Here is a 57,671-nt window from a genome sequence, read left to right as displayed (position 1 = left end):
GTTGAAGGTATCGCCGTTGATGCCGTCGGCGCCGGTGGCCTTGATGATCCCGGCCATGCCGTCCCAATGGGTGACGCCCGGGTCGCGGGTGCCGTGGTCCCACGGCTTGGCCGGCAGGAACACGCGCACGCCGCGCCTCTGGAACGCCTGTACCGCGGCCTTCAGGCCCTCGATGCCGCCGGGCAGCGTATGCGCCAGGTCGAACTGGTTGCGGTCGTCGATGCCGATGTTCGGGTAGATGTACCAGATCAGCACCGAGTCCAGCCCGCCGAAGCGCCCGACCAGGTCGTCCAGGTACCTGTCCACGGTGTACTGCGCGGTGTCCACGTCGAAGAAGTAGCGGTCCTCGACCATCATCTGCGCGTGCACGAAGTTGCGCTGCGCCCACTGCAGCTCGGGACGACGGTAGTTCGCGTCGGTGTAGCCGATGCGCACCAGGTGCTCGCGGCGCCAGTCCTTCAGTTCGGTCAGCCAGTCGGCGGCGCTGGCGTTGGCGTCGATCATCCAGCTGCCGATGTCGGCGAACGGCCAGGCCGGCGCCTTGCCCGGCGTGGGGAGATAGCGGCCGGTGGTGACGTGGGAGAACCTGTACTCGGTGGTGATCGCCTCACGCCCGTGATCGGTGGCTTCGTTGTCGTAATCGGGCGTGGTGTACGGCGTGGTCATGGCATTCATCCAGCGGAAAACAGAAAGGGTCAGAGCGCGCACCATGCCGCCAGCGCGGCATGGGCGTCGGCGCCGGGAACGCGCGCGGCATCGGCCAGCAGGGCGGCGACCTCCGCGTGGCCGGGGATGCTGGCCTGCGCGCCCAGCCGTGTGCAGGCCAGCGCGGACGCGGCGCTGGCGGCGAGCAGCGCCTGCTGCAGTGCCTGCCCGTGCGCCAGCGCCGCCACCAGCGTGCCGCAGAACGTATCGCCGGCGGCGGTGGTATCGACCGGAACGATGGAGAACGCCGGCTGCAGCAGGATGCGGCCTTCGCTGCGCGCCAGGCAGCCGCGCGCGCCGAGGGTGACGATCACGCAGGGGACGTCCAGTCGCGCCAGGCCGGTGGCCAGGTCCGGCGGATGGCCGGCAACCATGTCCAGTTCGCCTTCGTTGACGATCAGCAGGTCCAGCGCGGCCAGCAGCGCGGCCGGCAGCGCCTGCGCCGGCGCGGCGTTGAGCGCCACCTTGACCCCGGCCGCGCGCGCGGCCCGCGCGTGGGCGAGCACGGTGTCCAGCGGCGTCTCCAGCTGCAGCAGCAGCCACTGCACGCCATCCAGCGCCGGCAGGTGCGCGGGCTGCAGCGCCATGTTGGCGCCGGGGGCGACGGTGATGGCGTTCTCGGCATCGTCGGACAGGCAGATGAAGGCGGTGCCGGTCGGCAGCTGCGCATCGCGCACGACGTGCAGCTGCACGCCGGCATCGACCAGCGAGGCTTCGATGGGGCCGGCGAAATCGTCCTCGCCCACCGCCAGCAGCATGCGCGTGCCGGCACCACCGGCCCGCGCGCAGGCCACGGCCTGGTTGGCGCCCTTGCCACCGGGGAAGGTGCGGAATCCACGGCCGAGCACGGTCTCGCCTGGCGCCGGTACATGCGCGGCGCGCACCACGAAATCGAGGTTGGCCGAGCCGGCGACGAGGACGGTGCGACTCATGGAATGGCCTGGTAGACGAGGTTGTAGAAGCGGGTCGAAGGCGACGCCAGCGGCCTGTCGCCGCCGGGCAGGTATTGCAGCATCAGGATCGCGACCAGATGTTCCTTGCGGTCGATGGTGAAGTAGGTCGAGGCGGCGCCGGACCAGCCGAACTGGCCGACGCTGCCCAGCCTGCCGCGCGCGGCAGGATCGGTGACGACATAACCGCCCAGCCCGAAGCCCTCGCCGGGTCCCTGGCCGGGTACCACCGGCTCGAAACCGCCGAGCTGGTCGCTCATCATCAGATCGATGGTCTTGCGTGACAGCAGCTGCTGTCCGTTGCCGCGACCATCGTCGAGCAGCATGTGCGCGAATTTCAGGTAATCGGCGGCGGTGGAATACAGGCCGCCAGCGCCGCTGTCGTAACCCTTCAGGCGCACGCCGGGGCTGCGCGCGCTGGCCGTGTCGGCCACGCGCAGGCTGCCGTCGTCGTTGCTGGTCGGCAGCTCGACCACGCGCCCGCGCTGCGCGACAGGCACCTCGAAGCCGGTATCGCGCATCGCCAGCGGGTCGAAGATGCGCTGCTGCAGGAACTGCGCGAACGACTGGCCGCTGACCACTTCCACCACCCGCGCCAGCAGTTCGGTGTTGCTGCCCTCGTAATGGAAGTGCGTGCCGGGCGGATCGGCCAACGGCAGCGTGGCCAGGCGGGCGGCCGCGTCCGCCAGCGAGGTGGCGCTGTCGACGTCGGCGGCGGTCAGCCGCTTGGTCGCCACGCGATGCGCATCCGACGCCGCGGCGAAACCGCTGGTATGGGTGAGCAGGTGGCGCAGGGTGATGGCGCGCGGCGCCGGTGCGAGCTGCGGGTGCTCCAGATCGCCGCCGATCACCACCTGGCGGTCGGCGAAAGCGGGCAGGTAGCGCGACACCGGGTCGTCCAGCGAGAGCTTGCCTTCCTCCATCAACATCAACACGGCGGCCGAGGTCACCGGTTTGGTCATCGAATAGATGCGGAAGATGTCGTTTTCCCGCATCGGCCGCAGGCCGGCGCTGTCGGCGTGGCCCCAGCGGCCATGGAAGACGACGCGGCCCTGGTGCTCGACCAGGGCCACCGCGCCGGGAAACCTGCCGGTACCGGTGCTGGCCTGCAGGAAGCCGTCCAACCGCTGCCAGCGGTCGTCGGCATGGGCCAGTGTCGAGCCCAGCAGGAGCAGGAGCGCCGCGCCGTACCGCCATGCATGCGCGGCGCGCGGGGGCATCGGGGATCTGCGCATGGCGGGCGCTCCTGCGTGCATCAGCGGAAGGTATACGAATAGCTCAGCGATACCACGCGGCCGCGACCGGCCCAGTAGTTCTGCCAGCCATCGCCCTGCGAGCCGCTGAGGATGTAGTACTTGTTGAACAGGTTGTCCACGCCCAGCGAGAACGTGCCGAAGCGCCCGGAATCATAGTTCACGCCCAGATCCCACAGCGTGTAGCCGTTGATCTTCTCGTCGTACTTGTACTTCTCGCCGTCGTACTCGCGCACGGCCGAGCCGGTCAGGTGGCGGTCGCGCAGCATGCTGGCGCCGAGCGTGGCGTCGACGTTGGGCAGCGGCTTCCACACCAGGGCCGCGTTGATCTTGTCCGGCGTGGCGTCGAAGATGCCCAGCGGTTTCTTCAGCGGGCCGGCGTCGTAGCGGCCCTGCGGGTCCGGGCCCCAGAACGAGGTCCAGCCGCGCAGGTGCGTGTACAGGCCGGTGATCTTGAAGCTGTCGTTGAAGCGGAATTCGCCGGTCAGCTCGATGCCTTTGATGTCGGTCGGGGCGCGGGTCATGATGAAGTCGCTGGTCAGCGGATCCACTTCCAGCGAGGCACCGAAGTCCGACGTGGAGTGGTACCAGCTGCCGCTCAGCGCGCCGCGCGAACCACGCCAGTTGAAGCCCACGTCGATGTTGTCGACGATGATCGCCTGCAGGTCGAGGATGCCCTTCACCGACTGGCCGGTGTAGTTCACATTGCGCAGCGGAATGCCGATGTCCGGCAGGGTGAAGCCCTTGCTGTAGGCGCTGAACAGCGAGAACTGGTCGGTGACGCGCCAGATCGCGCCGAAGTTGGGCAGGTTGGCGGTGTAGTCCAGGGTGCCGCCCTCGACGAACACGCTGTTGCGGTAGGCCACGGTGGTGTAGCTGTCGACGTCCAGTTCGCCGTTCTCGCGGCGCAGGCCGCCGCTGAAGGTCACCGGGCCGACGTCCCAGGACAGCTGCGCATAGGGCGCGACGCTCCGGTAGTCCATCGGCGGCACCCACACGCGGTCGGTCATCACCAGGCGCTGTTCGGCCACGTCCTGCACGAAGTCCACGCCGGTATGCAGCTCCAGCCCCTCCGCGCCGAAGATGCCGGGTCGCGTCCACGAGGTGCGCAGGCCCTTCTTCCGCGACTGGATCTCGGACTGGTCGAAGATGCGGTCGGCGTCGTCGGCCGGTGCCGGCTTGACCAGCTGCCGGTCGGCGCCGTTCTCGGGCAGGAAGCGCATGCCCTGTCTTGCCTGGTAGCCGACCAGGTCCAGCGCGCCGCCGAAGAAATCGCTGTGCGTGTACTGCAGGCTGTACTGGATGAACTTGTTGAGCGCGTCGTGCTGGCCGTCGATATGGCCCTTGACCGATGTGTTCGGCACCGGCGTGTCGCAGGGCGGCCAGTCGTGCGGTCCCTTGCAGCCGACCAGCTGGATGTAGTCGCCGTTGCCGCCGATGTTGAAGTTGCTGTACGTCGCCTGCAGGCGCTGCTCGCCGTCCTGCCCGAAGTTGTAGCCGCCCTTGAGGTAGAGATTGCGCGACTTCGAGTCGGCCAGCGAGCCGCTGGAATTCATGCCGATGCTGCGGCCCTTCGCGTCGTAGGCCATGCCGCGCTCCAGCTGCGAGGCGCTGGCCAGGAAGTCGTAGTCGTCCTGCTTGATGGCATGGCTCAGGCCCAGCTTCCAGCCCATGCTGTCGTCGCGGAACTGGGTCTGGTAGCGGGCGTTGACCGTGGTCTCGCTGCCGGTCTGCTCGGGAACCTTGGAGATGTAGTTGATCACGCCACCGGTGGCGCCGATGCCTTCGGCGGCGGACGGGCCGTTGATGACCTCGATGCGGCCGATCACGCCCATGTCGGTGAACGTGCCGTTGCGGGTGCCTTCGCGCAGCGGCGAACCCTGCGGAATGCTGTCGAACAGACGCAGCGGAATGCGCCCGCGCAGCGACTCGCCGGAGTTGGTCATCGCCTGCGACGACTCCGCATAGCCGGGAATGGTCCGCGCCAGCACCGCGGTGTTGTCCTCGGTGATGACCAGCGACTGCCGGATCTCTTCCGGGGTGATGATCGAGATCGCGCCGGGGATCTTGTCCACCGCCTTCGGCGCGCGCACGCCGGTGACGATGACCCGGTCCAGCTCGGTCGCCTTGTTGTCCTGCTTGTCCGCCGCCTGCATCTGCTGGGCCTGCACGCTGCTGCTGACAGCCGCAGCCAGGACCCATACCCCCAACCCCGCCGGTACCTTCTTCATGTTCTTCATCTCGTTGTTGTTCTGGACAAGAAGCGAATTGGACTGCAGCCGCGCGATGCGGCATTCGGATATTCCGTTGGCCTGCCGCATCCCTCCCGATGCGGCCCCCTGGCGAAGCCAGCCTAGGAGTGGCGGAGCAGGCATTGAAGGCGGGCGGCCTAGCTTCAGACATGAGGTTTTGTTGCTTGAAGCAAGCGGGGCTTCTCTCCCGCAGCGCAACAAGCAACTTTCCTTTGGCATCGCATGACGGCACCGGTGGGTACCAGGCAGAAGAAAACGGCGCCAACCTTGCCTGTGGCGCCGTTTCCGGAGGGGCGGGGGCTCGGGGGGGCATGCGGCCGCGCCTGGCCTCCTGGAGGTGCCGCTTGTCGGGCAGGTGGCGCCCAGCCTGTTGTCGCGGCCGGCGCCATTGGCGGCCATGCAGGACGGCACATGGCCCGATGCGTACCCCTCTCGTCATGCGCATCTTTCCCGGGCCGCAGGATGGCGCGGGCAGGCGAAAGCCGGCGGCGCCCGTTGCCGGGGCGCCGCCATGGAGCGGTCAGAACGCGATGGTGTGCGAGAGCGAGATCACCCGGCCGCGTCCGGCCATCCAGTCGTCGTTGGCGTTGCTGGCCTCGGAGGTGGTCAGGATGTACTGCTTGTTCAGCAGGTTCTCCAGGCCGAGGGTCAGCTTGCCGAAGCGGCCGGTGTCGTAGTTCACGCTCAGGTCCAGCAGGGTGCGGCCGGAGGTGTGCTCGGCGCCGCTGCGGCCCTGGTTGATGGTGCGCGCGAGCAGGGTGGTCGCGCCCAGGTTCAGGTCGGCCTGCGGGGCGAAGCGCCAGAACAGGTTCATGCCGATCTTGTCCGGGCTGACGTCGTTGGCGCCCATGCGCTTGTCCAGCGGCCCGTTCCTGGTGAACCAGGTCTTGCCGACGATGTGCGAGTACAGCGCGCTGAGCTTGAGGTCGCTGCTGAAGTCGTAGCTGCCGGTCAGTTCGATGCCGTTGATGCGCACCGGGCCGCGGTTCATGACGAAGTCGCCGGTGACCGGGTCGGTGCTCAGCGAGACGCCGAGTTCGGAATAGCTGCGGTAGTACGAGGCGCTGGCCGAGGCGTTGCCGCCGCGCCAGTTGAAGCCGATTTCCTTGTTCTCCACGATGATCGGCTGCAGGTCGAGGATGCCGTCGACCTTGTAGCCGGGCTTGTTGATGTTGCGCAGCGGGATGCCGACGTTGGGCAGGCTGAAGCCCTCCGAGTACGAGGCATAGGCCGACAGGGTGTCGGTGAAACGGTAGACCAGGCCGGCGTTGGGCAGGGTCTCGCGGTACTTCAGGGTGCCGCCTTCGACGAACACGCGCTTGTTGTAGTAGGTGGTGGTGTAGCTGTCCACGTGCAGCTCGCCGCTCTCGCGGCGCACGCCACCGCTCAGGGTGAGGTCGCCGATGTCCCAGCTCAGCTGGGTGTAGGGCGCGGTGGAGGTGTACTCCATCGGCGGCACCCACACGCGGTTGGTCAGCGCCAGGCGCTGGTCGGTGGTGTCCTTCACCCGGTCCACGCCGACGCGCAGTTCCAGGCCGTCCACGTTGAACAGGCCGCCGCGGGTCCACGAGGTGCGGAAGCCCTTCTTGTCCGAATTGACCTCGGACTGGTCGATCAGCGTGCCGATCGGCGCGATCAGCGGATCCTGGCGGTCGGCGCCGTCTTCGGCGGGGTAGCGCATGTGCTGGTCGGCGCGATACGCATCGGCCAGCAGGGTACCGCCGAAGAAGTCCGAGTGGCTGTAGGACACTGCGGTCTGGTTGAAGTCGTTGAACTCGGTCTTGGCGCCGAGCGGCGTGCCGTGCACCGAGGTCGAGGTGACGTTGTTGGCGCGGTCGCCGATCACGCCGGTGTAGTTGCCCTTGCCGGTCAGGTTGAAGCGGCTGACCGACACCTGCAGGCGCTGCATGTCCGCTTCGCCGAAGTTGGTGCCCAGCTTGAGGAACAGGTTCTTGGCTTCGGAGTCGTTGATCGTGCCCGAACCGCGCATGCCGATCTTGCGGCCCTTGCCGTCGTAGGCCATGCCGCGGTCGACGAAGGACGTGGCCAGCAGCAGGTCGTAGGCGTCTTCCTTGTGGCCGAAGGTCAGGCCGACCTTCCAGCCGTCGCTGTCGTCGCGGCCCTGGGTGCTCCAGCGGGTATTGACGCTGGTGTGGCTGCCTTCTTCCGGAGTCTTGGAAATGTAGTTGATGATGCCGCCGGCCGCGCCGACGCCTTCGGCGGCCGAGGGGCCGTTGACCACTTCGATGCGGCCGATCACGCCCAGGTCGGTGAAGCTGCCGGCGCGGTTGGTCTCGCGCAGCGGCGAGGTCTGCGGGATGCCGTCGAACAGGCGCAGCGCGATGCGTCCGCGCAGGGTTTCGCCGGAGTTGGTCAGCGCCTGGGTGGATTCGGAGTAGCCCGGGATGGTGCGCGAGAGCACCGCGGTGGCGTCCTCGGTCAGGCTCAGCGAGTTCTGCACTTCCTGCAGGCTGACGATGCTGACCGCGCCGGGGATGCGGTCCACGGCCTTGGGGGCGCGCGTGCCGGTGACGATCACGTTGTCCAGGTTGATCGCGTCCTGGTTGGTCGCGTGGGTGGCCGCCTGCTGCGCGGCCGCCGACAGGCTTGCCGTGGCGAGCACGAGGCCGACGGCCATCGACAGGTGCGTCCTGGCCGCGGCGCCGCTGCGTGCGCTGATTGGATGGGTCATGGTTCTCTCTCCCCCCGAAGTGGATTGCGACATCGACGACCGGGGAGCCGCGCGTGCCGGGAAACACATCCGGGCTCGCGCCCGCCGTGCCGGCGTGGTGGCGACTCTCTGTGGAGTCTGGCCACGCATTGGCCGGTCATGGGCGAAGACTAGGTGCGGCTTCATGACGATAGAAGCGCGGATACGTATGTTCATTGCCTAGGGTTTGTTGCCGATCGCAGGCAGGGCGATCGGCGGCCGGCACCGTTCAGGCGCGGCCGGGCAACAGCTCCGCGCGGCTTTCTTCCAGCAGGGCGTTGACCTGGCGGATGCGCACCGACGAACGCGACCAGACCATGCCGATGCGGCGCGGCTCGCAGGGCTCGGGCAAGGGAAGGCGCGCCACCGAGAGGCCCTCCGGCCACGGTCGCGCCCAGTCCGGCACCAGCGAGACGCCGAGGCCGCGGTCCACCATCACCGCGATGGCGTTGAGCGCGTTGAGCTCGAAGCGCTCGCGCGGCACGATGCCGACGCGGCGCAGGTATTCGTCGGCCTGGCGTCCGCCCCACTCATGGCGGTCGTAGCGGATCAGCGGTTCGTCGCGCAGCAGGTCGTGCGGGTCGCGCCCGGCCAGCCGTGCCGGCGCCAGCACCACCATCGGTTCCTCGCGCAGCAGCTGCCAGTCGCAGGTCTTGGGCAGCGAGAACGGCGCCTGCAGCACCATCGCCGCGTCGAGGTTGCCGGCTTCCACCGCGCCGTACAGGTCGGCCGAATAGCCGGGGCGGATGAACACGTTGATCTCGGGGAACTTGGCCACCATCCGCGCCAGGATGTCCGGCACCAGCCCGGCCAGCGCGGTCGGGCAGGCGCCCAGCCGCAGTTCGCCGGCCATGCCGCTCTCGTTGGCCACGCTGCGCAGGTCGGACACGTCGCGCAGCAGGTCGCGCGCGCGCTGCAGGATGCGCGCGCCCTCGGCGGTGACGCTGACCGTGCGTCCGGCGCGCGCGATCAGCGGCGCACCGAGCTCGCGCTCCAGCGTGCGGATCTGCTGGGCGACCGCGGCCGGCGTGATGTGCAGCGAACGCGCCGCCGCAGCCATCGAACCGCGGTCGACCACGGTGACGAACGTGTTGAGGAACTGGGTTTCCACGGCTATGCCCTCTGGATCCGGGGCAACGCTACAGGAGGGCATGGCGCGCGGCATCCGACCAACGTCATGGTCGCGCGCCCGCCGTTCATGTGGCGTCCTGCCGGTAGATGGTCAGGCCCTTGAGCGAGCGCGCCGGCGCCGGGAAGCACAGGCTGGCGAGGTAGCCGATCACGATGCACAGCAGGATCGAGATGCCCAGGTAGAAGTACGGATGCACCAGGTTGAACGACCACGCCAGCAGGGTCAGCGCGATGCTGCCGGCGATGCCGATGGCCACGCCCGGCGAGTTGGCGCGGCGGGTGAACATGCCCAGTGTGTAGGCACCGGCGAAGCCGCCGCCGAGCAGGCCGGCCAGTTCGATGGAGACGTCGAACAGCGAGTGGATGTCGTAGCGGGAGAGCACCAGCGCCAGGCCCATGCCGGCCAGGCCGACGACCACGGTCATGATCTCGGCGAAGCGCACGCTGCCGCGCTCGCTCGGGTTCTTCGCCAGCTTGTCGTAGAAGTCCACCGACAGCAGGGTCGCCACGCTGTTGATGATGCTCGACAGGGTGGACATGGCGGCGGCGAAGATGCCGGCGATGATCAGCCCGGTCACGCCTGGCGGCAGTTCGGCGGCGATGAACAGCGGGAAGGTGGCGTCGATCGGCAGCAGCGGGTCCAGCCGGCCCGGGTTGTGCCTGTAGTACATCCACAGCGCGGTGCCGATGCTGTAGAAGATGAAGCCGCCGGGGATCATCATCGCGGCGAAGATCCAGATCGAGCGCCCGGCCTCTTTGTCCGACTTGGTTGCCAGCGTGCGCTGCATCAGCACCTGGTCCTTGGGGAAGGTCAGCACCACGTCGAACACGACCAGGAAGATGAAGCCCCACACCGTGGCCTTGGTCAGGTCGAAACTGAAGTCCAGCAGCTTGGTCTTGTGCTCGGCCATGGCTGCTTCGCGGATGCCGTCGAAGTCGGCGCCCAGCGTCCACACGATGAAGCCGATGGCGAAGATCGCACCGCCCATCTTCACGAACACCTGCACGAAGTCGGTCCACACCACCGCGCGCATGCCGCCCATCACCGTGTAGATGATGGTGAACACGCCCATGATCAGGATGCTCCAGACCACGTCGATGCCGGTGATGGTGGCGATCGCCAGCGCCGGCAGGAACAGGATCACGCTCAGCCGGCTGCCGACCTGCATGGCGATGGCCAGCGCGCTGGCGAGCATGCGGATGGCCGGATGGAAGCGGGTCTCCAGGTAGGAGAACACGCTCATCAGGTCCAGCCGCCGCAGCAGCGGCACGATCCACACCGCCACGAACATCAGGCCCAGCACCGCGACCAGGTTGTTGGTCAGGTACTGCCAGTTGGTCTCGTAGGCCTTGGCCGGGATGGCGATGAAGCTGATCGAGCTGGTGTTGGTGGCGTACAGGCTGATGCCCGCGGCCCAGAACGGAATGCTGCGGCCGCCGACGAAGAACTCCGATTCCGAGGCGGTCTGGTCCTTCAGGTAGAAGTACACGCCGATGCCGATCATGCCGACCAGGTAGATGACGATCACGCTCCAGTCCAGCCAGCCGAGCAGGTGCTTGCCGCCCTGCACCTCGGCGTAGTGCACGCCGCCGTCGGCGCCGGTCCAGAGCAGGCCGTTGCCGCGCGCGGCGATGGCCTGCGGCGTCGGCGCGTCCGGTGCGTCGAGCGTGGCCCAGGCGCTGGTGATGGTATGGAAGGTGCGCAGGCGGGCTTTTTCGGCATCGCGCACCAGCATCAGCAGGTGTGCCTGGCCGAGCGCGCGCAGCGAGCCGGACAGGATGTGCCCTTCCGGAGCCGGCGCTTGTTCCCAGCCCTGGTCCACGGTCCAGCGCCACAACGCGTCGCCGGTCGCATCGCCGACGACCGCGTACAGGCCACCCTTCTGGCCCTGCAGCGCCACCAGCCGGCCGTCGGCCGGCCACACCGGCTGCGCCTGCCAGCCGCCGGCCTCGGCCGCCAGCGCATGGCGGTAGAGATGCATCGAGCCATCGGTGCCGGCGCCGGCCACGTACAGCACGTCGCCAAGCGCGGCGACCTGCGCCTGGTCGAGCGCCACCGGCAGCGCGAGCGTGCGCCCCAGCGCCAGTGTGTCGCCCTGCAGGCGCACGCCCTGCAGGCGGTCGCTGCTGTCGGCGGTGCCGCGCAGCAGCCAGGTCTGGCCACCGGCATTGACCGCCATGCGGATGTCGGTGCTGGCCCCGGCCGGCGCCAGCGCCAGCGGCTGCCATGCCTTGCCGTCGCTGCTCAGTGCCCAGGCCTTGCCGGCGGACAGCGCGACGTCGCGGCCGTCGATCGCCAGCAGCCGCGGCTCGGCGGCATCGGCCGGCAGTGGCGCGAGATTTCCCGACGCGACGGTGCTCAGGTTTTCCGCCGTTGCGGTGCCACCCAGCGCCAGCAGCGCCGTTGCCGCGAACAGGCGCAGGCCGCGCAGCAGGCGTCGGGGCGGGGGGGAGGCGGGCACAGCTGCGGGTATTGGCATCGACGTGGCTCGGCAGGACAGGGGGATCAGGCAGCGGGGGACGTGCGGCCGGCGTCGGCGGCCAGCAGTGCTTCGGCGCGACGCAGGAAGGGCAGGTCGATCATGCGTCCCTCGAACAGGAACGCGCCCCGTCCCTGGGCGGCCGCGACCGTGGCGGCGGCGACGATGCGGCGGGCTTCGGCGACCGCCGCGCCGGATACGCCGAAAACCTCGTTGGCCAGGCTCACCTGGCGCGGGTGGATGCAGCTCTTGCCGATGAAGCCCAGTTCGCGGGCCATCGCCGCCTCGGCGCGGAAACCTTCGTCGTCGCCGATATCGGGGAAGGCGCCGTCGCAGGCGAACACGCCGGCCTCGGCCGCCGCCATGCGCAGCGCGAACAGGGTGGCATGGACATTGGTGGCGGTGCGGGCGATACCGTGCGGGGCGAACAGATCGCCCAGCCCGAGCTGCAGGCCGGCCACGCGCGGATGCGCGGCGGCGAGCTCGGCGGCCAGGCGCAGGCCACGCGGCGTCTCGATGTTGAGCAGCAGGCCGATCGGACGCGTGACGCCGTTGCCGGTCTCGGCGCGTTCCAGCGCGGCGGCCGCTTCGCGCACCTGCGCCAGGGACTCGACCTTGGGAATGTTGAGCAGCCAGACCGACGGCAGCGCTACCGCCGCCACGTCGCCGGTGAAATGGGCACTGTCGATGCCGTTGCTGCGCACGATCAGCCGCCGGCCGCTGTCGGCAACCCCGGCCCGGGAGAGGAACGCGGCCACCTGCGCACGGGCGGCGGCCTTGCCGGCCTCGGGGACCGAGTCCTCCAGATCGAATGACAGGACATCGGCCGGGCCGGCCATCGCCTTGTCGAATAGTTCCGGGCGTGCGCCGGGCACGAACAGCTTGCTACGCATGGTTTCCCCTCATCCTGCGGGGCAGTCTGCGCGATTCGGAACGCTGAAAAAGTGTATTCCCCGACATTCATGCGATAGCGTTTGTTTGCAATGACCCCGTCGCTGCCGGCCCGGCACGCGGCGCCAGGACGTAGAATCGCGCCATGAAAATCGCCTCGTGGAACGTCAATTCGCTCAATGTCCGCCTGCCGCACCTGGAGCAGTGGCTGGCCGGTTTCGCCCCGGACGTGGTCGGCATCCAGGAAACCAAGCTGGAGGACCACAAGTTCCCGGACACGCGCCTGCTGGAGCTGGGCTACCGCAATGTCTTCGCCGGGCAGAAGACCTACAACGGCGTGGCGCTGCTGGCGCGCGACCCGATCGAGGACGTGCAGATCGGCATCCCCGGTTTCGACGACGAGCAGAAGCGGGCGATCGCCGGCACCATCAAAGGCGTGCGCGTGGTCAACCTCTACGTGGTCAATGGCCAGGACGTGGGTACCGAAAAATACGCCTACAAGCTGCGCTGGCTGGAAGCGGTGCACGACTGGATCGCGGCCGAGCTGCGCAGGTACCCGAAGCTGGTGGTGCTGGGCGACTTCAACATCGCTCCGGACGACCGCGACGTACACGACCCGGCGGTGTGGAACGGCGACCACATCCTTACTTCCACCGCCGAGCGCGGCGCGCTGGACAAGCTGCTGCAGCTGGGCCTGCACGATGGCTTCCGCCTGCACAACGACGCGGCCGGCGTGTTCAGCTGGTGGGATTACCGCGCGGCGGGGTTCCGCCGCGATCTCGGCCTGCGCATCGACCTGACCCTGGTGTCCGAGGCGCTCAGGCCGCAGGCGGTGGCCGCCGGCATCGACCGCGAGCCGCGCACCTGGGACCGCCCCAGCGACCATGCGCCGGCATGGGTGCAGCTGGCGAAGGACTGAGACAGCGAAGCCCGGCCGTTGCCGGCCGGGCTTCGTCATGCGCTGGCCCGCGGGTCAGCGGATGCTCTTGCGCGTGAACAGGTTGACGATGGCCAGCAGGATCACCGCGCCGAGCAGCGAGAGCAGGAACGAGCGCAGGGTGATGGCGCCGTTGATGCTGCCACCGTTGAACAGGAAGCCGGCGATCATCGCGCCGATGATGCCCACCACGATGTTCAGGATGATGCCCTGCTGCGCGTCGCGGCGCATGATGAGGCTGGCCAGCCAGCCGACAACGCCGCCCACGATCAACCAGATGATGATGCCCATGTCGATGTCTCCTTTCGTCTGTGCACCCGGAGCGGTGCGACCGTCGCAGTCAAGACGATCGGGCGTGAAGCGGCTGTGGACCGGGGCCGCGCGTTGATGGCGCCGGTGCCATCCTGGCGGTTCGGGCAGGTGAGGGTCTGGCAACTGCCGCACGTGCCCGGCACCCGCGGCGAGCCGCAGGCGCGCGAGCTGCTGGCGGCCGAACTGGACAGCACGCCGCAGGCCCTGCCGCTGACCCGCGACGAGCGCGGCCGGCCCTGGCTGATCGGCGAACTGGCGCATTACGGTACCGGCTGGAGCCACAGTGGCGGCCACCTGCTGGTGGCGCTGGGCGAACGCGCCCGGCTGGGCGTGGACCTGGAGCAGCAGCGCCCGCGCCGGCAGATGCGGCAGGTGATCGCCCGCTTCTTCCATCCCGACGAGATCGCCTGGCTGGACGGGCTGGACGATGCCGCCCGCGAGCACTGGTTCTTCCGCGTCTGGTGCGCCAAGGAAGCCCTGCTCAAGGCGCATGGCCATGGCATTTCCTTCGGCCTGCACCGGCTGCGCTTCGCTCCCGGCGAAGACGGCGCCCTGTACCTGGCCTGGTGCGACCCCGGACTGGGCGAGGCCGCGCGCTGGCACCTGCACGAATGGCAGGCTGCGGCCGATTTCCGCGCCGCGCTGGCGTGGTACCCATTCTGAAACCGGCGCGCATGCCGTCGTCGGCCCACATGCCGCGCCCCGACACTGCCAAACTGCGCTGCCCGGCTGGTCCGGGGCGGCGTCCGCGCCGATCTTCCGTGCCTGCGAGGATTCCATGAAGCCCCGTGTTCCCCCCCAGCCGGCGCATACGGCGTCCGCACCGCGCCCGGCCCGCCTGTCCGCTGATACGGGCGCGTGCGCGCTGGCGGCGGCGAGCACCCTGCTGCGCGGCATCAGCCAGGTGATGCTGCAGGACAACCGCCTGGCCGGCCTGCTGTTTCTGGCCGGCATCTTCTACAACTCGCTGCTGTTCGGCGCGGCAGTGCTGCTGGGAACCGCGGCAAGCACGCTCACCGCGCTGTGGCTGGGGGCCGAGCGCGCGAAAATCCGCGCCGGGCTGTTCGGCTTCAACGGCGCGCTGGTCGCCATCGCACTGCTGTATTTCCTGGAGCCGAGCCTGCTGACCTGGGGCTATGTGATGCTGGCGGCGGCCGGCACCACGGTGCTGATGGCGGCCCTGATGAACCTGTTCGCGGCGTGGAGGCTGCCGGCACTGACGGCCCCCTTCGTGTTCACCGCGCTGCTGTTCGTGCTGGCCTGCGCGCGCTTCGGCCAACTGCATTCCACCGGTTCCCTGCCCACCGCCGGCCTGCCGAAAGCGACGGCGGTGGAAGGCATCGTGACCTTCTCGACGGTGGTCGAAGGCCTGTTCAACGGCCTTGCCCAGGTCTTCTTCCAGGGCAATGTCGTCACCGGCGCGCTGTTCGCGATCGGCCTGCTGGTCGCGTCGCGGCTCGCGTTCGTGGCGGCGCTGGCCGGTTCGCTGGGCGGCCTGCTGGTGGCGTGGGGCATGGGCGCGGCCGAGCCGGCGATCCGCGCCGGTGCCTTCGGGTTCAATCCGGCATTGACCGCCATCGCGCTGTACGGCGTGTTCTTCGCCGCCAACGCCACGGCGGCGGGCTATGCCCTGCTGGGCGCGGTCGTCACCGCGGTGGTGTTCGCCGGCGCATCGGCGGCGCTGGAACCGATCGGCATGCCGGCATTGACCCTGCCGTTCGTACTGGTCACCTGGTGTTTCGTCGCGACCGGCCCGCTGTTTCCCCGTCTGCGCGCGCCGTGAGGCGGCCGGTGGCGCTGCCCGGCGGGCGTCGGGGGGCCATGGCGGCCTGCGTCCTCGGGTTGCTCCTGACGCGCTCCCCGGCTCTGCGATAATCCGCGCATGAACGACACCTCCCTACCGCCTGAAGTCGGCAGCGATCTGGCGAACGGCCTGCGGACGATGGGCCTGGACGCCGCGCTGGCCGAGCCGCTGCTGGCCTATCTGGCCTTGCTGGTGCGCTGGAACCGCACCTACAACCTCACTGCGATCCGCGACCCGCGCGAGATGGTCACCCGCCACCTGCTCGATTCGCTGGCGATGGTGCCGCACATCGAGTCCGGCACCCTGGCCGACCTCGGCACCGGTCCCGGGCTGCCCGGCATCCCGCTGGCCATCGCCCGCCCGCAGCTGCGGGTGACGCTGGTGGAAAGCAACGGCAAGAAGGCGCGCTTCCTGCGCGAGGCCGTGCGCCAGCTCGGCCTGGACAACGCCCGCGTGGCCGAGTCGCGCGCCGAGGCGCTGGACGAGCCGGCCGCCTACGACAACCTGACCGCACGGGCCATGGACACCTTGGCCGGCATCGTCGCAGTCGGCGGCCACCTGCTGCGCCCCGGCGGTCACCTGCTGGCGATGAAGGGCGTGCACCCGCACGAGGAAATCGCCGAGCTGCCTGCCGACTGGCGCGTACTCGATGTGCGTCCGCTGCAGGTGCCGGGGCTGGTGGGCGAGCGCCACCTGGTGGTGTGCAGCCGCACCTGAAGGCACCGCGGCCTTGCGCAGGAGCGGCTTCAGCCGCGAATGGGATCTCCCGATGAAGCCTTTCGCGGCTGAAGCCGCTCCTGCGGCAGGCGTGGCTGGCGCGGATTTCCCCGATCCGGCCCCCAGCCCGCATAATGGCCAGTCCCAACCTTCCAGCCCATGAGGCCCACCCGCATGGCTCGCATCATCGCCATCGCCAACCAGAAAGGCGGCGTCGGCAAGACCACCACCGCCGTGAACCTGGCTGCCGCCCTCGCCGCCGCGCCGCGGCGCGTGCTGCTGGTCGACCTGGATTCGCAGGGCAACGCGACCATGGGCAGCGGCGTGGACAAGCGCGAGGTCGCGGCCTCCACCTGCGACCTGCTGCTGGGCGAGAGCAGCGCCGCCGACATCCGGGTGAAGGCGCCGGAAGGCTATGACCTGCTGCCGGGCAACATCGACCTGACCGCGGCCGAGATCCAGCTGATGGAGCAGGAAGGCCGCGAGCAGCGCCTCAAGCGCGCGCTGGCGCCGATCCGCGGCGACTACGACTTCATCCTGATCGACTGCCCGCCGGCGTTGTCGCTGCTGACGCTCAACGCGCTGGCCGCCGCCGACTCGGTGCTGGTGCCGATGCAGTGCGAGTACTACGCGCTGGAAGGCCTGAGCGCGCTGGTGGAGACCATCGAGGCGCTGCGCGGCAGCCTGAACCCCAGCCTAGAGATCGAAGGCGTGCTGCGCACCATGTTCGACGTACGCAACAACCTGGCCAACGCGGTGTCGGCCGAGCTCACCGGGCATTTCGGCGACCGTGTGTTCCGCACCATCGTGCCGCGCAACGTGCGCCTGGCCGAGGCGCCGAGCCACGGCCAGAGCATCGTCGGCTACGACCGCACCTCGCGCGGCGGCGTGGCCTACCTCGGCCTGGCGGGAGAGCTCATCCGCCGCACCGATGAACGCAACAGGGCCGTCAGGGCCGTGGAGGCTGTCTGATGAGCGCTGCGAAGAAACGCGGCCTGGGCCGTGGCCTGGACGCGCTGCTGGGCCCCAAGGGCGCGGTGACGCCGGTATCGGTGGCGGCCGTGGCCGAACCGCAGCCGGGCGAGGTGCTGCGCAAGCTGCAGATCGACCTGCTGCAGCCGGGCAAGTACCAGCCGCGCCGGGAGATGGACGAGGCCAAGCTGGGCGAGCTGTCCGAGTCGATCAAGGCGCAAGGCGTGATCCAGCCGATCCTGGTGCGCCAGATCGAGGGTGGCAGGTACGAGATCGTCGCCGGCGAACGCCGCTGGCGCGCCTCGCGCCTGGCCGGGCTGGACGAAGTGCCGGTGGTGGTGCGCGAGCTGGAAGACCGCACCGTCATCGCGATGGCGCTGATCGAGAACATCCAGCGCGAGGACCTCAATCCGCTTGAAGAAGCCGAAGCGCTGCAGCGGCTGATCTCCGAATTCTCGCTGACCCATGCCGAGGCCGCGCAGGCGGTGGGCCGCTCGCGCGCCTCGGTGTCCAACCTGCTGCGCCTGATCGACCTGCCCATCGGCGTGCGCGTGCTGCTGGAAAGCCGCCGCCTGGAAATGGGCCATGCCCGCGCGCTGCTGACGCTGGCGCCGGAACTGGCGACCAAGCTGGCGCAGGATGCCGCCGACGAAGGCTGGTCGGTGCGCGAGGTCGAGCACCGTGCCCAGCAGTTCGCCGCCGGCAAGGTGCCGGGCGCGCGCAACGCCAAGCCCAAGCCGGCCGCGCCGCAGGCCGACATCGCCTCGCTGGAAACCGAGCTGTCCGAATCGCTGGGCACCCGGGTCGCGATCAACCACGGCCGCGGCGGCAAGGGCAGGCTGGTCATCCACTACACCGACCTGGACACGCTCGATGGCGTGCTGGAAAGGCTGCGTACCCGTCGGCAAGGCTGACGTTCCATCCCTCCCGAGGTGCATGCAAGGCAATGAACCCCACCAAGGTCGACCGCAATCACCTGTTGCGTCTGACCGACCTGCCGAATGTCGGGCCGGCCTGTGAAAAGGATCTCCGTCTGATCGGGATCCGGGTTCCCGCGCACCTGCGCGGGCGCGATCCCTACGACATGTACGCGCAGCTGTGCCTGAAGACCGGCGTGATGCACGACCCCTGCGTGATCGACGTGTTCCTGTCGGTCGTGCGCTTCATGGCCGGCGAAGCGCCGCAGCCGTGGTGGGCCTTCAGCAAGGAGCGCAAGGAAGCCCTGGCCAAGGACCCGTTGACCCTGTAATCCGCGGCGGTGCCGGCGTGCGCCGTTATCATGGACGCGGCGCCCTGCGTCCAACCGCCCGTCGCGTTGCCGCGTGGCTCCCGCCCCCCGCACTTCGGAACGACCTGATGACCGTCCTCGTCACCGGCGCCGCCGGTTTCATCGGCGCCGCGCCATGCACAATCCACGGCGCCATGAAGATTGGCGCGTCGCCACGCGCCAGTAAACCCGCCGCATCGCAGGTTGGACCCCTCCAATGACCCTTCTTGTCACCGGCGCCGCGCCATGCACAATCCAGGGCGCCATGAAGATTGGCGCGTCGCCACGCGACAATAAACCCACCGCATCGCAGGTTGGACCCCTCCAATGACTCTCCTTGTCACCGGCGCCGCCGGCTTCATCGGTGCCTACACCTGCCAGGCACTGGCCGCGCGCGGCGAACGCGTGGTCGGGCTGGACAATTACAACGACTACTACGATCCGCGGATCAAGCACGACCGCGTCGCCGCGCTGTGCCCGCAGGTCGACATCCGCGCGCTGGACCTGACCGACCGCGACGGCCTGGCCGCGCTGTTCGACGAGGTGCAGCCGACCCGGGTGATCCACCTGGCCGCGCAGGCCGGCGTGCGCTACTCGCTGCAGAACCCGCATGCCTATGTCGACAGCAACCTGGTCGGCTTCGTCAACATGCTGGAGCTGTGCCGCCACCGTGGCGTGCAGCACCTGGTCTATGCATCGAGCAGTTCGGTCTACGGCGATTCGGCCACGCCGCCGTTCTCGGAGGACCAGCGCGTGGACCAGCCGCGCTCGCTGTACGCGGCGACCAAGGCCGCCAACGAGCTGATGGCCCACACCTACGCGCAGCTGTACGGCCTGCGCGCCACCGGCCTGCGCTTCTTCACCGTGTATGGCCCGTGGGGCCGGCCGGACATGGCGCCGCTGCTGTTCTCGCGCGCGGTGCTGGCCGGACGGCCGATCGAGGTGTTCAACGAAGGCCGCATGCGCCGCGACTTCACGCATGTTTCCGACATCGTCGCCGGTATCCTCGGCGCGCTCGACCATCCCTCGGAGGACGTCGTGCCGCACCGGGTATTCAACCTCGGCAACCACACGCCGGTGGAGCTGGAGCGCTTCATCGAGGTGATCGCCACGGCCGCCGGCCGCCCCGCGCAGAAGGTCTACAGGCCGATGCAGCCGGGTGACATGGTGGAAACCATGGCCGACACTGCGCGCGCGCGCGCCGCGTTCGGCTTCGACCCGGCCACGCCGATCGAGGCCGGCCTGCCGCCGGTGGTGGCCTGGTGCCGCGATTACTTCGGCGCCGCGGCCTGAGAACCTGCCCACGCTCCTGCTGCGCTCGCCCTGCGGCCCGCGTGCGGTGCTCGCAATGCTCACGTATCGCTTATACGCTGCGCTTGCTCCGCTCCACCACGGGCCGCAGGACTTCGCTCACGACGGATCGTGAGCAGGTTACGGCTCATCTCCCATCAAGCCGCGCGCTGGAAAATGCGCGGTCTTTTCCCTCAGCACGAACGGATCCCCCGCGATGAACCAACCCGCACTTTCGGTGGTCGTCCCCGTCTTCAACGAACGCGACAACGTCGCGCCCCTGGTCGGCGAGATCACCGCCGCGCTGCGCGGGCGAGTGGCGTTCGAGATCGTCTACATCGACGACAACTCCGGGGACGACACCCTGCAGGTGCTGCAGTCGCTCAAGGCCGTCAATCCGGAACTGCGTGTGCTGCACCACGTCAGCCAGAGCGGGCAGAGCACCGCCGTACGCACCGGGGTGAAGGCGGCGCGCGCGCCGTGGATCGCCACCCTGGACGGCGACGGCCAGAACGACCCGGCCGACATCCCGAAACTGCTGGCCGCGCGCGACGCCGCCGCGCCCGGGGTCAAGCTGTTCGCCGGCTGGCGCGTCAACCGCCAGGACTCCGGCTCCAAGCGCTGGGCCAGCCGCTGGGCCAACCGCATCCGCGCGCGCATGCTGCGCGACGACACGCCCGACACCGGCTGCGGCATCAAGCTGTTCGAGCGCGCGTCCTTCCTCGACCTGCCGTACTTCGACCACATGCACCGCTACCTGCCGGCGCTGATGCAGCGCGCCGGCTGGCAGACCACCAGCGTGCCGGTCAACCACCGCCACCGCACCGCCGGCGTGTCCAAGTACAACAACCTCGGCCGCGCCCTGGTCGGCATCCGCGACCTGCGCGGCGTGGCTTGGCTGATCGTGCGCAGCAAACGCACGGCGGTGGAGGAGGTCTGAGCATGGATTTCATGAGCCAGCCGCTGCCGTGGCTGGAGTGGACCGGCGTGCACATGTCGCCGTGGAAGCTGATCGGCCTGACCGGCACCCTGATGTTCGGCGGCCGCTGGCTGGTGCAGTTCGTCGCCAGCAAGCGCCAGGGCAAGCCGGTGATCCCGCGCCTGTTCTGGTACATGAGCATCTTCGGCAGCCTGATGACGCTGAGCTACTTCGTATTCGGCAAGAACGACGCGGTGGGCATCCTCGGCAACCTGTTCCCGACCTTCACCGCGCTGTACAGCCTGTACCTGGACATCCGCCACCGCGGCTGGAAACGGGACAAGGCCGGGCATTGAGCGGTCCGGCGGCGCGCGCGACCGCCATGATCGCGCCGCATCGATCCCGCGGTACGTGCCTTCCGCCACACGTGCGCGAGCCCCGCCGCGCGGCATCGGCCCTTACGATGGAGCGGGCGTGGTTTCCCGCGGCGCGTGCGCGGCGAGCGTCTGTTCCAGGATGTAGGGAATCACGCCACCGGCCCTGAGCAGTTCCACCTCGAGCCGGGTTTCCACCGCGGCCGTGGCCTGCATTGTCTCGGCGCCGCCGGTATGGCGATGGACAATCACGGTGATGGCGCACCGTGGCGCGAGCTGCCCGGCATCGGCAGCCACCTCGATGCGGTCGCCCGGCAGTACCTGCAGGCCATGGGGGTGCGATGCACGCGGCAGGCGCAGCGGCAGGATGCCCATGCCGACCAGATTGGAACGGTGGATGCGCTCGAAGCTCATGGCCAGCACCGCGCGTATGCCCAGCAGGCGCTGCCCCTTTGCCGCCCAGTCGCGCGAAGAGCCGGTGCCATAGCGTTCCCCGGCCACCAGCACCACCGCCTCGCCGGCGTCGGCGTGATGTCGGGCCACCTCCCATAGCGGCGATATCCGTCCCGAGGGCGCGTGCAGGGTATGGGCTACAGGCGCCGAAGGTGCCAGCCGGTTCTCCAGTGCCCTGTTGTGGAATGCCGCGCGCAGCATGACTTCCCAGTTGCCGCGCCGGGAGGCGAACACGTTGAGGTCGGTGCGGTCCTCGCCCTGCTGCACCAGGAAGTCGGCCACCAGGCTGTCGGCCGGGATGGCGCTGGCCGGCGAGATATGGTCGGTGGTGACATCGTCGCCCAGCACCAGCAGCGGATAGGCCGTGTAGTGGCCCAGTTGGCTGCGCTGCCCGGAAGCGGCGAAGGGCGGCCTGCGCAGGGTCGTCGAGCCGGCCTCCCAGGGAAAACGCGGGGACGCCGGTGACCGCAACGCGGACCATGCGGGGTTGTGGCCGGCCTTGCGGAAATCGCGGCGGAAATCGCCTGCCCGGATGGCGTCGGCAAGCACGGCCTGCACTTCCTCGCGGCTGGGCATCAGGTCGGACAGGTAGACAGGCACGCCGTCGTCGTCGACCTGCACCGGCTCGTTCCGCAGATCGCGCGCCGCATCGCCGGCAAGGCCGAACGCGACCACCAGCGGCGGAGACATGATGAAGCCCAGTTCGATGTCCGGATGTATCCGGCCGGGGAAATTGCGGTTGCCCGACAGGATGGCCACTGCCTGGGTGGTACCTGCTTCCTGGGCGTCCCGGATCGGGCGGGTCAGTGGCCCCGGGTTGCCGATGCAGGTGGTGCAGCCGTGGCCGACGATGCCGAAGCCCAGGGCGCCGAGATCCTCCAGCAGGCCGGCGCGTGCCAGGTAGGAGGTGGCTGCCGGTGAACCGGGCGCCAGCGATGTCTTGACCCAATGCGGTACGCGCAGGCCGCGCTGTCGTGCCTTGCGCGCGACCAGGCCGGCGGCGACCAGCAGCGCCGGGTCGGAGGTGTTGGTGCAGCTGGTGATGGCGGCCAGTGCCACCGCGTGCGCGGGCAGGGGGCCGGTCGCCCGTGGCCTGAAGTCTTCCCGGCGCAGTGCGGCGGCGCTGCCGCCATGGTCCAGCAGGTCCTGGGGACGGCGCGGTCCGGCGATGTGCCAGCCGACGCTGTCCAGATCCACTTCGACGATCCGCGTATAGCGTGGGCACGCCCGGGGATCGAACCACAGCCCTTGTCGCCGGGCGTATTGCTCGACCAGTTCAACCTGCGCCGGGCTGCGCCCGGTGGCGCGCAGATAGGCCAGGGTCTGCGCATCGATGGCGAAGAATCCGGTCGTGGCGCCGTACTCGGGCGCCATGTTGGCGATCACGGCGCGGTCGCCGGCGGTGAGCGTGGAGACGCCGGGGCCGAAGTATTCGACGAACTCGCCGGCCACGCCCGATGCCCGCAGGCGCTGGGTGATGACCAATGCCAGGTCGGTGGCCTGGACGCCCGTGCGCAGGGCGCCGCGCAGGCGTACGCCGACGACGTCGGGAATGCGCAGCTGGATCGGCATTCCGAACATCACCGTCTGTGCTTCCAGTCCGCCGACGCCCCAGCCGAGCACGCCGATGCCGTTGATCATGGGGGTATGGCTGTCGGTGCCCAGCATCAGGTCCGGCATGGCCCAGGCAACGCCCTCGTGCTCGGCGGTAGTCACCACCGTGGCCAGTTGCTCCAGGTTGAGGGTATGCATGATGCCGGTGCCGGGCGGATGGACGCGCACCCCGTCCAGCGCCTGCGTGGCCCAGCGCAGGAACCGGTAGCGCTCGGCATTGCGCCGCATCTCGTGGGCCATGTTGACCCGCATGGCGTCGGTCCGGGCATGGACCTCGACGGCCAGCGAATGGTCGACGGAGATGTCCACCGGCAGTGTCGGATTGAGTGCGCGGGGATCGACGCCGGCCTCGGCCAGCGCATCGCGCATGGCGGCGATGTCCACCAGCGCCGGGGTGCTGGTGGTGTCGTGCATGAGCAGGCGGCCGGGCCGGATGGCGATCTCCGCTTCACTGCTGCCATCGTCCAGCCAGTGGCGCAGCGCCGCGAGGGCCAGTATGCGTTCGTCGCCCTCCAGGGTACGGGCGATGTTCTCCGCCAGCAGGCGCAGTACCACGGGATAGGCATGCCTGTTCTCCCCCAGCAGGCCGGGCAGGTCGACCACGTGCAGGCGGCGGCCCGCCAGCCTGAGCTCCCGCGCGAAAGCGTTTCCCGTGCCTGCCATGCGGATTCCCCTGCGCGCTGCGGCTCAGGGCCGCGGCGGTCCCTGGCCGTCCCCGGCGGCCCGTCTGGGAGGATACGGGCCGCCGGGGACGGGGATCAGAACCAGTCCAGCTTGACCAGGAAGCTGGTCGTGCGCGGCAGGCCGACCGCGATGTAGCCGTTGCCTCCGGACCAGTACTGCTTGTCGGTCAGGTTGTCCACGTTCAACTGCAGGGTCAGCCTGTGGTCGCCGGGAATCGTGGTGTTGTAGCGCAGCCCCGCGCTGTGCAGCGTGTGGCCGCTGAGGTAGCCCTGTTCCAGCGGGCCGAGGGCGCGCGGGCCGGTGTAGAACGAGCCGCCGCTGATGCTGAATCCCTTTGCCCATGCCGGGCGATAGTCCAGGTAAGCGCTGAAGGTGCGTTCGGCGGTGCTGTCCGGGACCTTGCCGATCTGCGCCGGGTTGGCGGCCGATTCCTGTTTGGCATCCAGCAGCAGGCCACCGAGGACGACCGACAGCGCCGGGGTGATTTCGCCGGTGACGCTGAACTCGAAGCCCTTGTAACTGGAGCGCCCTTCCTGCACGTACAGGTCCATGCCCGGCGTGGGGGAGGGCAGGCGGAAGCCTGCGGTCGGCACATCCATGTCGAAGTAGGCCAGGGTCGCCATGACGCCACCGAGCACCTCGGTTTTCACGCCGATTTCCCGCTGCTTGCTGACCTTCGGCCCGAACACCTCGCCCGCGTTGACGATGTTGAGGGTAGGCGCGGTTTCGCCCTCTTCCAGGCCTTCGATATAGGAAGCGTAGAAGCTGGTGTGCGGCCGGAACTGCCAGACCACCGATGCCGACGGCGAGGTTTCCTTGGTGCGATAGACGGTCTGGGTCGTGGGCGTGGGGTTGGAGATGTTCTCGTAGTCGGAGCGGCGCGCGCCCAGCACGACCTGCCAGTGCTCATTGAAGCGGATGCGGTCGAACAGATAGAGGCCGTCGTCGCGGGCGTTCTGCGGGCGGAAGCCGATCGCGGGCCGGCTGAAGCGGGTGCGCTGTGCGTAGGTGGACGGGTGATACAGGTTCTGCGGATACAGCAACGACGCCACGCCGGGCGGGTTGACCGGCGGATGTGCCGGGTCGATCAGGACGGCACCGCCCACGGCGCTGTTCTGGAAGCGGTCGTTGCGCATGAAGCCGAGGGTGACTTCGTTGGTGACCGGCCCCATCGGGACCAGGCCGGTGACCTCGGCGCGGTAGTTCTTGTTCACGAAACTCTCGCCACGGTTGAACGAGAGCGAGACGCTGCCGTCGCCGGTGGCCAGATTGCTCAGGGTGAAGATCGGCAATGCGCGTTCGGTGCGCTCGGTCATCGCGCGGCCGGCCTCGATGCTGGCGGCCCAGCGCTCGGACAGGGCGAAGGTCATCTTGCCCATGTAGTTCTCCGCTTCGCCTGCCGTGACCGCCCAGCGGCCGGGCGAGAAGAAGTTGGCCGAGGACGGCAGTGCGGGCAGGGGAATGGAGCCGTTGACCACCTTGGGCATGGCGATGATCGCCTGCTCGGTGGCGCTGCGGGTCAGGCGCTCGTAGTCGAGGAACAGGTTGATGCGGTCGTTGATGCGCCAGTCCGCTGCCAGGCTCTGCAGCGCGCGGTCGCCTTCGACATGGTCGATGCCGTAGCTGCCGAGCTGGCCGCCGACCAGGTTCAGGCGCAGGCCGAACCGGTTGTCCTCGCCGAAGCGGGTGCCGGCATCGAGCGCGCCCAGCAGCTGGCCATGCTCGTTGTAGCTGGCCTGGAGGCTGAAGTTGGGCCTGTGGCCGGCGCGCTTGGTCACCAGGTTGACCACGCCACCCGGGCTGGTGAAACCGTAGTAGAGCGCCGAGGTGCCCTTGAGCACTTCCATGCGCTCCTTGTTCTCCATGGGCATCGCGATCAGGTTGTTGAGCGGCAGCGAACCGTTGAGGCGGAAGTTGCTGCGGTTCTGCATCGTCAGGCCACGCACGGTCAGGTTGTCGGCGAAGATGCCGTTGGTCTGCGAGCGGGTCACGCCGGGCGAGTTCTTCATCACATCGAAGATGCCGGTGGCGTTCTGCGCCTCGATGATGGCGCGCGGGAATACGTTGACGGTGGACGGAGTGTCCAGGATGGTCTGGTCGCGGAAGGCGCCCACCTGGACATAGTCGCTACCGTAGCCTTCGGAGCGGTCGGCATTGACCGTGATCGTGGTGAGGGTATGCGGCTTCTCGGCCGGATTCGACGACGGAGCGCCGGCGGCGGGTGCGTCGGCGCTTGCAGGCGCGTCAGCCGCTGGATCGATCGCATGCCCGCTTGCGGCGACGCTGGACGACAGGGCCAGGCCCATGCCGATGAACAACAGGCTGCGCTTGAAGCCGCATGCAGGCATACCACTCATGTTCAACCTCCCCGATTGGATGGATGGGTGTGCGTTTCAACGACTCGTAAGTTGTCTTCCGAAGCGGGCCCGCCTCGAAGAGGGCTTGGCTTCACATCACCTTGTCATTGTATTTTTATTGTGTCAAGAGCAATTTGACGGGCTTTGACAGGGGAGCCGGCCCGCCTTGCCTCACGCACGCAGGCGTATGGAAGCCCCCGATCCGGGATCCGCCGCGTCCAGCAAATTACGGGATGACCGTTTTAATGAGCATGTTCGGGCTCATGCCTGGATCGAAAAGGTGCCTGATGGCAGGGCAGGAGCGGGCGGAGATCTCGCCCCAGTGGGTAAATTGCACTTATCGAAGATTAAGTACACAATGCCGCATCCCGTTGGACTTCTGTCAGGAATAGGTACATGGACTGGTTTCCCGAAGTCGAGGTGTCCGGCTCGCCCCGCGCACGTGGCCATCAGCAGGGCGTGGCCGTTCCGGAGCGGGTGGCGGCAAGCGCCGCCCTGTATCGCGGGCAGATGGAACGCCGCGGCATCGGTGCGGAAAAGCAGGCAAGCATGGCGCGCGCCTTCATGCCGGTCATCGCCGCCTACGATCCGGCGTATCTGGAAGAGATGGAGGGCATCGCCGAAGGCGCAGGGATCGCTATCGAGGACATCGTGACGATCAACTGCCGTACGGAAATGATGTTCGGCAGCGAACACGCGCGGGCCGAGAAGACCGACGGCTGCACCGGCCTGGTCGTGATGCCGGAGCGTTCGGCTACCGGCCGCCTGCTGCACGCCCACAACTGGGACTGGCGCGAGGAGTGCGTCGATACCGGCATCGTGCTGAAGATCCGTGCCGAAGACGGCAACGACATGCTCACCTTCTGCGAGGCCGGCGCGTTGGCGCGGCACGGCTTCAACCGTGCAGGCCTGGCCATCAGCGGCAACTTCCTGATGTGCGAGCGCGACTATGTGCGCCCCGGGCAGGCGCCGCTGGCATTGATCCGGCGCAAGCTGCTGGAGTGCGGCTCGCTGTCCGCGGCGATGGCCAGCCTGTGGACGCACGACCGCTACTGTTCCAACAACCTGATGCTCAGCCACAGCGGCGGGGAGGCGGTGAACCTGGAGTGCGCGCCCGACGAGATCTTCTGGAGCGTGCCCGAGGACGGGGTGCTGGTGCATGCCAACCACTGGATCACGCCGTCTGCGCGCGCGAAGCTGCGCGACCTCGGCCTGCGCAGCGGCCCCAACTCGCTATACCGGCAGCGCCGCGTCGAGCACGCGCTGCGCACGCATGCCGCGGCCATCGATCTGGACTTCGTGAAGCACGTCCTTGCCGACGAGTACGGCAAGCCGGACAGTGTGCTGCGCTCGCCCAAGCCGGTCAGCTTCGACAGCATCTCGGCTACGGTCGCCACGACCCTGATGGATCCCGGGGCAGGGCGGATGTGGATCGCGCGCAAGCCCTACGAGGGGCGCGAGTTCGTCGAGTACCGGCTGTGAGGCGGATACGGGCCATGACGCGGAGCACATCGACTTGCTGAAGTACGCACTGAACCGGCTGCTGCTTGCGGTGCCGACCCTGTTGCTGGTGTCGATCATCGTATTCGGCCTGATCCGCCTGATTCCGGGCGACCCGGCGCAGTTGATGCTCGGGGACCTGGGCGATCCGGTCGCGCTGGAACGGCTGCGCCATGCCATGGGGCTGGACAGGCCTGTCGCCATGCAATACCTGGTCTGGCTGGGCAAGGTGGTGCGTGGCGACTTCGGCGTGTCGATCCTGCAGCAGCGCCCAGTGTCGGAAATCCTCGTCTCCAGCCTCGGCGTCACCGCGTCGCTGGTGCTGCCGGCGATGTTGCTGGCCTCGCTGCTGGCGATTCCGGCGGGCATGCTCGCGGCATGGCGGCAGAACACGGCGGTGGATGTCGGCGTGGTCACGCTGGCCATCGCCTGCCTGTCGATCCCCAGCTTCTGGCTGGGTCTGGTGTTCCTGCTGGTCTTCGGCGTCTGGCTCGACCTGTTGCCGGTGGTGGGCTATGTGTCGCTCGCCGACGCGCCGATCGAGGGCATGCGCTACCTGTTGTTGCCGGTCTGCGCGTTGGCCCTGATCGAAACCGGCGTCATCATCCGCATGGCGAGGGCCAGCACAATCGAGGTGCTGCGCCTGGAATACGTGACCCATGCGCGCGCCAAGGGGCTGGGCGAAGCGGCGGTGGCCCGTCGCCACGTCCTGAAGAACGCGATGGCGCCGACCTGGACGATGATCGGACTCACGCTTGGTTCGCTGCTGGGCGGTGCGGTGGTGATCGAGACGGTGTTCACCCTGCCCGGGCTGGGGCGGCTGATGGTGGACAGCATCTTCGCCCGCGATTACCCGGTGATCCAGGGATGCATGCTGCTGGTGACCGCGATCTACGTGATCGTCAACCTGCTGGTGGAGCTGTGCTATCCGCTGCTCGATCCCCGCGTGAGGCCGCAATGAAGCGCCGTTGGCTGGATGCACTGCTGCGTCGCCCGAACGCCCTGGTAGGCGGCGGCCTGATGGCGCTGATGCTGCTGGCGGCGATGGCGGGGGCGCTGCATACGCCGCACGACCCGATCATCATGGACTTCGACGCGATCCTCCAGCCGCCGTCGTCCGCCCACTGGCTGGGAACCGACGAGTGGGGGCGCGATGTGTTCAGCCGCCTCCTGGCGGGCGCGGCGATCACGCTGTGGATCGGCCTGCTGGTGGTGGCGATCGCCGTTGCCGCGGGCACGCTGATCGGTGCGGCCACCGGCTTCGTGGACGGCTGGGCCAGCCGCTGCGTCATGGCGTTGATGGATGCGCTGCAGGCCTTTCCCTCGCTGGTGCTGGCGCTGGGGGTCATGGCGGTATTCGGGCCCTCGCGCCACGGCGTGGTGATGGCGCTGGGCCTGGCCTACCTGCCCGCGGTGGTGCGGATCGTGCGCGCCAGCGTGCTGTCGCTGCGCGAAAAGGAATACGTCGAAGCCTCGCGCGTGGCCGGCAACGCGGAGATCTACACCTTGTTCCGGCACGTGCTGCCCAACAGCCTTTCGCCGCTCATCGTGCTGGCCACTGCTCTGTTCGGCTGGGCCGTGCTGAGCGAGAGCGCGCTGTCCTTCCTCGGTCTGGGCGTACCGCCGCCGGCGCCAAGCTGGGGCGGCATGCTGGCCGACAGCCGCAACTATTTCGAGCGCGCTCCCTGGCTGGCGATCGCGCCGGGCCTGTGTGTTTCGCTGACGCTGCTTGGCATCAACCTTCTGGGCGATGCGCTGCGCGACCAGTTCGATCCGAGGATGAAAAACCTGTGATGAACTCCACGGCGCTTTCTCCTTCGCCATCGGCGTGCAGCAGCGATCCGGTCCTGCGCATCGAGGGACTGCAGGTGGACGTGCGCACGCCGGAGCGCGATTGGCGGCGCGTGGTCACGGACTTCGATCTCGAACTGCAGCCCGGGCAGATCGCCGCGCTGGTGGGCGAGTCGGGCAGCGGCAAGACCATGATCGGCCGTTCGATCCTCGGCCTGCTGCCGCCGGTGGCCGCGGTGCGCGGCGGCAGCATCCGCCTGGGCGGACGCGAACTGATCGGCGCCAGCCAGGCGCAGCTGCGCGGCCTGCGCGGTCGCGAGGTCGGCATGGTGTTCCAGGAGCCGATGGTGTCGCTCAATCCCGCCATGCGGGTCGGTGCGCAGATGAGCGAGGCGCTGCGACTGCACCACGGTCTGTCGGCGAGCCAGGCGCGCACGCAATGCCTGGACATGCTGGAGCGGGTGCGGATCGCCGATCCGCTCGCTTGTTTCGAAGCCTGGCCGCATCAGTTCTCCGGCGGCATGCGCCAGCGCATCATGCTGGCCTCGGTGCTGGCGATGCGCCCGCGGCTGCTGATCGCCGACGAACCCACCACCGCGCTGGACGCCATCGTCCAGAAGGAAGTGATGGACATCATGGTGTCGCTGAGCCGCGACATCGGCACGGCGATCCTGCTGGTCAGCCACGATCTGTCGATGGTGGCGCACTACGCCGACAAGGTGACCGTGCTGCGCAAGGGCGAAACCGTGGAATCGGGCGACTGCGCGGGCATCCTGTTCTCGCCGCGGCACGACTACACCCGCGCACTGCTTGGCGCGTTGCCCGTGCGCATGCCCGCGGTGGCGGAACCGTCATCGCTCCGGTCGCGGCCGCTGGTGGAAGTGCGCGCGCTGCGGGTCGCCTTCAGCCGCAGGCCGGCGGTGTTCTGGCGCAGGCCGACGCTGTTCCGCGCGGTCGAGGAAGCGGATTTCAGCATCCACGCACACGAGACTCTGGCGGTGGTGGGGGAGTCCGGTTCAGGCAAGACCACCATCGGCCGCGCGCTGATGTGCCTGACGGAGACCTCCGGCGGCTCGATCCGTTTCGAAGGCGAGGAGATCACTGGTCTGAGCGGGGCCGCGCTGAAGCGGCACCGGCTGCGCGCGCAGATGGTGTTCCAGGATCCCTACTCGTCCCTGGACCCGCGCATGGACCTGGGCGATATCGTGGCCGAAGGCCTGCACAACGTGCCCGGGCTGTCGCGGGCGCAACGCCGGCAGCGCGCCTGCGAGATGCTGGCCGAGGTCGGCCTGCCCGGTGATTACGCCGAGCGCCACCCGCACGAACTCTCTGGCGGGCAGCGGCAGCGCGTCTGCATCGCCCGTGCCGTCGTTTCGCGGCCGCGCTTCGTGGTTGCCGACGAACCGGTATCGGCATTGGACGTGACCATCCAGAAACAGGTGCTCGGCCTGCTCAGGAGCCTGCAGAGCCGCTTCGGCTTCACCTGTCTGTTCATCTCGCACGACCTGGGCGTGGTGGAGCAGGTGGCCGACCGCGTGCTGGTGATGTACCGCGGGCGCATCCTGGAAACAGGCTCGCGAGATGACATCTACGACCGTCCGCTGCATCCCTATACGCGCCGCCTGCTGCAGGCCACGCCGAGGATCGCGCGCGATGGCGCGGGCGGCTACCGGCTGCAGCAGCATGAGGTCCGCGTGCGTGCGCTGCCGCCTGGCTGGCGCCACTACAACCACGGTTGCATCCCCGACGCGCCGCTCACGCCGGAGGCACCGGTGATGGTCGAGGTATCGGACGGCCATGCCGTCGCCTGCGTGCCGGCATGAGCAACGGCACGCGCCGCTGGTCCTGTACGGCCCTTTCCATCCATCCCGTTCCGCTGTGGAGGTAGAGACAATGCGCACCCCATGCCGCTTCATCCGTTGGCCTGCCGTCGTGGCCACCAGTTGCCTGCTCCTGGCTTCCGCCGTGGTGCAGGCGCGGCCGGCAGCGGAGCCCGCCGACCTCATCGTGCACAACGCGCGGGTCTGGACGGTGGACGACGCGCATCCGGTCGCGCAGGCCGTGGCGGTTCGCGGCAACCGGATCGTGAAGGTGGGCGACGATGCCGAGGTGCTTGCGCTCAAGGGAGCGCGGACCCGGACCCTGGACGTGCAGGGTCGCCTGGTACTGCCGGGCTTCATCGATGGCCATACCCATTTCGAGAATGCCGCCGAGTGGTTCTACGAGGCCCGGCTGGTCGATGTGAACGACGAGGCCGGAATGCTGGAACGGCTGGCCGAAACCGCTGCGCGCGTTCCCGAAGGCATGTGGATCACCGGCTACGACTGGGGCTCGTCCGCGGCGGCCGCGGCACGCCGTGCCGGCGATCGCGGCTTTGTCGGCTTCACCCCGTCGCTGGCGGCGGTGGACCGGGTCACGGCCCGGCATCCGGTGTTGCTGCGCCGCCACGACGGCAGTCACTTCGTCAATTCGCTGGGCATGCGGCTGCTGCGCATCGACCGGAACTCGCTGAACCCGTCCAATGGCGAGTACCAGCGCGACCCGGCCACGGGCGAACTGACCGGGATGCTGTTCGGCAGTGCCGGCGGACGCATGGCGCAGACCCTGCCGCCGCCGTCGCGGGCGCGCACCCTGATCGCCGCCGAGTGGCTGGTGAAGGATCTCAACCGCCAGGGGATCACCGGCATCCACGACATCGCCCGGGTCGAGGCGATCTCGCAGCAGCAGATCTACCACACCCATGTCGAGCGCAGTAACAGCGACCTGAGCATCTTCACCGACCTGCGCGACCGCGGCCGGCTGACACTGCGCGTCAACCCGATCCTGACCATGGCCAACTGGCGCGACTACGCCGGCCACGGAATCGTGCCGCAGGGCGGCGACGACCTGATCCGCTACGGCGGGCTGAAGGCTTTCATCGATGGCTTCTACATGGAGGAGCCTTACCTGGACAACCCGCAGAACGCCGGCGGGCTGACCTTCCGGGTGGTCGACGAGGCCAGCATGGAACGCGACCTGGTCGCCGCCGACCGTCTGGGCTTCGACCCTGCGGTGCACGTGATCGGCGACAAGGCGCATCGCCTGCTGCTCGACTGGTACGAGACCGCGGTGGCCCGCAATCCGGCCCGCGACCGTACGCTGCGCGTCATCCATGCCTGGTTTCCCAATGCGCACGATATCGAGCGTGCTGGCCGGCTGGGCGCGGTGGCCGACATCACGCCTTACCACCTGATGCGCGAGAAGAAGATCGTCGATGCCAAGCTCGGGCCGAAGCGCGCGCAGACCGCCTTTGCCTGGCGCACGATGATCGACAACGGCATCCGCCTGAACATCGTGTCCGACTGGCCGGGCAGCTTCGATCGCGGCAACATCGCGCCGATCAACCCGATGGAAAACCTCTGGTATGCGCTGACCCGCCAGGACGTCGGCGGCGACCCGGCCGGCGGCTGGCGTCCGGAGCAGGCGCTGACCATCGAGGAGGCGATCCGCGCCTATACCATCAACCCGGCCCATACCACGCATGAGCAGGCGATCCGCGGCTCGATCACGGAGGGCAAGCTGGCCGACCTGATCGTGCTGTCGGACAACATCCTGGAACTGGCACCGGCGCAGCTGCTCGATACCCGCGTGCTCTACACCATCTTCGACGGCCGCATCGCCTACGAAGCCGTCCCCTGAATCCATGAGGTCCGTCATGTCACCGCTCCCGGAATTCCTGCGCAATCCCACCTTCTTCATCGACGGCGCATGGCGGACCGGTACCGGCGGCGTGGAAAGCACGGTTGTCGATCCCGCCAGCGGCCAGGTGCTGGCACGCTACCGTTCGCCGTCGGCGCAGGACGTCGATGCCGCACTGGACGCGGCCGAACGCGGTTTCCGGCTGTGGCGCGCCGTGCCCGCGATCGAGCGCGGCGCGGTGCTGCGCCGCGCCGCGGCGCTGATGCGCGAGCGCCTGGAGGAGAACGCGCGGGTCCTGACCCTGGAAGAAGGCAAGCCGCTGGCGGAGGCGCGCGGCGAATGGCAGGTCACCGCGGACATGTTCGACTGGTTCGCCGAAGAGGCCCGCCGGGCTTATGGACGGATCGTGCCGGCGCGCTCGGCGGACCTGCAGCAGCAGGTGGTGCGCGAGCCGATCGGCCCGGTGGCGGCGTTCGCGGCATGGAATTTCCCGGCGCGCAATCCGGGCTACAAGATCGCCGCGGCGCTGGCGGCCGGCTGCAGCTGCATCGTCAAGCCGGCCGAAGAGACGCCCCTGACCTGCCTGCTGCTGGCGCTGGCGCTGGCCGATGCCGGTGTTCCCGCCGGCGTGCTCAACGTGCTGTACGGCGATCCGGTATTCCTGTCCGAACGGCTCATCGCCAGCCCGGTGATCCGCAAAATTTCCTTCACCGGCTCCACCCGCGTCGGCCAGCTGCTGGCGGTGCAGGCGGCGCAGCGCGCCAAGCCGGCGACGCTGGAACTGGGCGGGCATGCGCCGGTGCTGGTGTTCGACGACGCCGATATCGAGCATGCGGTCGGCCAGCTGATCCCGGCCAAGTACCGCAATGCCGGGCAGACCTGCATCTCGCCGACGCGCTTCTTCGTGCAGCAGGGCGCCCATGCGCGCTTTGTCGAAGCGTTCGCACGCGCGTCGAAGGCATTGCGGGTCGGCGACGGCCTGGATGCGACGACGCAGATGGGACCGTTGTTCCACGAGCGCCGGCTGCCGGAGATGCAGCGCTTCATGGACGACGTGGTGGCGCGCGGCGTACGCGTCGCCTGCGGCGGCCGGCAGCAGACGCGTGCCGGCTGCTTCTGGGAGCCCACCGTTGTCAGCGACCTTGATGACGAGGCCTTGCTGATGCAGGCCGAACCGTTCGGCCCGGTGGCGGCGATCACGTCGTTCGCCACGCTGGAAGAAGGCCTGCAGCGGGCCAATGCGCTGCCCTATGGCCTCGGCGCCTACGCTTTCACCACCTCGTTGCGGACCGCGCAGCGCGTGGCTGCTGGACTCGAGGCCGGCATGATCGGCATCAACACCGCCAAGCTCTCGCACGCGGAAACGCCGTTCGGCGGTGTGAAACAGAGTGGCCATGGTTCCGAAGGCGGAACGGAAGGACTGGACGCCTACCTGGTGACGAAGTCGATCAGCATGGCCAGCTGAGTCATGCGGCGCAGGATGCCCATCGCATCCTGCGTCCCCATACCGGGAAGGACATGGACATTCCCGCTTCGGTCTGGACCCGTCCTGATCCCGCGGCATGCTGCACGATGGCGGCAGCCGCAAAAGCCTGATTGGCAGGATGGCGGCCTGCTTTCGCCTGGCAGCCGATCGCCACGGCAGCCTCCACTCCAATACGAAGGCCCGTGGCAGGCGCGTTCGTTCGCACCTGCCACGGGCCCTGGGGTCCCGGTGCTCTTTCCTACAGGCAGTCCTGCAGGATCGCCATTCCTTCCTCGATCAATGCCGGCGCGGCGGTGATCGGAACGAGGATGCGCACCACGTTGCCATGGCTGCCGCAGGACAACAGCAGCAGGCCACGTCCGGCCGCGCGTGCCACCAGCGCGGAAGTGGCGGCCGCGTCCGGCTGGCCGCGATCGTCGAACAGCTCGAACGCGACCATCGCACCCAGCCCGCGGACATCGGCGATGCGTGGATGCTCGCGCTGCAGGGCGCGCAGGCGCTGCATCAACTGTTCGCCAAGCTGGCGGCTGCGTGCCAGCAGTGCTTCCTCGTCGAAGGCGCGCATCACCGCCAGGGCGGCGGCGCAGGCCAGCGGATTGCCTGCATAGGTGCCGCCCAGGCCACCCGGGCCGGGCGCGTCCATGACCTCGGCACGGCCGACCACGGCGGACAGCGGGAGTCCGCCGGCCAGCGACTTCGCGGTCGTGATCAGGTCCGGCGCAACGCCGCTCTGCTCGATGGCGAACCAGGTGCCGGTACGGCCCGCGCCGGTCTGCACTTCGTCGGCCACCAGCAGGATGCCATGCGTGTCGCAGACCTCGCGCAGGTGGCGAAGGAACTCCGGTGGCGCGACATGGAAGCCGCCTTCACCCTGCACCGGTTCGATCACGATGGCCGCCACACGGCTGGGCTCGATGTCGTTCCTGAACAGTTGCGCCAGCGACGCCTTGGCGTCTTCGATGGAAATGCCGTGCAGCGGATTGGGGAACAGCGCGTGGAAGGTCTCGGCCGGGAATGGGCCGAAGCCGGTCTTGTAGGGCTGCACCTTGCCGGTCATCGCCAGCGTCATCAGTGTCCGCCCGTGGTAGCCACCGGTGAAGCAGATCACGCCCGAACGCCCGGTATGGCAGCGTGCGATCTTGACCGCGTTCTCCAGCGCCTCCGCGCCGCTGCTCAGCAGCAGGGTCTTCTTGGCGAAGTCGCCGGGTGCGAGCGCGTTGAGCCGTTCGGCCACTTCAACGTAGCTGTCGTAGGCCACCACCTGGAAGCAGGTATGGGTAAAGCGTTCCATCTGCGCCTGCACGGCAGCCATGACCGCGGGGTGGCGATGGCCGGTGTTGAGCACGGCGATGCCGCCGGTGAAGTCGATGTAGCGGCGGCCCTCCACGTCCCACAGCTCGGCGTTCTCGGCCCGCTCGGCGAACAGGGCGTGGGCCTGGCCGACGCCGCGCGGCACGGCATCGCGGCGCCGCTGCATCCACTGCGAGTTGGTCATGGCGTTCATGGCACCAGCCTGTCGGCGATGATGTACTGGCGGCCGTCGCGGATGTTCTGCTTGCTGTCGCTGGCCGCCTTCCATGCCGGGTTAGTCGCGCGCAGCTCCGCGCGCACCTTGGCCATCGCCGCGTCGCGGCGACCGAGCGCATCGTCGTTGCGGTACTGCAGCACCAGCAGCGACGACCACCAGCGGCCGGCCGGATAGCGGTTCAGGATGACGTCGTAGCTCTTCAGCACGCCTTCGCGCAGCCAGCCATCGGTCTGCGGGAGCAGATAGGTGCCCACGTAGTCGAGGTATTCGTTGGTGCTGACGTGGTAGTTGTAGGGCAGTACCACGTACACGGCGTCGGCCGGGGACACCTCGCCGTCGGCGGCGCGGCGGTGGTGCAGGTCCGACGGCGCCGATTCGATCTTCGAGGCCACCGCCAGTGCTGCCGGCGGCAACCCGGCCGGGCGGCTGCGCTCGATCTGCTTCCAGCGCGCCGCGGCGGCATGGTCGGCGAATGTCAGGGTGACCATCGCATCCCAGTTCTCGTTGTCCACGTAGCGGTTGAACAGGACCAGGTAGTCGCCCAGCAGGCCTTCGCGCTTCCACTGCGCGTACTGGCGCAGTCCGTCGGACTGCAGGGCCTCGCGCAGGGCCAGGCGCTGGCCGGGCGGCACGTGCACCATGACCACCAGTTCCAGCGGGCCGCTGTCGCGCGGATCGGCCGCCATGCCGGGCAGGGCGATGGCGCACAGGAACAGCAGGAGCAGGCAGGCCAGGCGATGGCGCAATGTCTTCGATGAGCGCATGTGGATCCTCTCGGCAGCAGGTGGGAGTGAGGTGTTCAGGGCTTCAGGTAGCGGGCGAGGAAATCGAACATGCGCCGGTGTGCGTCGCGCTGTTCCTCGGTGTCGCCATGGGCCAGCACGTGGCCGCCGGGCGCGTTGTCGTAGATGTGGGCTTCGAATACCTTGCCGCGTGCCTTCAACGCATCCAGCAGCCGTCCGGTGTGCAGGGCGACGGGCGCGATCTGGTCGCCCGTGGTCGCCAGCACCAGCAGTGGTGTCTGGATCGCATCGACGTTGTTGATCGGCGAGGCGGCCATGTAGGCGGGCAGGTTCTCGTGCGGCAGCTTGCCGCCGAAGGTCGCGCTGTTGGCGACCTCGCGCCGGCGGTATTCCGGCTTGTAGCCCATGTAGGCGACGAAGTCGGTCAGCCCCACCACGTCGATCGCGGCCTGGAACAGGGTCGGGCGCTTCTGGATGGCGAGCAGCGTGACCATGCCTCCGCGGCTGGTGCCATAGATGCCCATGCGCGACGGATCGACGAAATCCTTGGTGGCGAAGTAGTCCGATGCCGCGAGTACGTCGGCGACGTCGGTGTTGCCGTATTCGTTCCGGAAATGATTGTCGCCATAGCCGCGGCTGCCGCGGTACTCGGGGAAGATCAGCACGTATCCCTGCGCCACCGCCTCGTCGATGAAGCGGAACCACTCGGTATTGAACCGTTCGTGGAACCCGCCATGCACCAGCACGATGGCCGGGTGGCGTTTGCCGGCCGGCATGGCCTTGGGGGTGAATACGTAGCCCGGGATCAGCGAGTTGTCGTCGGTGGGGAAGTAGGCCAGCTTCATGTCCACCCGCTCGCCGTATTCCATCCGGAACTGCAGGGCGATGATGCGCTGCTCCTGCGCGTACAGGGTGTGCATCAGGATGTCGAGCTTGGTCGCGGTGTCGTCCGCATCCAGGTTGATGTGCCTGGACAGCACGCCTTCCTCGGGCGGTGCCGCATGGACCGCGGACGGCCACATGGCCAGCGGCGCCGCGAAGGCCGCCACCGCAAGCGCGGCAAGGAAGGAGCCACGCAGGAGCGGGCGTGCATGGGCGGTGGGCAGGGCGTTCATGGCGATGGGCCTCGGTGGTTCATCGGGTCAGGGTGATGGGGCGGAGTACACCGGCTCGTCCGGCGCGATGCGTTGCACGTTCCACAGCCGCAGCCGGCCGATCGGCCATGGCCGGATGCCCGAGACCGAACGGTTGACCGCATTCACGTCGGCCAGGTTGTAGAGCATGACCAGCGGCACGTCGGCCAGCATCAGCGCATGCAGCCGGTCGAACAGGCGCTGCCGCTCCTGCGGATCGGCGCTGGTGCCGGCCTGCGCGAGCAGGGCGATCGCCTCTGGGTTGTCCCAGATCTTGCGTCGGTTCTTCTGGCGATCGCCCAATACCGAGTCGTAGCTCATGAACGGATCGACCCGGGTGGTGTAGGCGAACGACATCAGCTGGAAGTTGCCGCTCTGGTACCTGTCCAGCTGGGTGGCCCATTCCAGCACCTGCATCTCGATGTTGATGCCGGCCTCGCGCGCCATCGACTGGATCATCAGCGCCTGCGCGTACATTTCCGGATAGCGCCGGTTGGTCAGCATCACCAGGCGTTCGCCGCGGTAACGCGACTCGGCCAGCAGGCGCCTGGCCAGCGCCAGGTCGCGGCTCCGGCCATGGCGCTGCGCCATGGAGAAATAGGGGCTCATGGTGGGAACCAGCGACGCGTTCGCCACGCCGGTACCGCCGGTCGCCAGGCGCGCGATGATGTCCGTGTCCAGGCTGTAGGCGATGGCCTGGCGCAGCTTGGGATCGGACAGCAGCGGGTCCTGGTCCTGCAGCAGCAATGCCGATGTCGACATCGCGGGCACCGCCTCCAGGCGCAGGTTGCCAAACCGGCGCAGCTGCTCGATGTCCGACAGCGACACTTCCGGCATCACGTCGATCTGGCCCTTCACCAGCGCGGCGCGGCGCGAGGCATCGTCGCGGATGACCAGCCAGCGCAGCCTGCGGAAATGGGCCGCTTTCCGCCCCGTATATCCGTCCATCCCGCCCGTGGCGGGAACGTAACCGGGAAAGGCGAGCAGATCGACGTACTGGCCGCGCTTCCACTCACCGAGTTGCCATGGCCCGGTGGCGATTGGGCGGTTCCAGCTGCCGTCGGCATTGAGCGAATCCCGGTGCAGGATGCCGCCGGCACCGCATGGCAATGCCGCCATCTGGGTGAGCAGCATCGGCCAGGCGCGGTCGAGCTGGAACACGACGGTCCTGGCGTCGGCGGCGGCCACCGATTCGATCCGGACGCCGCGGCTGCCATCGAAGTCGGAGAGGCAGGTCCAGTGGGTGGACGGGTCGAGATAGCGCTGCCAGGTCCAGACCACATCCCCGGCCGTCAGTGGCGCGCCGTTGTGGAAGCGCACGCCGTCGCGCAGCGTGAAGGTATAGGTCCTGCCCTCGTCCGAGATGCGGATGTCGCGCGCCAGCAAGGGGGCCGGCATGCCGTTCTCCCGGTACGCCACCAGGCCTTCCACCACATGCATCATCACGCTGTCGGTGTTGGCATCGCGGTTCACGCCAGGGTCGGTGCTGCGGATGTCGTTGTTGAGCGACACATGCAGGACATCGCTGGAATCCCCGTCCCCCGCGCCGGCGACGCTGCCGGTACCGCACCCGGACAGCCCGGCGCCAACGATGGCCAGCAGCAGGCCGGCCGTGCGTGGGCTCCACTTCCGGTTGCGGTGGCGGTGCGTCATCGTGGTCCCCGGTTGAGGCGGCGAGGGGTTCGCCGGCCCGGTTATGCTTTTGGCTGAATCGGCTGGACGGCCCTCCGGATGAAGGGTGTCACCTTAGATTGCATTGGTTTTTGTAATAATGCAATCAAGTTGGCCGTCATACCGGTATTGCCGGCGCGGACCATCATTGAACGGATCGAGAATGAAGGCACCCAAGGTTTCTTCCCCCAGCCCCCTGCAGCTGGACATCGCCAACCAGATCATCCGACTGATCCGCACCGGCGAGCTGGCGCCGGGGCAGCACCTCACCGAGCAGGCGCTTGCACAGCGCTTCGGCGTCTCGCGCACGCCGGTGCGGGTCGCGTTCAAGCTGCTGGAGGAGCGCGGCTACCTGTTGTCCAGGGCCAATGCCGGCGTCACCGTCAGCGAGGTCCTGCCGGGCGAGGAACTGGCGGGCATCGGGATGACGGGCGAAGAACTGTACCTGTCCATCCTGTCCGACCGGGTCCAGGGCCAACTCCCGGAGGTGCTGTCGGAGGCCGAGCTGCTTGCGCGCTACCAGGTGCCGCGCAGCGTGCTGATGCGGGCCTTGCTGCGCTTGAACCACGAAGGACTGCTGGTGCGGCGGAAGGGCCATGGCTGGGGATTCCAGCCCACCCTGGACTCGGACCAGGCCAAGTACGAGAGCTATCGTTTCCGCCTGATGGTGGAGTGCGGCGGGCTGCGGGAAAAAACCTTCCGCGCCGATGGCGAGGCCCTGGAACAATCGCGCCAGGCGCACCTGGATTTCCTCGGGCTCGATCCGGTGGAGCAGACCTCGAGCCTGTTCTTCGACATCAATGCGCATTTCCACGAGATGCTCGCCGGATTTTCCGGCAACCGCTTCGTGCTCGAGTCCGTCCGCCACCATAACCAGCTGCGGCGGGTCGAGGAATATCGCCGCCATGTCCACAATCCGGTCAACCTCAGCGGCCCCTGCCAGGAGCATCTGGCGATCCTCCAGGCCGTAGGGGCCGGCGACGCGGAACTGGCGGCCCTGCTGATGCACCAGCACCTGCTCAAGGCCAGTCGCTTCTGAGCGCGCATCGGCGCCGGGCAGGGCGCCCGGGCGCTGCCGTGCCGTGGAAAGGGGAGCCGGCGGACCGCTCCCGGGATTGATTGCTTTATTGATGTATTAAGTACAAAATGCGGGCGAGCATTGGGTGATGGTGTCCAAGGCTCGTGCGGCGGGTGCCGCGGCAAATCGAGGAGAACCGCATGACGACTGCCCCTACCGCCGGCGTCAGCCAGGCAGGGCTGGATGCCTACTGGATGCCTTTCACGTCCAATCGCCGGTACAAGCAGGCGCCCCGCCTGTTCAGCAGCGCCAGCGGCATGTACTACGTCACCCCGGAGGGTCGCAGGGTCCTGGACAGTGCGGCGGGCCTGTGGTGCGTCAATGCCGGCCACTGCCATCCCCGCATCAGCGAGGCCATCGCGCGCCAGGCGCGCGAACTCGACTACGCGCCGTCGTTCCAGCTCGGCCATCCGGCCGCCTTCGCCCTGGCGGAAAGGATCACCGCATTGGCGCCAGCGGGCATCGACCATGTGTTCTTCACCAATTCCGGCTCCGAGGCCGTGGACACCGCGCTGAAGATCGCGCTGGCCTATCACCATGCCGGTGGCAATGCCGGCCGGGTGCGCCTGATCGGCCGCGAACGCGGTTACCACGGCGTGGGGTTTGGCGGCATTTCGGTGGGCGGCATCGGCAGCCATCGCCAGCCCTTCGGCAACCTGCTGGCCAGCGTGGACCACCTGCCGCATACCTACGACCGCTCCCGGAGCGCCCATACCGTCGGCCAGCCGGCCTGGGGCGCGCATCTGGCCGATGCGCTGACGGACATCGTGCAATTGCATGGCGCGCAGTCCATCGCGGCGGTCATCGTCGAGCCGGTGGCCGGTTCCACCGGCGTGCTGGTGCCGCCGCTGGGCTATCTGCAGCGGCTGCGTGAAATCTGCGACCAGCACGGCATCCTGCTGATCTTCGATGAGGTCATCACCGCCTTCGGCCGGCTGGGGCGCGGGTTCGGTGCCGACTACTTCGGCGTGGTGCCCGACATGATCACCTGCGCCAAGGGCATGACCAACGGGGCCGCGCCGATGGGCGCGGTGCTGGTGTCGGGCAAGATCCACCAGGGGCTGATGCAGGGAGGGCCGGACCGGATCGAACTGCCGCACGGCTATACCTATTCCGGGCATCCCCTGGCCTGCGCAGCCGGTCTGGCCACGCTGGATGTCTATGCCGAGGAAGGGCTGTTCGAGCGTGCGGCCGCGCTGGAACCGGGCTTCGGCGAAGCGGCGCATGCGCTGAAAGGGAGCCCTGGCGTACTGGACATCCGCAACATCGGCCTGCTGGCGGCGATCGACCTGGAGCCCATTCCCGGCAAGCCGGGCCGCCGCGCCTACGAATGCCACCTCGCCTGCCTGGAGCGTGGCGTCATGGTGCGTTCGACCGGGGACAGCATGGTCGTCTCGCCGCCGCTCATCGCCGAACAGAGCCATATCGAGGAGATGTTCGGCGTTCTTGATGATGTCCTCAGGCAAACGGGACGAAGCCCGGGCTGATACGGCGCTTCGCGGGCGCTGCCGCAGTTTCTGACCTGCGGCGGCGGTTCCTCGGGCAGGACTTTCGATCCATGCAGCGCCCGCCCGCCGGTGACATGATCGGACCCTGCTTTCCGAAGAGTCCGCCGTCCGTGAAAACCACCCTGTCCGTCGCCCTTCTGCTCGCCCTTGCCCTGCCGGGCGCCGTCGTCCATGCCGCGCCTTCGAAGGCGTCCGCGCCCGCCACGCTGGCCGCACAGGGCGCCGATGCGCGGTTCAAGGCGATCTACGAGAAGGAATGGGCCTGGCGCCAGACCGGCGGTGGCGAGGCCAGCGAGGACGAGGACGGCCCGGCCAACGCCACCCGCCTGCCGGATGTCGGCCCGGAGGCGCAGGAAGCCCGGCTGAAGGTGTGGGACGAGGTATTGGAGCAGCTCAAGACCGTCGATCCGGCCACGCTCTCGGCCGAGAACCAGGTCAACTACGCCATCTACAGATACCAGGTGGAGAACCTGGCCGACGAGGTGCGCCTGCGCGCCTACGAGATGCCGTTCAATTCGGATTCCTCGTTCTGGTCGAACCTGGGCTTCATGGCCCGGCGCGAGATGAAGACCGCGCAGGACTACCGCAACTACATCGCGCGCCTGAACGATGTGCCGCGCTATTTCGACCAGCAGACGGCCAACATGCGTGCCGGCCTGGAGCGTGGTTTCAGCGTGCCGCGCGCGGTGCTGGAAGGTCGCGACGTGTCGATCTCGACCGTGGCCGACCTCAAGGACCCGGCCGAGTCGCCGCTGTACGCACCGTTCAAGAAGCTGCCCGCCAGCATTCCCGCCGACGAGCAGCAGAAGCTGCGCGAGGAAGCAAAGCAGGCGATCGGCGGCAGCGTGATCCCCGCCTTCGGCAAACTGCTGGCGTTCTTCCGCGAGGAATACGTGCCGCAGGCGCGCACCACCCTGGCCGCGGAGAAGATGCCGGGCGGCAAGGCGTTCTACCGCCAGCAGATCCGCGAATACACCACGCTGGACATGAGCCCGCAGCAGATCCATGCGCTGGGCCTGAGCGAGGTCAACCGCATCCAGCAGGAGATGAACGCGATCATCGACAAGGTGGGCTTCAAGGGAAAGAGCGAGCAGACCCGCTTCGCCGATTTCCTCGAATTCCTGCGCACCGACCCGCAGTTCTACGCCAAGACCCCGGAAGAGCTGCTGTGGCGCGCGGCATGGATCTCCAAGCGCGTGGACGGGGTGATCGGCAAGTTCATGACCCTGCCGCGAGCGCGCTTCACCATCGTGCCGGTGCCGCCGGACATCGCCCCGTTCTGGACCGCCGGCCGCGGCGGCATGGGTACCTACTGGGTCAACACCTACAACCTGCCGGCCCGCCCGCTGTACAACCTGCCGGCGCTGACCCTGCACGAATCCGACCCGGGCCACGCGCTGCAGGGGGCGCTCGCCGCCGAGCAGGGCGAGCAGCCGGACTTCCGCCGCGGCGCCTACATCTCCGCCTACGGCGAAGGCTGGGGCCTGTACAGCGAGAAGCTCGGCATCGAGATGGGCATCTACGAGACCCCATACGAGGATTTCGGCCGCCTGACCTACGAGATGTGGCGCGCCTGCCGCCTGGTCATCGACACCGGCGTGCACCACTACGGCTGGAGCCGCGAGCGCGCCATCGCCTACCTGCGCGACCACACCGCGCTGAGCGAACATGAAGTGACCACCGAAGTGGACCGCTACATCTCCTGGCCGGCGCAGGCGCTGAGCTACAAGCTGGGCGAGATCACCATCGTCAAGCTGCGCGCGCAGGCAGAGAAGGAGCTGGGCGACAGGTTCGACGTCAAATCCTTCCACGATGCCGTGCTCAGGCAGGGCTCGGTGCCGCTGCCGGTGCTGGAACGGCAGATCAAGGCCTACATCGAGGAACGCAAGAAGGCCTGACGCGGTTGATCGCCGCGGTCCTTCCGGCGAGCGCCGCCCGAACCGCCAGCGCATGACCGGATGCCGAACCCGGGGTCTGCGACGCAGGCCCCGGCACGAGAGCATGCAGTGCTGGCGGCCAGCCGACACTCCATGAAACCTGCAGGGTGACTTCAACCGCCGCGCACTTTTGACGGAAAGCGGCGGTCGCAACCGAACCCGCTCCCACGATCCGGATGCGGTGAGCGCAGCGGGTCCGCACACGCCCGCAGCCCTGCGATTGTGTAACGCGTGGAGCCGCGGCTACCCTGCCGCACATGATCGCGTTCCTGCGCCGCCGCCCGCCGTCGTTGCTGCTCCGCCTGCTGGTGCTGGCGGTGGTCGCGCTCGGCACTGCCGGCGGCGCGCTGGCCTCGGCGCTGGGCGAGCTGCATGCGATGACCCATGCCGATCATCCGGTGACCGTGCACGATCCGGTGCTGGAAGCCGATACCGGCCACGATGAAACCGACGGCAGCGCCCGCCTGCTGCACGCGCTCGTGCATTGCGGCCACTGCCACGGCCACGGCGGCGTGCTGCCGTTCGCCGCCGTGGCATGGGACGTGGCGATGCCGCCGGCCGCCACCGGCGCCACCCCGCACGACACCCGCTGGCGCCCGGCTCCCACGGAAAGCCTGCTGCGCCCTCCGATTCCGGTCTGATCCTGCGTCCGCCGCGCGGACGTCCCGATCTTTTCCCGAAAACCGGAGATTCCCCATGTGGAAACGCCTGGCCGCGCTTGCGGCCTTGGCGATCGCACCGTGCGCCATCGCGCAGGTGCCATCGTCGCCTGCACCCTTGACCCTGGACGAGGCGGTCAGCCGCGTCGCCCGGACCCATCCCGACCTGCGCCTGCCCGAGCTGCAGCGCGCCGCTGCCCAGGCCCGCCATGACGGCGCCGGTTTCAAGCCGCCGCTGGTGTTCGGCGTGGACATCGAGAATGCCCTGGGCAGCGGCGACAGCCGCGGCTTCGACGCCACCGAAGTCACCGTCTCGCTGGCCGGCGTGCTCGAACGCGGCGGCAAGCTCGACGCCCGCCGCGCGCTGGCGCAGGCCAGCATCGACACGCTGGCCCCGCAGCGCGAGATCACCCGCCTGGACCTGATGGCCGAGGTGGCGCGCCGCTACCTGGCCATCACCGCCGCGAGCGTCCAGCGCCGGATCGCGCTGGACGACATCGAGCAGCGCCTCCGTGCGGTCGCCGCCGCGCGCCTGCGCCTGCAGGCCGGCGCCTCGCCCGCGTCCACGCTGATGACCGCGCAGGCGGCGCTGGCCCAGGCCGAGCTGGACCGCGACCGCGCCGGGGAAGCCGAGCGCGCCGCGCGGTTGGCGCTGGCCGCATTGTGGAACGCGCGCGAAGCGGACTTCGCCGTGGTCAGCGGCGATCCGCTGCAGCTGCCGGCGCTGCAGGATTTCCAGCAGTTGGCGGCGTTGCTGTCCGACATGCCGGAACTGGCGGCAGTCGCCGGCGAAGCGCGCGTGCGCGAGGCGCAGCTGCAGCTGGCGCGCAGCCAACAGCGCAGCGATCTGTCCTGGCAGCTGGGTGTGCGCAACAACCGCGCCAGCAGCGACACCTCGCTGGTCGGCGGCTTCAGCCTGCCGCTGGGCAGCGCCCGTCGTGCCGGGCCGGAAATCCGCGCCGCCCAGGCCGAACTGGCGATGAGCGCGGTGGAGCGCGAATCGCGCGCGCTGCAGCTGTACGCCACGCTCGCCGAGGCCCATGGCCGTTACGGCACCGCGCGGCTGGAAGTGGCGCGCATGGACAGTGACGTGCTGCCGCAGCTGCAGCGCGCCGAGAAGGCCGCCGAGACCGCCTGGCGCGCCGGCGCCATCAGCTACCTGGAATGGGCGCAGCTGCAGGCCATGCGCATCGAGGCGCGGCAACGCCAGCTCGATGCCGCGCTTGCCGCACAGACCGCCCTGATCGAAATCCAGCGCCTGACCGGGCAACCCCTGGTCGCCACCGCTTCCGAAGGAAACACGCCATGAAGGCTTCCCTGCCTGCCACTCCGATGTTCCGCCTGGCCGCGCTTGCCGTGCTGCTGGCCGCGCTCACCGCCTGCGGTGGCGATCCGGTCGCCACCGGCAAGGACGCCGCACAGGACGGCCACGCCCATGCCGATGGTGAGAGCGACGACCACGCTGGCGAAGATGACGCGCCCGAAAAGACCATCATCCCCGCCGCGCGTGCCAAGGCCGCCGGCATCGTCAGTGCCGCCGTGGGCGCGGGCACCATCGCCGACGAGCACGACGTGCAGGGCCTGCTGGCGCCGATCGATGGGTGCATGGCGCAGGTCACCGCGCGTTTCCCCGGCCCGATCCGCGCGCTGCGCGCCAACGTCGGCGACCGCGTGCGCGCCGGCCAGCCGCTGGCCAGCATCGACAGCAACCTGAGCCTGACCACCTACGGCATCAGTGCGCCGATCTCCGGCGTGGTGCTGTCGCGCCAGGCCCAGGTGGGCGGCGTCGCCGGCGAAGGCCAACTGCTGTTCGAGATCGGCGATCTCTCGCAGTTGTGGGTGGACCTGCACATCTTCGGCGCCGATACCCAGCACATTACCGCCGGCGTGCCGGTCACCGTCACCCGCATGACCGACGGCGTCAGCCAGACAACAACGCTCGAGCGCGTGCTGCCGGGCACCGCCACCGCCAGCCAGAGCACGGTGGCGCGCGCCACCGTGGACAACGCCGACGGCCTGTGGCGGCCGGGCGCGGCGGTGCGCGCGCGCATCGTCGTGGCCAGCACGCCGGCCGGCATCGTGGTACCGCTGACCGCGCTGCAGAACATGGACGGCCGCGACGTGGTGTTCGTGCGCACCGGCGATACCTACCAGGCGCGGCCGGTCACGCTCGGCGCGCGCGACGCGCGGCAGGTGGCGGTCAGCGCCGGCCTGCAGGCCGGCGAAGAGGTGGTCGTCGAGCAGAGCTATACGGTGAAGGCCGACATCGGCAAGGCGGGGGCGGGCCATGAGCACTGACCTCACGCCGCGCGCCGGCCTGCTCGAACGCATCATCGGCGCGGCCATCGCCCACCGCTGGCTGATGCTGCTGCTCACCGGCGCGCTGGTGCTGCTCGGCGCCTGGAGCTTCACCCGCCTGCCGATCGACGCCACGCCCGACATCACCAACGTGCAGGTGCAGATCAATACGTCCGCGCCCGGTTACTCGCCGCTGGAAACAGAACAGCGCATCACGTTCCCGGTGGAAACGGTGCTGGCCGGGCTGCCGAAGATGGAGAGCGTGCGTTCGCTGTCGCGCTACGGGCTGTCGCAGGTGACGGTGGTGTTCGAGGACGGCACCGACATCTACTTCGCCCGCCAGCAGGTGGCCGAACGCCTGCAGCAGGCGCGCTCGCAGATCCCGGACGGCCTGGACCCGCAGCTCGGGCCGATCGCCACCGGCCTGGGCGAGATCTTCATGTACACCATCGATGCCGACCCGGAGGCGCGCAAGCCCGATGGCAGCGCCTACACCGCCACCGACCTGCGTACCCTGCAGGACTGGGTGATCCGGCCGCAGCTGCGCAACGTGCCCGGCGTCACCGAGGTCAACACCATCGGTGGTTTCCAGCGCCAGGTGCACATCACCCCGGACCCGGCAAAGCTGCGCGCGCTGGGCTTCACCCTGGAGGACGTCGCCGCCGCGGTCGAGGCCAACAACCAGAACGTGGGCGCCGGCTACATCGAGCGCAATGGCCAGCAGTTCCTGGTGCGCGTTCCCGGCCAGGTCGCCGACCTGGAGCAGATCGGCAACATCGTGCTCGACCGCCGCGAGGGCGTGCCGATCCATGTGCACGACGTCGCCATGGTCGCCGATGGCCCCGAGCTGCGCAGCGGCGCGGCCACCCAGAACGGCCACGAAGTGGTGATGGGCACGGTGGTGATGCTGATCGGCGCCAACAGCCGCGATGTGGCGCAGGCCGCGGCGGCAAGGCTGGAACAGGCGCAGCGCAGCCTGCCCGCGGGCGTGACCGTCACCGCCAGCTACGACCGCACCGCGCTGGTGGACCGAACCATCCAGACCGTGGCCAGGAACCTGCTGGAAGGCGCGCTGCTGGTGATCGTGGTGCTGTTCCTGCTGCTGGGCAACTTCCGCGCGGCGCTGATCACCGCCGCGGTGATCCCGCTGGCGATGCTGTTCACGCTCACCGGCATGGCGCGCGGCGGCGTGTCGGCCAACCTGATGAGCCTGGGCGCGCTGGACTTCGGCCTGATCGTGGACGGCGCGGTGATCATCATCGAGAACTGCCTGCGCCGCTTCGGGCAGCGCACGCATGCGCTGGGCCGGGCGATGACCCGCGCCGAACGCTTCGCCGAGACCGCGGCCGCCACCGCCGAGGTGATCCGTCCGAGCCTGTTCGGCCTGGGGATCATCACCGCCGTGTACCTGCCGATCTTCGCCCTTACCGGCGTGGAAGGAAAAATGTTCCACCCGATGGCGATCACCGTGGTGCTGGCGCTGAGCGGCGCCATGCTGCTGTGCCTGACCTTCGTGCCGGCGGCGATCGCGCTGTTCCTCGGCGGCCGCGTGCAGGAGAAGGAGAACCGGCTGATGGGCTGGCTGCGCCGGCGCTACCAGCCGCTGCTGGACTTCGCCCTGCGCCGCGGGCGCTGGATGGTGGCTGGCGCGCTGGTACTGGTGATCGGCTGCGGCCTGCTGGCAACAAAGCTGGGCAGCGAGTTCGTGCCCAACCTGGACGAAGGCGACGTGGCGATGCACGCCATGCGCATTCCCGGCACCAGCCTGACCCAGTCGGTGCAGATGCAGCGGCAGATCGAGCAGCGCCTGCTGCAGTTCCCGGAAGTGGCCAAGGTGTTCTCCAAGATCGGCACGCCGGAAGTGGCCTCCGATCCGATGCCGCCGTCGGTGGCCGACACCTTCATCATGATGAAGCCGCGCGGGCAGTGGCCGGACCCGCGCAAGCCACGCGCGCGCCTGCTGGCCGAGCTGGAGGAGGCGGTGGAGGAACTGCCGGGCAACAACTACGAGTTCACCCAGCCCATCCAGATGCGCATGAACGAGCTGATCTCCGGCGTGCGTGCCGACGTGGCGGTGATGCTGTACGGCGACGACCTGGACACGCTGATGGAAGTCGGCCGCCGCATCGAGAAGGTGGCCGCCGGCGTACCCGGCGCCGCCGACGTGCGGCTGGAGCAGACCAGTGGCCTGCCGCTGCTCACCGTCACCCCGGACCGGCAGAAGCTCGCCGGCTATGGCCTCAACCCGGGCCAGGTGCAGTCCACCGTGGCCACCGCGGTGGGCGGGCAGGTGGCGGGGCAGTTGTTCGAGGGCGACCGCCGCTTCGACATCGTGGTGCGCCTGCCCGAGGAACTGCGGCAGGATCCGGCGGCGCTGGCGGACCTGCCGGTGTCGCTGGAAACCGCGCTGGCCAGCGGCAATGCCGACGAGCTGAGCCGCGGTGGTGCCGCCGGCGCGCTCACCGGCAACCCGCGCACGGTGCCGCTGCGCGAACTGGCGCGCATCGAGACCAGCGAAGGCCCCAACCAGATCAACCGCGACAAAGGCAAGCGCCGCATCGTGGTCACCGCCAACGTGCGCGACCGCGACCTGGGCGGTTTCGTCGGCGAACTGCAGCAGGCCATCGACGCCCGCGTGCAGCTGCCGGCCGGCTACTGGATCGACTATGGCGGCAGCTTCGAGCAGCTGATCTCGGCCAGCCAGCGCCTGGCGGTGGTGGTGCCGGTGACGCTGGCGCTGATCTTCGCGATGCTGTTCTGGGCGTTCGGCTCGGGCAAGGATGCGGCCATCGTGTTCAGCGGCGTGCCGCTGGCGTTGACCGGCGGCGTGCTGGCGCTGGCGCTGCGCGGCATCCCGTTGTCGATCTCGGCGGGCGTCGGTTTCATCGCGCTGTCCGGCGTGGCGGTGCTCAACGGGCTGGTGATGATCAGCTTCGTGCGCAGCCTGCGCGAACAGGGACGGCCGTTGCCGGAAGCGGTGCGCGACGGTGCGCTGGGCCGCCTGCGGCCGGTGCTGATGACCGCGTTGGTGGCCTCGCTGGGCTTTGTGCCGATGGCCTTCAACGTCGGCGCCGGCTCGGAAGTACAGCGCCCCCTGGCCACGGTGGTGATCGGCGGCATCGTGTCCTCCACCCTGCTGACCCTGCTGGTGTTGCCGGTGCTGTACCGCTGGTTGCATCGCGGGGAGCAGTAAACCAGAGCACCTCTCTTCACGCGCGCCACCGGCGCGCGTGCGGTGGAGAGAACAGAGCGGGGAGAGCGATGGCGGCCGGTGGGCCGCCACCGCCTGGAATCGCTGGCATCCACGGAAATCCCGTGGCAGCGCAAGCACTGCAAACGCTTTCCATCGATGCGAACATCTGCCGGAACATCCTGTCTGGAACCGGAATGAGCGACTGTTGCGGCTGCGGCAAAACCCTGGAAGTCGAGCGCATGCAGGTGCGCCAGCGGCGTGTGCTGGTGTGGGTGCTGGCGATCAACCTGCTCACCTTCGTGATGATGATGGCCGCGGCCTGGCACAGCGGCTCGGCCTCGCTGCTGTCCGGCAGCCTGGACAGCCTCGGCGACGCGCTGACCTATGCGCTGAGCCTGGCGGTGATCGGTGCCAGCGTCGCCGCCAAGGCGCGGGTCGCCCTGCTCAAGGCGGCCTTCATCCTGTGCGCGGCCATCGCGGTGGCTCTGGGCATCGGCTGGAAGCTGGCCCACCCGCACCTGCCGCTGTTCGAGAGCATGGGCATCGCGGCGTTGCTGAATCTTGCCGCCAACCTGCTGTGCCTGCGCCTGCTGTGGCCGTACCGGCAGGGCGACATCAACCTGGCCTCGGCCTGGGCATGCTCGCTGAACGACGCCTACGAAGGCGGCGCGGTGATCCTCGCCGCGCTGGCGGTGTGGGTGTTCGGCGCGGGCTGGCCGGACCTGCTGATCGCCGTGGCCTTGCTGCTGCTGTTCCTGCGTTCGGCATGGACGGTGGCGCGCGCGGCCTGGCGCGAACTGCGGGCGACGGCGCTCTGACTTGATGCCCGTGGACTCCGCTGGCTAGAGTCCGGCGATACATCCAGGGAGCGGTTCATGCGATTGCATCGTCTTGCGGTGATGGGTCTGTTGTCGTTGTGCGCGGGCAGTGCGGCCGCCGTGGAAGACCGCGACATCTACATCGAGTTCCTGTGGTCGAAGCCGCCGGCCGATGCGATCGCCCGCCAGCAGACCCGTCAGTTCGTCATGCAGGGCAACCACGACCACCAGATCTGCGTCGCCGCCACCGCCACGCCCACCGATGTGGGCGGGCTGCAACTGGAGCTGCTGGACGCCGACGGCAAGCAGGTGTCGCTGCACCGGTACGACGACTACCGCGGGACCAAACAGTGCCATCGTGCCGACCTCGGTGACGGCGGCGCGGCGGGGGAGTGGACGGCGCGCGTCGTCCTTGGCGACGGCCGCACGAACAAGGCCGGCATCCGCGTCGATCCGCGCATCGAGGATTCGCCCTACTACCTCGAACGCGGCATCCCCTATGTGGCCGGCCGCCCGAACTACGACGCCGCGATTCCGGCGGCGGAATGGAGCGGCCGGCTGGTCTGGGCGATGGAGGTGGACCCGCAGGGGCGCGTGACCCATGTCGAGGTCGAGGTCGCCGAAGGCGTCGGCGAGCGCATCCGCGACCGCGCCATCGCCGCCGGTTACATGAGCCTGTTCCCGCCGGACCCGGCGCGCGCGACCACGCCGTTGCGGTGGCAGCGCACCCTGTCCTTCGCGCCCGAGTGAGCCGGCGGGCGAGGGCGTGCCGATGGCTGGCGTCGCGCCGCTGCGCTCGCCACGCCGTCTTCGGCGGCCATCGCCCACCCCGGATTGTCGTCATGCCTGAATGAGGCGCTCAGATACGGGCGGCAGGAATGACGCAGCATGCGTCCTCGTTCCAATCTGCCTCACGGAGAGCGTCGTGCGCGTATTCCCCACCTCACTGCCTGTCCTGTTGCTGCTGCTGGCCGGTTGTTCGCCGGGCGGCGGCGACGCATCCCAGGGCGGGGCCGTCGCCACGCCGGCGTCCTCGTCTCCGGCGACGGCATCGCACCTGGCAGTCACCGGCTGCGATGCGCTGGCCGCCCTGTCGGGCGAGCTGATCAGCGGCATGGAACCGGTACCTGGCGATCCGCAGCCCGCCGATGCCGGTCTTCAATGCGCCTGGTGGGATGTGCCGACCGGTCGCTCGTTCAGCCTGCAGGTGCGGGTGGCGCCCGGTATCGGGCCGGTGCCGGTGGATGACGGCTCGCCTGCGGGGAGCGGCATCACGCCGGTCCCGGTGCCGGCGTTCGAGCGCCGGGGCGGAACCGCGGCGATCCGCACGGAGCACGACGCCGGTGCGGTATTTGTGACCTTCTGGCTGCACCTGCCCGATGCCGAGGTCATGATGGTCAACCAGATCGACAGCAAGGGAGCCGGCAGATCCGCGCCGCTGGATGCGGCACGGGCGCTGGAGATTTCCGGCCAGCTGCTGGGCGATTGATACGGCCCGGGGTGGCCTGTCATTGCCGGCGTCTCCGGCTCGCCGTGCGCTGGATCCCGGGCTGGTGGCCGTATGCCCCGATTCCGCCCATCGAACGGGCGGCCGACGGCCCACGCGGTTCTTCGCGCCCGGATGGTCGTCCCGGGCTCGTTCCCGCAGATGCCTTGCTGGACTAGCGTCGCGCCAGCGCGTCGATCGCCGTCACCGCGTCCGCCACGCCGTCCTCGGCGGCCATTGCCTGCCCCAGGGCGGCGGCATTGGCGCGGGTCTGCGCCTGCTCGGCGAAGGCAAGCGCCTTCGCCAGCGTCGGGGCGTCCAGCCGTTTCGGCGACAGCGCGGGCGGTGCCACGCCGAGGCGTCGCAGGCGGTCGGCCCAGAAGAACTGGTCGCCGGCGAACGGCAGCACCAGCGACGGTACGCCGGCCCGGCAGGCCGAATGCGAGGTGCCGCTGCCGCCGTGGTGGATCGCCAGTGCGCAGCGCGGAAACAGCGCCTCGTGAGGTGCTGGTCCAATCACGAAGACGTTGTCCGGCAGTGCCGTGTCCGGCACCCCGGCCCAGCCGGGGGACAGCAGGACGCGGCGCGGCGCCAGCGCGGCCAGCAGGGCGGGCAACACCTTGTCGCGGTCGAACCCGGCCATGCTGCCGAAGCCAAGGTAGACCGGTGGTGGGCCGGCGTCGAGGAAGGCCTGCAGGGCGGAGGGCGGTACCCATTCCGCTTCCGGCAGGCGCCATTGGCCGCAGATGCGGTGGTCGGCCGGCCAGTCGTCCGGATGCGGCAGCAGGCTGGGCGAGATGCCGTACAGCATCGGCAGGCCGGTCCACAGCGAGCGACGCGGCGGCAGGCCCAGCACCTGCTGGCGGGCGCGGTTGAGCGGGCCGCGGAACTGGCGCCAGATCAGGCCGTTGACCAGCCCGTAGCTGGCGCGGCCGAGCCAGTTGGCGATCCGTCCCGGCGGCAGGAACGGCGAGGGAAAGGCGCGGGTCGGCGTCAGCGGGATCATGCCGGTGCCGATCAGCGGCAGGCCGTGGCGCTCGGCCACGCTCATGCCCACGAAGGCGGCCAGCCCGCCGGCCAGGATCGCGTCGCACTCCCGCGCGGCGGCATCGGCCTGCTGCGTCCAACCGGCGATATGGCGCCGGGCCAGCCCGGCCAGGCCACGGGTGGCGGCGGCCACGCCGTTGCCGCCGGCGACCAGGGCGCCGATCTCCTGGCGGATGTCGCCCTCCAGCGCCGCATGCGGCACGCCGAGCGCCCGTGCGCTGTCCAGGGTGCCGCCGTCGGCCAGCAGGGTGGCCGTATGGCCGGCACCGATCAGGCCATGGCACAGCGCGGCCAGCGGCCGGGTGTCGCCTTCAGTGCCGTAGGTCAGTGCCAGCAGTCGCATCGGGCCTCCCGGGTGGGTATCTGTGGGCAACTTGCCATCGTGGTGCCCAGCACGCATAATGCGCGGCTCGCTGTGCCCGGAATCCCGGGCCGGCGGCCGGCAGCACGTCGCCCGGCCGCCCTGCAGCGTACCCCTGACTCCCGTGACGTGTGGCGGACAACCGCCGGGGCCGCCATCTTCCTGGCCAAGGGAGATACAACCGACATTACCGAGGTGCGCAATGTCCCGAGTTTGCCAAGTTTCCGGCAAGAAGGTGCAGACGGGTAACAACGTCTCGCATGCCAACAACAAGACCCGTCGTCGCTTCCAGCCGAACCTGCACGAGCGCCGTTTCTGGGTCGCCAGCGAAAACCGCTGGGTCAAGCTTCGTGTTTCCGCGCATGCACTGCGCACCATCGACAAGAACGGCATCGATTCCGTTCTGGCTGAGCTGCGTGCCCGCGGCGAAAAGGTCTGAGGAGTAAAACATCATGGCAGGCAAGCGCGATAAGGTCCGTATGATTTCCTCGGCCGGTACCGGCCACTTCTACACCACGGACAAGAACAAGAAGAACACCCCCGGGAAGATGGAATTCCTGAAGTACGACCCGGTGGTCCGCAAGCACGTTCTGTACAAGGAAGGCAAGATCAAGTAATCCGCACGGATTGCTTCGACAGCCGTTCCACACTGGACCCGCCGCAAGGCGGGTTCCGTGTTTCTGGGGCATGAAGCGCGCCATCAGCGTGTTCCATCAGTACATGCGGCGGCGGTATCAGGCCGTGGCGGCGGCATCGCCTACAATCGGCGCATGACAGTTTCCGACCAGATGCAGGCCTGCGACATCGCGATCATCGGCGGCGGCGCCGCCGGCGTGCTCACCGCGATCGGCGTGCTGCGCGGCGCCACCGGCGCGCTGCGCGTGGCGATCGTCGAGCCGCAGCTGCCGCTCGGCCGCGGCGTCGCCTATGCCACGCGTTATCCCGAGCATCTGCTTAATGTGCCCGCCGGCAAGATGAGCGGCTTCCCGGACCTGCCCGACGATTTCCTCGATTACCTCATCGTGCAGGACGCCTTTCCTGGCATCGAGCGCGACACGCTGGCGCAGACCTTCGTCGCGCGCCACCACTACGCGGCCTATCTGCGGCAGCGCCTGCAGGAAGCGGTGGATGCCAGCCCGGCGCAGCTGGATGTGCGCGCCGCACGCGTCGTCTCCCTGGAAAAACAACCCGACGGCATCATGCTGCAACTGGACTCGGGGCAGCCGCTGCTGGCCGCATCGGTGGCACTGTGCGCCGGCAATGCGCTGCGGCCGCTGCCCGCGCGCGGCGCCGGCGCGGTACCGCCGGGCAAGCGCATCGAGGCCTGGGATTTCGACGCGGTGCAGGACATCGCCGCGACCGCCGACGTGGCCATCGTCGGCTCCGGGTTGAGCATGGCCGACAGCGTGGTGTCGCTTGCCGCCTCCGGGCACCGCGGGCAGGTGCATGTGCTTTCGCGTCATGCGCTGCTGCCGCTGCCGCATGCCAGGGGGCCGGCCGCCGATTACGACCCCGGACCGCTGCTGGCGATGAACCTGCGCCAGCGCGTGCGCGCGCTGCGCCGCCATGCCGCCGATGCCGCGCTGCGCGGCATTCCGTGGCAGAACGTGATGGAGCGCATCCGGCCGTTGGGCCAGGCGCTGTGGCAGTCACTGTCCTTCGACGACCAGCGCCGCTTCCTGCGCCACGTGGTGCGCTACTGGGACGTGCACCGGCACCGCATCGCCGCGCCGGTGCATGCGCAGCTGATGGAGCTGCGGCGACAGGGCCGCCTGCACCTGCATCGCGGCCGTCTGGAAACCGCGATCGCCGAGGGCGCCTGCGTGCACCTGGGTGCGCTCGACCCGCACCGGCAGCCGTTCCAGCTCGACGCGCAGTGCGTCATCAACGCCACCGGCGTGGAGATGCGCGCGCAGGCCATGCGCAACCCGCTGCTGCAGCAGATGCTGGGCAGCGGCGTCGCCCGCCCCGGCCCGCACGGCATCGGCATCGACAGCGCGGCGGACGGCAGCCTGCTCGACGCCGACGGCGCGCCCGAACCGCGCGTGCGGATCGTCGGCAGCCTGCGCATTGGCCGCCTGTGGGAAAGCCTGGCGATACCGGAACTGCGCGGGCAGGCAGAACAGGCAGCCCTGACGGCATTGCGCCAGCTTCATTGACAACGACACCTGATCTCAGGTGCCGTTGCCATGTTCCGGGGTGCCGTCCCCGAATTTCCTGTCAGCTATGGCTCTTCCCGCCAGCAGGCGGAGTATTTCCGCCGCCGCCCGATGATGATGGAACGCTTGAAAACGAGGTCACAGGTGCCCGTATCGTTTGCGGGCTGTGGTCAAGCCTTTGGTCCTGGTTGACCAGCACCAGGCGACGATTGTCAACGCGTGTCCATGCCCAGGCTCCGGAAGGCACCGGTTGGGAAGAAATAAGCGAAAACTTGACGGATTGCTTTCCGTCTGTGGTCGGGACGGCGTCGAGTGCCATATTTGCGACAAACTGGTCGCTTTCCGTGAATTTTGACTTTCCGTCTCTGGCCAGCAATTCCTCCAGATTGGCACGCAACAGGCGATCCATCTGGGTAGGCAGCCGAGAAGCCGGCCTGACGTCCGTAATCTTGCCCTGCGTGCTTACTTTCACCAGCACCGGCAATACCTGTTGGGCAGCTGGAGACTTGGTTTCCGCAGGTGATTCGGCAAATGCTGCGCCGTGCGCCGCGGTTAGAAGGAAGGTTGCGATAAGGCTGGACAACACTCTGCTCATAACCGACTCCTTGGTATTGTGATGGACTTCTAACGGGGGGCGGCAACTGCGAAAGGATCCTGTAGCTGCGGCCAAACGCTCCCTCCGTTTGTCATGAATGTCAAGTGCATGGGGGCTTGGCGATCGAGAACCCCGGCAATACCGTAAAATCACCAGCATGGATGTTTCCCACCTGCTCGACGGGCTGAACCCGGCCCAGCGCGAGGCCGTTTCTGCTGCTCCCGGCCATTACCTGATCCTTGCCGGCGCCGGTTCCGGCAAGACCCGCGTGCTCACCCACCGCATCGCCTGGCTCAACGAAGTGCACGGCGTGCCGACCCACGGCATCTTCGCGGTGACCTTCACCAACAAAGCCGCCGGCGAGATGCGCCATCGCATCGACCTGCAGCTGCGCAATGGCGCGCGCGGCATGTGGATCGGTACCTTCCACGGCCTGGCCCATCGCCTGCTGCGCCTGCACTGGGCTGACGCGAAGCTTCCCGAAGCGTTCCAGGTGATGGATTCGGACGACCAGCTGCGGCTGGTCAAGCGCGTGGTGCAGGCGCTGGAACTGGACGACGGCAAGTTCCCGGCCAAGCAGATCGCGTGGTGGATCAACGCGCAGAAAGACGAGGGCCGCCGCCCGCAGCATATCCAGCCGGAGCCGCACGACGCCTGGCTGGAAACCATGCGCCAGGCCTACATCGAGTACCAGGCGCGCTGCGATCGCGCCGGGCTGGTGGATTTCGCCGAGCTGCTGCTGCGTGCGCATGAACTGCTGCGCGACAACCCGGTGCTGCTTGCCCATTACCGCGCGCGCTTCCGCGAGATCCTGGTCGACGAATTCCAGGACACCAATGCCATCCAGTACGCCTTCGTGCGCGTGCTGGCCGGCGATTCGGGCAACGTATTCGTGGTCGGCGACGATGACCAGGCCATCTACGGCTGGCG

48 protein-coding genes and 1 pseudogene (2 of these 49 cut by a window edge) are annotated in these 57,671 nt (G+C 68.8%); 32 read left to right on the top strand and 17 right to left on the bottom strand.

The annotated features are described in order from the left end of the window. The 8 genes from AC1DGW_RS12810 to AC1DGW_RS12775 form a co-directional block, all read right to left on the bottom strand. Positions 1-666: the 5' portion of a formylglycine-generating enzyme family protein gene (locus tag AC1DGW_RS12810; RefSeq protein WP_478023507.1), read on the bottom strand. 1,524 nt of this gene lie to the left of the window's left edge; the window shows 666 of its 2,190 coding nt (coding positions 1-666); the start codon lies at positions 664-666; the stop codon falls past the left edge of the window. A gap of 29 nt (positions 667-695) precedes the next feature. Then, on the bottom strand, positions 696-1,637 hold the full coding sequence (locus AC1DGW_RS12805) for a ribokinase (RefSeq protein ID WP_478023505.1): 942 nt from the start codon (positions 1,635-1,637) through the stop codon (positions 696-698). Beyond that, positions 1,634-2,890, bottom strand: coding sequence for a serine hydrolase domain-containing protein (locus AC1DGW_RS12800; RefSeq protein WP_478023503.1), 1,257 nt, complete (start codon positions 2,888-2,890; stop codon positions 1,634-1,636). Before AC1DGW_RS12800 ends, AC1DGW_RS12805 begins: the two co-directional genes overlap by 4 nt. A gap of 20 nt (positions 2,891-2,910) precedes the next feature. Then, positions 2,911-5,139, bottom strand: coding sequence for a TonB-dependent receptor (locus tag AC1DGW_RS12795; protein WP_478023501.1), 2,229 nt, complete (start codon positions 5,137-5,139; stop codon positions 2,911-2,913). A 541-nt stretch (positions 5,140-5,680) separates the two neighbouring features. After that, complete coding sequence (locus AC1DGW_RS12790) at positions 5,681-7,852, bottom strand: TonB-dependent receptor (RefSeq protein ID WP_478023499.1); 2,172 nt, start codon at positions 7,850-7,852, stop codon at positions 5,681-5,683. 247 nt (positions 7,853-8,099) lie between these two features. Continuing rightward, the gene (locus tag AC1DGW_RS12785) at positions 8,100-8,981 is read right to left on the bottom strand and encodes a LysR family transcriptional regulator (protein WP_478023497.1); all 882 of its coding nucleotides are present in this window, start codon (positions 8,979-8,981) and stop codon (positions 8,100-8,102) included. Positions 8,982-9,066: 85 nt separating this feature from the next. Beyond that, the gene (locus AC1DGW_RS12780) at positions 9,067-11,463 is read right to left on the bottom strand and encodes a sodium:solute symporter family transporter (protein WP_478023495.1); all 2,397 of its coding nucleotides are present in this window, start codon (positions 11,461-11,463) and stop codon (positions 9,067-9,069) included. A 44-nt stretch (positions 11,464-11,507) separates the two neighbouring features. Further along, entirely contained in the window at positions 11,508-12,374 is an 867-nt protein-coding gene (locus tag AC1DGW_RS12775) for an HpcH/HpaI aldolase/citrate lyase family protein (protein WP_478023493.1), read from the bottom strand. Between the two features lie 143 nt (positions 12,375-12,517). On the opposite strand from AC1DGW_RS12775, the gene xth reads away from it, so the two are divergent. Then, positions 12,518-13,291, top strand: a complete 774-nt coding sequence (gene xth / locus AC1DGW_RS12770; protein ID WP_478023491.1) for an exodeoxyribonuclease III — start codon at positions 12,518-12,520, stop codon at positions 13,289-13,291. A 54-nt stretch (positions 13,292-13,345) separates the two neighbouring features. Here the strand turns inward: xth and AC1DGW_RS12765 are convergent, their stop codons facing one another. Beyond that, the gene (locus AC1DGW_RS12765; RefSeq protein ID WP_478023489.1) at positions 13,346-13,600 is read right to left on the bottom strand and encodes a GlsB/YeaQ/YmgE family stress response membrane protein; all 255 of its coding nucleotides are present in this window, start codon (positions 13,598-13,600) and stop codon (positions 13,346-13,348) included. A 96-nt stretch (positions 13,601-13,696) separates the two neighbouring features. Here AC1DGW_RS12765 and AC1DGW_RS12760 point away from each other — a divergent pair, with 96 nt between their 5' ends. The 10 genes from AC1DGW_RS12760 (at position 13,697) to AC1DGW_RS12715 (ending at position 20,946) form a co-directional block, all read left to right on the top strand. Next, on the top strand, positions 13,697-14,284 hold the full coding sequence (locus AC1DGW_RS12760; protein ID WP_478023487.1) for a 4'-phosphopantetheinyl transferase family protein: 588 nt from the start codon (positions 13,697-13,699) through the stop codon (positions 14,282-14,284). 115 nt (positions 14,285-14,399) lie between these two features. Next, complete coding sequence (locus AC1DGW_RS12755; protein WP_478023485.1) at positions 14,400-15,404, top strand: urea transporter; 1,005 nt, start codon at positions 14,400-14,402, stop codon at positions 15,402-15,404. Positions 15,405-15,503: 99 nt separating this feature from the next. Next, positions 15,504-16,142 (top strand): 16S rRNA (guanine(527)-N(7))-methyltransferase RsmG, encoded by a 639-nt coding sequence (rsmG, locus tag AC1DGW_RS12750; protein ID WP_478023483.1) that lies wholly within the window; start codon positions 15,504-15,506, stop codon positions 16,140-16,142. Between the two features lie 174 nt (positions 16,143-16,316). Further along, positions 16,317-17,114, top strand: coding sequence for a ParA family protein (locus AC1DGW_RS12745; protein ID WP_055767259.1), 798 nt, complete (start codon positions 16,317-16,319; stop codon positions 17,112-17,114). Next, positions 17,114-18,028 (top strand): ParB/RepB/Spo0J family partition protein, encoded by a 915-nt coding sequence (locus AC1DGW_RS12740; protein ID WP_478023481.1) that lies wholly within the window; start codon positions 17,114-17,116, stop codon positions 18,026-18,028. The genes AC1DGW_RS12745 and AC1DGW_RS12740 overlap by 1 nt, the downstream gene beginning before the upstream one ends. 32 nt (positions 18,029-18,060) lie before the next feature. Continuing rightward, positions 18,061-18,363: a helix-hairpin-helix domain-containing protein gene (locus AC1DGW_RS12735; protein ID WP_478023479.1), complete on the top strand. Its 303-nt coding sequence runs from the start codon at positions 18,061-18,063 to the stop codon at positions 18,361-18,363. 107 nt (positions 18,364-18,470) lie between these two features. Beyond that, positions 18,471-18,602, top strand: coding sequence for a hypothetical protein (locus AC1DGW_RS12730; RefSeq protein ID WP_478023477.1), 132 nt, complete (start codon positions 18,471-18,473; stop codon positions 18,600-18,602). A 106-nt stretch (positions 18,603-18,708) separates the two neighbouring features. Further along, entirely contained in the window at positions 18,709-19,674 is a 966-nt protein-coding gene (locus tag AC1DGW_RS12725; protein ID WP_478023475.1) for an SDR family NAD(P)-dependent oxidoreductase, read from the top strand. 214 nt (positions 19,675-19,888) lie between these two features. Further along, the gene (locus AC1DGW_RS12720; protein ID WP_478023473.1) at positions 19,889-20,611 is read left to right on the top strand and encodes a glycosyltransferase family 2 protein; all 723 of its coding nucleotides are present in this window, start codon (positions 19,889-19,891) and stop codon (positions 20,609-20,611) included. A gap of 2 nt (positions 20,612-20,613) precedes the next feature. Continuing rightward, positions 20,614-20,946, top strand: coding sequence for a lipid-A-disaccharide synthase N-terminal domain-containing protein (locus AC1DGW_RS12715; RefSeq protein ID WP_478023471.1), 333 nt, complete (start codon positions 20,614-20,616; stop codon positions 20,944-20,946). Positions 20,947-21,048: 102 nt separating this feature from the next. Here the strand turns inward: AC1DGW_RS12715 and acnA are convergent, their stop codons facing one another. Both acnA and AC1DGW_RS12705 read right to left on the bottom strand, forming a co-directional pair. Further along, entirely contained in the window at positions 21,049-23,694 is a 2,646-nt protein-coding gene (gene acnA, locus AC1DGW_RS12710) for an aconitate hydratase AcnA (RefSeq protein WP_478023469.1), read from the bottom strand. 95 nt (positions 23,695-23,789) lie between these two features. Beyond that, positions 23,790-26,072 carry a TonB-dependent siderophore receptor gene (locus tag AC1DGW_RS12705; protein WP_478023467.1) on the bottom strand — a complete coding sequence of 761 codons (2,283 nt, stop codon included), beginning with the start codon at positions 26,070-26,072 and terminating at the stop codon, positions 23,790-23,792. Positions 26,073-26,468: 396 nt separating this feature from the next. Between AC1DGW_RS12705 and AC1DGW_RS12700 the strand changes: the two genes are divergently transcribed. From AC1DGW_RS12700 to AC1DGW_RS12670, 7 genes and pseudogenes are all read left to right on the top strand, one after another. Next, on the top strand, positions 26,469-27,554 hold the full coding sequence (locus AC1DGW_RS12700; RefSeq protein ID WP_478023465.1) for a C45 family autoproteolytic acyltransferase/hydolase: 1,086 nt from the start codon (positions 26,469-26,471) through the stop codon (positions 27,552-27,554). Between the two features lie 34 nt (positions 27,555-27,588). After that, complete coding sequence (locus AC1DGW_RS12695) at positions 27,589-28,533, top strand: ABC transporter permease (RefSeq protein WP_478023463.1); 945 nt, start codon at positions 27,589-27,591, stop codon at positions 28,531-28,533. Then, positions 28,530-29,366, top strand: a complete 837-nt coding sequence (locus AC1DGW_RS12690; RefSeq protein WP_478023461.1) for an ABC transporter permease — start codon at positions 28,530-28,532, stop codon at positions 29,364-29,366. Before AC1DGW_RS12695 ends, AC1DGW_RS12690 begins: the two co-directional genes overlap by 4 nt. Beyond that, positions 29,366-30,154 (top strand): annotated as a pseudogene (locus AC1DGW_RS12685) (ATP-binding cassette domain-containing protein); the annotation flags it as partial. The gene AC1DGW_RS12690 and the pseudogene AC1DGW_RS12685, both read left to right, overlap by 1 nt. Positions 30,155-30,193: 39 nt before the next feature. After that, complete coding sequence (locus tag AC1DGW_RS12680) at positions 30,194-31,186, top strand: oligopeptide/dipeptide ABC transporter ATP-binding protein (RefSeq protein WP_478023538.1); 993 nt, start codon at positions 30,194-30,196, stop codon at positions 31,184-31,186. Positions 31,187-31,256: 70 nt separating this feature from the next. Next, entirely contained in the window at positions 31,257-33,041 is a 1,785-nt protein-coding gene (locus tag AC1DGW_RS12675) for an amidohydrolase (RefSeq protein ID WP_478023459.1), read from the top strand. Between the two features lie 16 nt (positions 33,042-33,057). Beyond that, entirely contained in the window at positions 33,058-34,506 is a 1,449-nt protein-coding gene (locus tag AC1DGW_RS12670) for an NAD-dependent succinate-semialdehyde dehydrogenase (protein WP_478023457.1), read from the top strand. Between the two features lie 259 nt (positions 34,507-34,765). Here the strand turns inward: AC1DGW_RS12670 and gabT are convergent, their stop codons facing one another. From gabT to AC1DGW_RS12650, 4 genes are read right to left on the bottom strand one after another with little or no spacing between them, the layout of a single operon-like run. Continuing rightward, positions 34,766-36,031: a 4-aminobutyrate--2-oxoglutarate transaminase gene (gabT, locus tag AC1DGW_RS12665; protein WP_478023455.1), complete on the bottom strand. Its 1,266-nt coding sequence runs from the start codon at positions 36,029-36,031 to the stop codon at positions 34,766-34,768. Continuing rightward, positions 36,028-36,819, bottom strand: coding sequence for a hypothetical protein (locus AC1DGW_RS12660; RefSeq protein ID WP_478023452.1), 792 nt, complete (start codon positions 36,817-36,819; stop codon positions 36,028-36,030). Before AC1DGW_RS12660 ends, gabT begins: the two co-directional genes overlap by 4 nt. Before the next feature lie 35 nt (positions 36,820-36,854). Then, on the bottom strand, positions 36,855-37,913 hold the full coding sequence (locus AC1DGW_RS12655; protein ID WP_478023450.1) for an alpha/beta hydrolase family protein: 1,059 nt from the start codon (positions 37,911-37,913) through the stop codon (positions 36,855-36,857). 27 nt (positions 37,914-37,940) lie between these two features. Then, positions 37,941-39,584, bottom strand: coding sequence for an ABC transporter substrate-binding protein (locus AC1DGW_RS12650; protein WP_478023448.1), 1,644 nt, complete (start codon positions 39,582-39,584; stop codon positions 37,941-37,943). A 181-nt stretch (positions 39,585-39,765) separates the two neighbouring features. Between AC1DGW_RS12650 and AC1DGW_RS12645 the strand changes: the two genes are divergently transcribed. The 10 genes from AC1DGW_RS12645 (at position 39,766) to AC1DGW_RS12600 (ending at position 52,582) form a co-directional block, all read left to right on the top strand. After that, complete coding sequence (locus AC1DGW_RS12645; RefSeq protein ID WP_478023446.1) at positions 39,766-40,641, top strand: GntR family transcriptional regulator; 876 nt, start codon at positions 39,766-39,768, stop codon at positions 40,639-40,641. 179 nt (positions 40,642-40,820) lie between these two features. Continuing rightward, positions 40,821-42,167, top strand: coding sequence for an omega-aminotransferase AptA (gene aptA / locus AC1DGW_RS12640; protein WP_478023444.1), 1,347 nt, complete (start codon positions 40,821-40,823; stop codon positions 42,165-42,167). Between the two features lie 131 nt (positions 42,168-42,298). After that, entirely contained in the window at positions 42,299-44,086 is a 1,788-nt protein-coding gene (locus AC1DGW_RS12635; protein ID WP_478023442.1) for a DUF885 domain-containing protein, read from the top strand. A gap of 296 nt (positions 44,087-44,382) precedes the next feature. Beyond that, entirely contained in the window at positions 44,383-44,766 is a 384-nt protein-coding gene (locus AC1DGW_RS12630) for a hypothetical protein (protein ID WP_478023440.1), read from the top strand. Positions 44,767-44,821: 55 nt separating this feature from the next. Continuing rightward, complete coding sequence (locus AC1DGW_RS12625) at positions 44,822-46,093, top strand: TolC family protein (protein WP_478023438.1); 1,272 nt, start codon at positions 44,822-44,824, stop codon at positions 46,091-46,093. Further along, the gene (locus AC1DGW_RS12620) at positions 46,090-47,082 is read left to right on the top strand and encodes an efflux RND transporter periplasmic adaptor subunit (RefSeq protein WP_478023436.1); all 993 of its coding nucleotides are present in this window, start codon (positions 46,090-46,092) and stop codon (positions 47,080-47,082) included. Before AC1DGW_RS12625 ends, AC1DGW_RS12620 begins: the two co-directional genes overlap by 4 nt. 19 nt (positions 47,083-47,101) lie before the next feature. Continuing rightward, positions 47,102-50,275 (top strand): efflux RND transporter permease subunit, encoded by a 3,174-nt coding sequence (locus AC1DGW_RS12615; RefSeq protein WP_478023536.1) that lies wholly within the window; start codon positions 47,102-47,104, stop codon positions 50,273-50,275. Between the two features lie 194 nt (positions 50,276-50,469). Continuing rightward, positions 50,470-51,093: a cation efflux transmembrane domain-containing protein gene (locus AC1DGW_RS12610; protein WP_478023433.1), complete on the top strand. Its 624-nt coding sequence runs from the start codon at positions 50,470-50,472 to the stop codon at positions 51,091-51,093. Positions 51,094-51,150: 57 nt separating this feature from the next. Continuing rightward, positions 51,151-51,843 carry a hypothetical protein gene (locus AC1DGW_RS12605; RefSeq protein WP_478023431.1) on the top strand — a complete coding sequence of 231 codons (693 nt, stop codon included), beginning with the start codon at positions 51,151-51,153 and terminating at the stop codon, positions 51,841-51,843. Positions 51,844-52,018: 175 nt separating this feature from the next. Next, entirely contained in the window at positions 52,019-52,582 is a 564-nt protein-coding gene (locus AC1DGW_RS12600) for a hypothetical protein (RefSeq protein WP_478023429.1), read from the top strand. Positions 52,583-52,754: 172 nt separating this feature from the next. Here AC1DGW_RS12600 and AC1DGW_RS12595 read toward each other — a convergent pair whose 3' ends face one another. After that, complete coding sequence (locus tag AC1DGW_RS12595) at positions 52,755-53,969, bottom strand: glycosyltransferase (RefSeq protein ID WP_478023426.1); 1,215 nt, start codon at positions 53,967-53,969, stop codon at positions 52,755-52,757. 220 nt (positions 53,970-54,189) lie between these two features. Between AC1DGW_RS12595 and rpmB the strand changes: the two genes are divergently transcribed. From rpmB to AC1DGW_RS12580, 3 genes are all read left to right on the top strand, one after another. Beyond that, positions 54,190-54,426: a 50S ribosomal protein L28 gene (rpmB, locus tag AC1DGW_RS12590; RefSeq protein WP_054668347.1), complete on the top strand. Its 237-nt coding sequence runs from the start codon at positions 54,190-54,192 to the stop codon at positions 54,424-54,426. 10 nt (positions 54,427-54,436) lie between these two features. After that, the gene (gene rpmG, locus AC1DGW_RS12585) at positions 54,437-54,604 is read left to right on the top strand and encodes a 50S ribosomal protein L33 (protein WP_169411268.1); all 168 of its coding nucleotides are present in this window, start codon (positions 54,437-54,439) and stop codon (positions 54,602-54,604) included. A 153-nt stretch (positions 54,605-54,757) separates the two neighbouring features. Next, complete coding sequence (locus AC1DGW_RS12580; protein ID WP_478023419.1) at positions 54,758-56,146, top strand: FAD/NAD(P)-binding protein; 1,389 nt, start codon at positions 54,758-54,760, stop codon at positions 56,144-56,146. A 61-nt stretch (positions 56,147-56,207) separates the two neighbouring features. Here the strand turns inward: AC1DGW_RS12580 and AC1DGW_RS12575 are convergent, their stop codons facing one another. Then, entirely contained in the window at positions 56,208-56,741 is a 534-nt protein-coding gene (locus AC1DGW_RS12575) for a hypothetical protein (protein WP_478023415.1), read from the bottom strand. A gap of 157 nt (positions 56,742-56,898) precedes the next feature. Here AC1DGW_RS12575 and uvrD point away from each other — a divergent pair, with 157 nt between their 5' ends. Continuing rightward, positions 56,899-57,671, top strand: the beginning of a protein-coding gene (gene uvrD, locus AC1DGW_RS12570; RefSeq protein ID WP_478023412.1) for a DNA helicase II. 1,417 nt of this gene lie beyond the right edge of the window; only the first 773 of its 2,190 coding nucleotides appear in the window; its start codon is at positions 56,899-56,901; its stop codon lies off the right edge, out of view.

The organism is Stenotrophomonas sp. 05N423 (genome assembly GCF_056397145.1).
Note: the sequence above shows the minus strand (reverse complement) of the source record. Positions and strands in the feature narration are given on the sequence as shown.

Bases quoted from the DNA above. Each gene is read 5' to 3' on its own strand.
- AC1DGW_RS12805 (WP_478023505.1), bottom strand. From the start codon at position 1,637: ATGAGTCGCACCGTCCTCGTCGCCGGCTCGGCCAACCTCGATTTCGTG.
- AC1DGW_RS12800 (WP_478023503.1), bottom strand. From the start codon at position 2,890: ATGCGCAGATCCCCGATGCCCCCGCGCGCCGCGCATGCATGGCGGTAC.
- AC1DGW_RS12795 (WP_478023501.1), bottom strand. From the start codon at position 5,139: ATGAAGAAGGTACCGGCGGGGTTGGGGGTATGGGTCCTGGCTGCGGCT.
- AC1DGW_RS12790 (WP_478023499.1), bottom strand. From the start codon at position 7,852: ATGACCCATCCAATCAGCGCACGCAGCGGCGCCGCGGCCAGGACGCAC.
- AC1DGW_RS12775 (WP_478023493.1), bottom strand. From the start codon at position 12,374: ATGCGTAGCAAGCTGTTCGTGCCCGGCGCACGCCCGGAACTATTCGAC.
- xth (WP_478023491.1), top strand. From the start codon at position 12,518: ATGAAAATCGCCTCGTGGAACGTCAATTCGCTCAATGTCCGCCTGCCG.
- AC1DGW_RS12765 (WP_478023489.1), bottom strand. From the start codon at position 13,600: ATGGGCATCATCATCTGGTTGATCGTGGGCGGCGTTGTCGGCTGGCTG.
- AC1DGW_RS12760 (WP_478023487.1), top strand. From the start codon at position 13,697: ATGGCGCCGGTGCCATCCTGGCGGTTCGGGCAGGTGAGGGTCTGGCAA.
- AC1DGW_RS12755 (WP_478023485.1), top strand. From the start codon at position 14,400: ATGAAGCCCCGTGTTCCCCCCCAGCCGGCGCATACGGCGTCCGCACCG.
- rsmG (WP_478023483.1), top strand. From the start codon at position 15,504: ATGAACGACACCTCCCTACCGCCTGAAGTCGGCAGCGATCTGGCGAAC.
- AC1DGW_RS12745 (WP_055767259.1), top strand. From the start codon at position 16,317: ATGGCTCGCATCATCGCCATCGCCAACCAGAAAGGCGGCGTCGGCAAG.
- AC1DGW_RS12740 (WP_478023481.1), top strand. From the start codon at position 17,114: ATGAGCGCTGCGAAGAAACGCGGCCTGGGCCGTGGCCTGGACGCGCTG.
- AC1DGW_RS12735 (WP_478023479.1), top strand. From the start codon at position 18,061: ATGAACCCCACCAAGGTCGACCGCAATCACCTGTTGCGTCTGACCGAC.
- AC1DGW_RS12730 (WP_478023477.1), top strand. From the start codon at position 18,471: ATGACCGTCCTCGTCACCGGCGCCGCCGGTTTCATCGGCGCCGCGCCA.
- AC1DGW_RS12725 (WP_478023475.1), top strand. From the start codon at position 18,709: ATGACTCTCCTTGTCACCGGCGCCGCCGGCTTCATCGGTGCCTACACC.
- AC1DGW_RS12720 (WP_478023473.1), top strand. From the start codon at position 19,889: ATGAACCAACCCGCACTTTCGGTGGTCGTCCCCGTCTTCAACGAACGC.
- AC1DGW_RS12715 (WP_478023471.1), top strand. From the start codon at position 20,614: ATGGATTTCATGAGCCAGCCGCTGCCGTGGCTGGAGTGGACCGGCGTG.
- acnA (WP_478023469.1), bottom strand. From the start codon at position 23,694: ATGGCAGGCACGGGAAACGCTTTCGCGCGGGAGCTCAGGCTGGCGGGC.
- AC1DGW_RS12705 (WP_478023467.1), bottom strand. From the start codon at position 26,072: ATGAGTGGTATGCCTGCATGCGGCTTCAAGCGCAGCCTGTTGTTCATC.
- AC1DGW_RS12700 (WP_478023465.1), top strand. From the start codon at position 26,469: ATGGACTGGTTTCCCGAAGTCGAGGTGTCCGGCTCGCCCCGCGCACGT.
- AC1DGW_RS12690 (WP_478023461.1), top strand. From the start codon at position 28,530: ATGAAGCGCCGTTGGCTGGATGCACTGCTGCGTCGCCCGAACGCCCTG.
- AC1DGW_RS12680 (WP_478023538.1), top strand. From the start codon at position 30,194: ATGCCCGCGGTGGCGGAACCGTCATCGCTCCGGTCGCGGCCGCTGGTG.
- AC1DGW_RS12675 (WP_478023459.1), top strand. From the start codon at position 31,257: ATGCGCACCCCATGCCGCTTCATCCGTTGGCCTGCCGTCGTGGCCACC.
- AC1DGW_RS12670 (WP_478023457.1), top strand. From the start codon at position 33,058: ATGTCACCGCTCCCGGAATTCCTGCGCAATCCCACCTTCTTCATCGAC.
- gabT (WP_478023455.1), bottom strand. From the start codon at position 36,031: ATGAACGCCATGACCAACTCGCAGTGGATGCAGCGGCGCCGCGATGCC.
- AC1DGW_RS12660 (WP_478023452.1), bottom strand. From the start codon at position 36,819: ATGCGCTCATCGAAGACATTGCGCCATCGCCTGGCCTGCCTGCTCCTG.
- AC1DGW_RS12655 (WP_478023450.1), bottom strand. From the start codon at position 37,913: ATGAACGCCCTGCCCACCGCCCATGCACGCCCGCTCCTGCGTGGCTCC.
- AC1DGW_RS12650 (WP_478023448.1), bottom strand. From the start codon at position 39,584: ATGACGCACCGCCACCGCAACCGGAAGTGGAGCCCACGCACGGCCGGC.
- AC1DGW_RS12645 (WP_478023446.1), top strand. From the start codon at position 39,766: ATGAAGGCACCCAAGGTTTCTTCCCCCAGCCCCCTGCAGCTGGACATC.
- aptA (WP_478023444.1), top strand. From the start codon at position 40,821: ATGACGACTGCCCCTACCGCCGGCGTCAGCCAGGCAGGGCTGGATGCC.
- AC1DGW_RS12630 (WP_478023440.1), top strand. From the start codon at position 44,383: ATGATCGCGTTCCTGCGCCGCCGCCCGCCGTCGTTGCTGCTCCGCCTG.
- AC1DGW_RS12625 (WP_478023438.1), top strand. From the start codon at position 44,822: ATGTGGAAACGCCTGGCCGCGCTTGCGGCCTTGGCGATCGCACCGTGC.
- AC1DGW_RS12620 (WP_478023436.1), top strand. From the start codon at position 46,090: ATGAAGGCTTCCCTGCCTGCCACTCCGATGTTCCGCCTGGCCGCGCTT.
- AC1DGW_RS12610 (WP_478023433.1), top strand. From the start codon at position 50,470: ATGAGCGACTGTTGCGGCTGCGGCAAAACCCTGGAAGTCGAGCGCATG.
- AC1DGW_RS12605 (WP_478023431.1), top strand. From the start codon at position 51,151: ATGCGATTGCATCGTCTTGCGGTGATGGGTCTGTTGTCGTTGTGCGCG.
- AC1DGW_RS12595 (WP_478023426.1), bottom strand. From the start codon at position 53,969: ATGCGACTGCTGGCACTGACCTACGGCACTGAAGGCGACACCCGGCCG.
- rpmB (WP_054668347.1), top strand. From the start codon at position 54,190: ATGTCCCGAGTTTGCCAAGTTTCCGGCAAGAAGGTGCAGACGGGTAAC.
- AC1DGW_RS12580 (WP_478023419.1), top strand. From the start codon at position 54,758: ATGACAGTTTCCGACCAGATGCAGGCCTGCGACATCGCGATCATCGGC.
- AC1DGW_RS12575 (WP_478023415.1), bottom strand. From the start codon at position 56,741: ATGAGCAGAGTGTTGTCCAGCCTTATCGCAACCTTCCTTCTAACCGCG.